The 57,671-nt window shown below is 40.7% G+C and carries 51 protein-coding genes (2 of these 51 cut by a window edge); 15 read left to right on the top strand and 36 right to left on the bottom strand.

The window, feature by feature from the left end; all coding sequences use genetic code 11:
* The 4 genes in view from CS931_RS10475 to CS931_RS10460 are tightly spaced (at most 9 nt apart) and all read right to left on the bottom strand, a layout consistent with a single transcriptional unit that may run on beyond the window.
* Window positions 1-321, bottom strand: partial view of a metal ABC transporter permease gene (locus CS931_RS10475; RefSeq protein ID WP_099205738.1) — the start only. 777 nt of this gene lie to the left of the window's left edge; the window shows 321 of its 1,098 coding nt (coding positions 1-321); it begins with the start codon at window positions 319-321; the stop codon falls past the left edge of the window.
* 4 nt (window positions 322-325) lie between these two features.
* Window positions 326-1,228 (bottom strand): metal ABC transporter permease, encoded by a 903-nt coding sequence (locus tag CS931_RS10470; RefSeq protein WP_099205737.1) that lies wholly within the window; start codon window positions 1,226-1,228, stop codon window positions 326-328.
* Window positions 1,229-1,957, bottom strand: a complete 729-nt coding sequence (locus CS931_RS10465; RefSeq protein ID WP_099205736.1) for a metal ABC transporter ATP-binding protein — start codon at window positions 1,955-1,957, stop codon at window positions 1,229-1,231.
* A 9-nt stretch (window positions 1,958-1,966) separates the two neighbouring features.
* Entirely contained in the window at window positions 1,967-2,932 is a 966-nt protein-coding gene (locus tag CS931_RS10460; protein ID WP_242964974.1) for a metal ABC transporter solute-binding protein, Zn/Mn family, read from the bottom strand.
* A gap of 542 nt (window positions 2,933-3,474) precedes the next feature.
* Here CS931_RS10460 and CS931_RS10455 point away from each other — a divergent pair.
* The 4 genes from CS931_RS10455 to CS931_RS10440 all read left to right on the top strand — a co-directional run bounded on the left by CS931_RS10455 (window position 3,475) and on the right by CS931_RS10440 (window position 7,427).
* Window positions 3,475-3,717: a heavy-metal-associated domain-containing protein gene (locus tag CS931_RS10455; RefSeq protein WP_099205735.1), complete on the top strand. Its 243-nt coding sequence runs from the start codon at window positions 3,475-3,477 to the stop codon at window positions 3,715-3,717.
* A 22-nt stretch (window positions 3,718-3,739) separates the two neighbouring features.
* Entirely contained in the window at window positions 3,740-5,695 is a 1,956-nt protein-coding gene (gene metG, locus CS931_RS10450; protein WP_099205734.1) for a methionine--tRNA ligase, read from the top strand.
* A 144-nt stretch (window positions 5,696-5,839) separates the two neighbouring features.
* Window positions 5,840-6,622 carry a nucleoside phosphorylase gene (locus tag CS931_RS10445; protein ID WP_099205733.1) on the top strand — a complete coding sequence of 261 codons (783 nt, stop codon included), beginning with the start codon at window positions 5,840-5,842 and terminating at the stop codon, window positions 6,620-6,622.
* A 25-nt stretch (window positions 6,623-6,647) separates the two neighbouring features.
* Complete coding sequence (locus CS931_RS10440) at window positions 6,648-7,427, top strand: TatD family hydrolase (RefSeq protein WP_099205732.1); 780 nt, start codon at window positions 6,648-6,650, stop codon at window positions 7,425-7,427.
* A gap of 61 nt (window positions 7,428-7,488) precedes the next feature.
* On the opposite strand, the gene CS931_RS10435 is transcribed toward CS931_RS10440, so the two are convergent.
* From CS931_RS10435 to CS931_RS10410, 6 genes are all read right to left on the bottom strand, one after another.
* Window positions 7,489-7,998, bottom strand: a complete 510-nt coding sequence (locus CS931_RS10435) for a GNAT family N-acetyltransferase (protein ID WP_099205731.1) — start codon at window positions 7,996-7,998, stop codon at window positions 7,489-7,491.
* Between the two features lie 147 nt (window positions 7,999-8,145).
* The gene (locus tag CS931_RS10430) at window positions 8,146-10,116 is read right to left on the bottom strand and encodes an ABC transporter permease (protein ID WP_099205730.1); all 1,971 of its coding nucleotides are present in this window, start codon (window positions 10,114-10,116) and stop codon (window positions 8,146-8,148) included.
* Complete coding sequence (locus tag CS931_RS10425; protein ID WP_099205729.1) at window positions 10,109-10,876, bottom strand: ABC transporter ATP-binding protein; 768 nt, start codon at window positions 10,874-10,876, stop codon at window positions 10,109-10,111. Before CS931_RS10425 ends, CS931_RS10430 begins: the two co-directional genes overlap by 8 nt.
* 148 nt (window positions 10,877-11,024) lie before the next feature.
* Window positions 11,025-12,029 (bottom strand): sensor histidine kinase, encoded by a 1,005-nt coding sequence (locus tag CS931_RS10420; RefSeq protein WP_099205728.1) that lies wholly within the window; start codon window positions 12,027-12,029, stop codon window positions 11,025-11,027.
* A 37-nt stretch (window positions 12,030-12,066) separates the two neighbouring features.
* A complete protein-coding gene (locus CS931_RS10415) occupies window positions 12,067-12,741 on the bottom strand; it encodes a response regulator transcription factor (RefSeq protein WP_099205727.1) in 675 nt (224 codons plus the stop codon).
* A gap of 28 nt (window positions 12,742-12,769) precedes the next feature.
* On the bottom strand, window positions 12,770-13,477 hold the full coding sequence (locus CS931_RS10410) for a DUF3592 domain-containing protein (protein ID WP_099205726.1): 708 nt from the start codon (window positions 13,475-13,477) through the stop codon (window positions 12,770-12,772).
* Window positions 13,478-13,608: 131 nt separating this feature from the next.
* Here CS931_RS10410 and CS931_RS10405 point away from each other — a divergent pair, with 131 nt between their 5' ends.
* Complete coding sequence (locus CS931_RS10405; RefSeq protein ID WP_159459811.1) at window positions 13,609-14,280, top strand: DUF421 domain-containing protein; 672 nt, start codon at window positions 13,609-13,611, stop codon at window positions 14,278-14,280.
* A 318-nt stretch (window positions 14,281-14,598) separates the two neighbouring features.
* Here CS931_RS10405 and CS931_RS10400 read toward each other — a convergent pair whose 3' ends face one another.
* The 9 genes from CS931_RS10400 to purC form a co-directional block, all read right to left on the bottom strand.
* Entirely contained in the window at window positions 14,599-16,383 is a 1,785-nt protein-coding gene (locus CS931_RS10400; RefSeq protein WP_099205724.1) for an ABC transporter ATP-binding protein, read from the bottom strand.
* Window positions 16,380-18,110, bottom strand: a complete 1,731-nt coding sequence (locus CS931_RS10395) for an ABC transporter ATP-binding protein (protein WP_099205723.1) — start codon at window positions 18,108-18,110, stop codon at window positions 16,380-16,382. Before CS931_RS10395 ends, CS931_RS10400 begins: the two co-directional genes overlap by 4 nt.
* Window positions 18,111-18,342: 232 nt before the next feature.
* Window positions 18,343-19,080, bottom strand: coding sequence for an NYN domain-containing protein (locus CS931_RS10390; protein ID WP_099205722.1), 738 nt, complete (start codon window positions 19,078-19,080; stop codon window positions 18,343-18,345).
* Window positions 19,081-19,774: 694 nt separating this feature from the next.
* On the bottom strand, window positions 19,775-20,965 hold the full coding sequence (locus tag CS931_RS10385; RefSeq protein ID WP_099205721.1) for a CobW family GTP-binding protein: 1,191 nt from the start codon (window positions 20,963-20,965) through the stop codon (window positions 19,775-19,777).
* Between the two features lie 288 nt (window positions 20,966-21,253).
* The gene (guaA, locus tag CS931_RS10380) at window positions 21,254-22,792 is read right to left on the bottom strand and encodes a glutamine-hydrolyzing GMP synthase (protein ID WP_099205849.1); all 1,539 of its coding nucleotides are present in this window, start codon (window positions 22,790-22,792) and stop codon (window positions 21,254-21,256) included.
* Between the two features lie 150 nt (window positions 22,793-22,942).
* On the bottom strand, window positions 22,943-24,769 hold the full coding sequence (glmS, locus tag CS931_RS10375; protein ID WP_099205720.1) for a glutamine--fructose-6-phosphate transaminase (isomerizing): 1,827 nt from the start codon (window positions 24,767-24,769) through the stop codon (window positions 22,943-22,945).
* Between the two features lie 23 nt (window positions 24,770-24,792).
* Window positions 24,793-26,076, bottom strand: coding sequence for an adenylosuccinate synthase (locus CS931_RS10370; protein WP_099205719.1), 1,284 nt, complete (start codon window positions 26,074-26,076; stop codon window positions 24,793-24,795).
* A 97-nt stretch (window positions 26,077-26,173) separates the two neighbouring features.
* Window positions 26,174-27,607, bottom strand: coding sequence for an adenylosuccinate lyase (purB, locus tag CS931_RS10365; RefSeq protein WP_099205718.1), 1,434 nt, complete (start codon window positions 27,605-27,607; stop codon window positions 26,174-26,176).
* A gap of 83 nt (window positions 27,608-27,690) precedes the next feature.
* Window positions 27,691-28,401, bottom strand: a complete 711-nt coding sequence (gene purC, locus CS931_RS10360) for a phosphoribosylaminoimidazolesuccinocarboxamide synthase (protein ID WP_099205717.1) — start codon at window positions 28,399-28,401, stop codon at window positions 27,691-27,693.
* Between the two features lie 439 nt (window positions 28,402-28,840).
* Here purC and gdhA point away from each other — a divergent pair, with 439 nt between their 5' ends.
* Window positions 28,841-30,172 (top strand): NADP-specific glutamate dehydrogenase, encoded by a 1,332-nt coding sequence (gene gdhA, locus CS931_RS10355; RefSeq protein WP_099205716.1) that lies wholly within the window; start codon window positions 28,841-28,843, stop codon window positions 30,170-30,172.
* A gap of 525 nt (window positions 30,173-30,697) precedes the next feature.
* On the top strand, window positions 30,698-31,732 hold the full coding sequence (locus tag CS931_RS10350; RefSeq protein ID WP_242964973.1) for a PTS sugar transporter subunit IIC: 1,035 nt from the start codon (window positions 30,698-30,700) through the stop codon (window positions 31,730-31,732).
* A 95-nt stretch (window positions 31,733-31,827) separates the two neighbouring features.
* Here the strand turns inward: CS931_RS10350 and CS931_RS10345 are convergent, their stop codons facing one another.
* The 13 genes from CS931_RS10345 to CS931_RS10285 all read right to left on the bottom strand — a co-directional run bounded on the left by CS931_RS10345 (window position 31,828) and on the right by CS931_RS10285 (window position 46,007).
* Window positions 31,828-32,592, bottom strand: a complete 765-nt coding sequence (locus tag CS931_RS10345; protein ID WP_159459810.1) for an alpha/beta hydrolase — start codon at window positions 32,590-32,592, stop codon at window positions 31,828-31,830.
* Window positions 32,593-32,679: 87 nt separating this feature from the next.
* Window positions 32,680-33,594 carry a glycoside hydrolase family 25 protein gene (locus CS931_RS10340; protein ID WP_099205714.1) on the bottom strand — a complete coding sequence of 305 codons (915 nt, stop codon included), beginning with the start codon at window positions 33,592-33,594 and terminating at the stop codon, window positions 32,680-32,682.
* An 11-nt stretch (window positions 33,595-33,605) separates the two neighbouring features.
* On the bottom strand, window positions 33,606-34,499 hold the full coding sequence (locus CS931_RS10335; protein WP_099205713.1) for a GH25 family lysozyme: 894 nt from the start codon (window positions 34,497-34,499) through the stop codon (window positions 33,606-33,608).
* A 155-nt stretch (window positions 34,500-34,654) separates the two neighbouring features.
* The gene (locus CS931_RS10330) at window positions 34,655-35,374 is read right to left on the bottom strand and encodes a CBS domain-containing protein (protein WP_099205712.1); all 720 of its coding nucleotides are present in this window, start codon (window positions 35,372-35,374) and stop codon (window positions 34,655-34,657) included.
* Between the two features lie 2 nt (window positions 35,375-35,376).
* A complete protein-coding gene (locus CS931_RS10325) occupies window positions 35,377-35,721 on the bottom strand; it encodes a DivIVA domain-containing protein (RefSeq protein WP_099205711.1) in 345 nt (114 codons plus the stop codon).
* The gene (locus tag CS931_RS10320; protein WP_099205710.1) at window positions 35,718-36,329 is read right to left on the bottom strand and encodes a ribonuclease M5; all 612 of its coding nucleotides are present in this window, start codon (window positions 36,327-36,329) and stop codon (window positions 35,718-35,720) included. The genes CS931_RS10325 and CS931_RS10320 overlap by 4 nt, the downstream gene beginning before the upstream one ends.
* Window positions 36,326-37,375 carry a DNA polymerase III subunit delta gene (gene holA, locus CS931_RS10315; RefSeq protein ID WP_099205709.1) on the bottom strand — a complete coding sequence of 350 codons (1,050 nt, stop codon included), beginning with the start codon at window positions 37,373-37,375 and terminating at the stop codon, window positions 36,326-36,328. The genes CS931_RS10320 and holA overlap by 4 nt, the downstream gene beginning before the upstream one ends.
* A complete protein-coding gene (locus CS931_RS10310) occupies window positions 37,375-39,555 on the bottom strand; it encodes a ComEC/Rec2 family competence protein (RefSeq protein WP_099205708.1) in 2,181 nt (726 codons plus the stop codon). Before CS931_RS10310 ends, holA begins: the two co-directional genes overlap by 1 nt.
* Complete coding sequence (locus tag CS931_RS10305) at window positions 39,552-40,091, bottom strand: phosphoribosyltransferase family protein (RefSeq protein ID WP_099205707.1); 540 nt, start codon at window positions 40,089-40,091, stop codon at window positions 39,552-39,554. Before CS931_RS10305 ends, CS931_RS10310 begins: the two co-directional genes overlap by 4 nt.
* Before the next feature lie 166 nt (window positions 40,092-40,257).
* A complete protein-coding gene (locus tag CS931_RS10300; RefSeq protein ID WP_099205706.1) occupies window positions 40,258-40,596 on the bottom strand; it encodes a histidine triad nucleotide-binding protein in 339 nt (112 codons plus the stop codon).
* 142 nt (window positions 40,597-40,738) lie between these two features.
* Window positions 40,739-43,369, bottom strand: a complete 2,631-nt coding sequence (alaS, locus tag CS931_RS10295; protein WP_099205845.1) for an alanine--tRNA ligase — start codon at window positions 43,367-43,369, stop codon at window positions 40,739-40,741.
* Window positions 43,370-43,743: 374 nt separating this feature from the next.
* Window positions 43,744-45,339 (bottom strand): peptidoglycan D,D-transpeptidase FtsI family protein, encoded by a 1,596-nt coding sequence (locus CS931_RS10290; protein ID WP_159459809.1) that lies wholly within the window; start codon window positions 45,337-45,339, stop codon window positions 43,744-43,746.
* Window positions 45,340-45,452: 113 nt separating this feature from the next.
* Complete coding sequence (locus CS931_RS10285; protein WP_370738191.1) at window positions 45,453-46,007, bottom strand: lysoplasmalogenase family protein; 555 nt, start codon at window positions 46,005-46,007, stop codon at window positions 45,453-45,455.
* Here CS931_RS10285 and CS931_RS12980 point away from each other — a divergent pair.
* From CS931_RS12980 to CS931_RS10250, 8 genes are all read left to right on the top strand, one after another.
* Entirely contained in the window at window positions 45,913-46,143 is a 231-nt protein-coding gene (locus CS931_RS12980) for a hypothetical protein (RefSeq protein ID WP_242964981.1), read from the top strand. The genes CS931_RS10285 and CS931_RS12980 overlap by 95 nt on opposite strands.
* A gap of 220 nt (window positions 46,144-46,363) precedes the next feature.
* Entirely contained in the window at window positions 46,364-47,014 is a 651-nt protein-coding gene (locus CS931_RS10280) for a TIGR01906 family membrane protein (RefSeq protein WP_099205703.1), read from the top strand.
* Between the two features lie 87 nt (window positions 47,015-47,101).
* Window positions 47,102-47,878, top strand: a complete 777-nt coding sequence (locus CS931_RS10275) for an ABC transporter ATP-binding protein (RefSeq protein WP_099205702.1) — start codon at window positions 47,102-47,104, stop codon at window positions 47,876-47,878.
* Window positions 47,875-49,047, top strand: coding sequence for an ABC transporter permease (locus CS931_RS10270; protein ID WP_099205701.1), 1,173 nt, complete (start codon window positions 47,875-47,877; stop codon window positions 49,045-49,047). Before CS931_RS10275 ends, CS931_RS10270 begins: the two co-directional genes overlap by 4 nt.
* Window positions 49,048-49,387: 340 nt before the next feature.
* Window positions 49,388-50,839 carry an FAD-binding oxidoreductase gene (locus CS931_RS10265; RefSeq protein ID WP_099205700.1) on the top strand — a complete coding sequence of 484 codons (1,452 nt, stop codon included), beginning with the start codon at window positions 49,388-49,390 and terminating at the stop codon, window positions 50,837-50,839.
* Window positions 50,840-51,143: 304 nt separating this feature from the next.
* Complete coding sequence (locus tag CS931_RS10260) at window positions 51,144-51,980, top strand: sigma-E processing peptidase SpoIIGA (RefSeq protein WP_099205699.1); 837 nt, start codon at window positions 51,144-51,146, stop codon at window positions 51,978-51,980.
* Window positions 51,981-52,064: 84 nt separating this feature from the next.
* Window positions 52,065-52,790 carry an RNA polymerase sporulation sigma factor SigE gene (sigE, locus tag CS931_RS10255; RefSeq protein WP_099205698.1) on the top strand — a complete coding sequence of 242 codons (726 nt, stop codon included), beginning with the start codon at window positions 52,065-52,067 and terminating at the stop codon, window positions 52,788-52,790.
* 201 nt (window positions 52,791-52,991) lie between these two features.
* The gene (locus CS931_RS10250) at window positions 52,992-53,504 is read left to right on the top strand and encodes a ferritin (protein WP_099205697.1); all 513 of its coding nucleotides are present in this window, start codon (window positions 52,992-52,994) and stop codon (window positions 53,502-53,504) included.
* Window positions 53,505-53,621: 117 nt separating this feature from the next.
* Here CS931_RS10250 and CS931_RS10245 read toward each other — a convergent pair whose 3' ends face one another.
* The 4 genes from CS931_RS10245 to CS931_RS10230 form a co-directional block, all read right to left on the bottom strand.
* The gene (locus CS931_RS10245; RefSeq protein ID WP_099205696.1) at window positions 53,622-54,467 is read right to left on the bottom strand and encodes a carbohydrate ABC transporter permease; all 846 of its coding nucleotides are present in this window, start codon (window positions 54,465-54,467) and stop codon (window positions 53,622-53,624) included.
* Window positions 54,467-55,363, bottom strand: coding sequence for a carbohydrate ABC transporter permease (locus CS931_RS10240; protein WP_099205695.1), 897 nt, complete (start codon window positions 55,361-55,363; stop codon window positions 54,467-54,469). Before CS931_RS10240 ends, CS931_RS10245 begins: the two co-directional genes overlap by 1 nt.
* A 136-nt stretch (window positions 55,364-55,499) precedes the next feature.
* On the bottom strand, window positions 55,500-57,032 hold the full coding sequence (locus tag CS931_RS10235) for an ABC transporter substrate-binding protein (protein WP_099205694.1): 1,533 nt from the start codon (window positions 57,030-57,032) through the stop codon (window positions 55,500-55,502).
* Window positions 57,033-57,246: 214 nt separating this feature from the next.
* On the bottom strand, window positions 57,247-57,671 hold the final stretch of the coding sequence (locus CS931_RS10230) for a LacI family DNA-binding transcriptional regulator (protein ID WP_099205693.1). 562 nt of this gene lie beyond the right edge of the window; only the last 425 of its 987 coding nucleotides appear in the window; its start codon lies beyond the right edge, outside the window — the gene reads right to left on this strand; the stop codon is at window positions 57,247-57,249.

The following is a 57,671-nucleotide window of genomic DNA, read 5'->3' as shown; positions in this document are numbered from 1 at the left end:
GCGGCTAATTAAAATAATGGCGACAGAAAATAAGAGTGGAAAAATCAAACCGATTGCCGAATCTTCTGACACCAGCCTTGTTTTGGCTGTCAACTCTGTCAGCCAAACCGTGATCACCCCGATAAGAGCTGCCCCTAGCAATAGCACGGGCGAAGATAAATCCTGTGTGACAAAAAAACCAAGCACAATGCCAAGCAGAATCGTATGGGTAATTGCATCAGACATCATCGACATTTTGCGAAGCACCAAAAACACACCCGGTAAAGCGCAGGCTACAGCGGTCAAAACCGCAATAATTTGAATTTCAATTCCTGCTGACATACCCTTACCCCCTTTCTGCCTCTAATTTTCGTTTTTGATTGTGTTGCCTTGTCAAGCGACTAAGCAGTCCTCTCTTTGGTGCAAACAGCAGACTGATTATTGTAATCACACTAACACAGACAACAATAGCAGGCCCTGTCGGCATTTGGGCAAAAGATGAGCTAACCCATGTTCCCAATACACCGGATAAACCACCGAAAACAGCGGCTAAGGTAATCATTTGCCAAAGCTTACTGCTCCACTGTCTGGCGGCGGCGGCAGGGGCAATTAACATCGCACTCATGAGAATAGCGCCCACGGTTTGCAAACCAATAATAATCGCCAAAACAATTAACAAAGACAATCCCGCATTCATCCAGCCGATAGGCATTCCGATTGATTTTGCAAAATCACTATCAAACGTTAAAAGCTTAAACTCTTTGAAGAACAAAATCACTATGAACAGCAAGACTACGGCACAAATTTGCATAAAGTATACGTCACGTTCCAGCATAGCAGCTGCCTGACCGTATATAAAACGCTTTAGACCTGCTTGGTTGGCATTCGGACTTTTTTGTACATACGTGAAAAGCACCAATCCCAAGCCAAAAAAAACCGACATGACCACGGCAAGTGCCGCATCAAATTTCACTCTGGAATGCTTGACAATATTCATCATCAGAGCAGTTGCTATCAGTCCTGTTCCCAAAGCGCCTAGCAGTAATATTTCTGTATTTTTAGTACCTGTCAGCATAAAAGCAAACACCACACCGGGCAAAGCTGCATGTGACACACCATCTCCCAGCAAACTCTGTTTTCTAAGCACGGCAAAACTGCCGAGGATACCGCTAAGCACACCCATTAACAGAGAACCCAACGCAACCGTCTGAAAGGTATAATCTGAAAAGAGCAAGAGTGGATTTGCCATTTACCCCACCCCTTCCAAGAGGATATGAGTATTGTAGGTTTGATTGACATTTTTGCTGTCAAAAACTTTTTCTGCCTCACCGTTTGCCACGAGGCGAACATTGAGAAGCGTAACCCAGTCAAAATAATCTTTTACGGTTTGCAAGTCATGGTGAACGACAATAACCGTTTTTCCTTCTTCTTTTAAATTCTTGAGAATTTGTACAATTGCCCGTTCTGTCTGCACGTCTACCCCTTTGAACGGTTCATCCATGAAATAAATATCTGCCTGCTGCGCCAAGGCACGAGCCAAAAACACTCTTTGCTGCTGACCGCCTGAAAGCTCTTTAATCTGCCTGTTTGCATATTCTGTCATGCCCACTAGCTCAATGGCATGAGCGGCAATTTCTTTATCTAGCTTTCGGGGTCTTTTGATTAGCCCTAAATGTCCATAGCGCCCCATCAATACCACATCAGACACGGTTGCCGGAAAATCCCAGTCTACGCTTTCACTCTGCGGCACATAACCAATTGTATTTTTAGGAATCTCTTTCTCTCCAAAAAACTGCACATCGCCTGAAACTTTGGGAATGAGTCCTAAAACAGCTTTTAACAGCGTACTTTTTCCTGCTCCATTCGGTCCAATGACCGCCGCGAGCTTTCCTTTCGGAATTTCCATATTAACATCCCAAAGTACAGGTTTATCTCCATACGATACCGTCAAACGGTTCACACTTACTGCATTTTCCATTTTTGTACCTCACTGCAACGCCGAAACAATGGTTTCGATGTTGGCTTTCCACGTCTCTATATAGCTATCGTCTCCGCTTTCTTTATCTCCCAGTGAATCAGAATAGAGCGAACCGCCGATTGCTGTTTCAAACCCCTTGGATTTCACAGCCGCCTGCAAAGCCTCAATCGTTTTGGGAGAAACTGAAGATTCCACAAAAACGGCTTTGATTTCGTTATTGGCAATGTATTCTGCCATTTGGCTGATATCCTGTGTACCTGCCTCTGTTTCAGTACTGATACCTTGCAAGCCTTTTACCTCAAAGCCATATGCTTTGCCAAAATAAGAGAAAGCATCATGCGCAGTTACCAAGATTCGTTTATCTTTTGGTAGGGTGTCTACCTTCTCCTGTATGAATTTTTCTAAATCTTCAAGTTCTTTTACGTAGCTCTCTAAGTTTGTTTTAAAGACCGCTTTATGCTCAGGCGCATAGGCCGATAATTCTTGTGCCAAATGCCGGGCAGCTTTTTTCCAAAGCTCTACATTGAACCAAACGTGAGGATCATAATTTTGCTCGCTGTCTTCTGTCTGAATCAAATCGTTTTTATCCAAAGCATCTTCTACTGATATAACGGTTTTGTTTTGTTCTCGAAGCGAAGCAAAAATATCGCCCATTTTTCCTTCAAGGTGAATGCCGTTATAAAGCACCACATCTGCTTCTTGCAAGGCTGAAATATCGCCTGCGCTTGCCTGATAAAGGTGAGGGTCAATGCCTGTTCCCATTAAACCGGTTACCTCCACTTCTTCGCCTGCGATGTTCCTAGCCAAATCAGACAGCATGGTGGTTGTGGCGGTCAGCTGAATCTTCCCGCTCTCTTCTTTGCTGTCAGCTTCTGCGGCACATGCGCTGAATCCCAGCACCACAGAAAAAATTAAAACCAATATCACTGCCACTAGAACAGGCCTTTTTTTCTTCATGTATTGATATGCTTCCATCGTTATCCCTCCAACTTTAAATTTATATTTTATTCTGAATTTAAATTGCAAATTGCGTAATCCCTCTAAATTCAAGTTATGCTTAATAATCTTTTTCTGTTACTTCATAATCTTATTAGTTAGTTGCAACTAACCAATAAGTATTAAAAATAGTTAGCTGTAACTAACTTCAACTAAAGTATAGCACTCAACTACAAAAAGTCAATAGCAAATTTAAAATATTTATTCTCAAATTACTCTATCATATAAGAATAAATCATAAAAAGGATAAAAATGTTTATTTATATCCTCATGCGTCATAATAAAGATGACTAACTGTTTACAATGGCTACTAAAAATGATAAAATAACAAATAGAAGTCGTTGTGAAAGGCAGAATATGTCATGAAAAAAAATCCCGAAGCAAGAAGAAAACGAATCATCCGCGTGGTTGCCATTGGTTTGGCAGCACTTATGTTAGGCTCTGTTCTGTTTTCAATTGTGTCTTCTTTTTTGTAAACAAAATCAAATTTAACTTTCACTATAGATAAAGAGGTGTTTTTTATGGGCTTTCGTTTATTTGCTAAAAAAAATCAAGAAACCGTAACCATTGGTATCAGCGGCATGAGCTGCGAACATTGTGTGAAGCGAATGCGTGAGGCATTGTTAGAGAATGATGCCGTCAAAAAAGCAGATGTCAGCCTTGATAACGGCGGCAGTGCTACCATTGTCTATCATGCCGACAAAACTGATGTTGCCGCACTGAAAAAAATTATTACGGAAACGGGTTATACTCCTGCTGACTAATTTCCGCCGAAAGGATATCTTCATGCAGAACAAAGGAAACTATTATTTAACCACAGCTATTGCTTATACTTCAGGCAAACCGCATATTGGCAATGTTTATGAAATTGTGCTGAGCGACAGTTTGGCACGTTTTAAACGTCTGGAGGGTTACAACACCTACCTCTTAACCGGAACCGACGAACACGGTCAAAAGAATGAAATCCGTGCTGGCGAAGAGGGTGTTACTCCTCAAGAATTTGTCGATGGCATTGCCGCAGAAATTCGTAAACAATGGGATTTAGTCGGTACTTCTTACAACGATTTCATTCGTACCACAGAACATCGCCACAGCGATATGGTGCAGAAAATTTTCAAAAAGCTATATGACCAAGGTGACATTTATAAAGGCTATTATGAAGGACTTTACTGTACCCCTTGTGAATCTTTCTTTACTGAATCACAGCTAGTCGACGGTAAATGCCCAGACTGCGGACGTGAAGTTAAGCCCGCAAAAGAAGAAGCCTATTTCTTTAAAATGAGCAAATATGCCGACCGTCTGATTGAACACATCAATCAGCACCCTGAATTTATTCAGCCGGTATCTCGCAAAAACGAAATGATGAACAACTTCCTTTTGCCAGGTCTGCAAGATTTGTGCGTATCGAGAACTTCTTTTTCATGGGGAATTCCCGTTGATTTTGACCCCAAACACGTTATTTACGTTTGGTTAGATGCTTTAACCAACTATATCACGGCCATGGGTTATGACGTAGACGGCAACCACAGTGATCTCTTTAAGGAGTTTTGGCCTGCCAATGTACATGTCATCGGCAAGGATATTGTCAGATTTCACACTATTTATTGGCCAATTTTCTTGATGGCTTTAGATTTACCTCTACCAAAACAAATTTTCGGTCACCCTTGGCTGATGATGGATAATGGCAAGATGAGCAAGTCTAAAGGCAATGTGATTTATGCCGACGAGCTGATTGACGTTTTTGGTCTTGATGCCGTTCGCTATTTCCTACTACACGAGATGCCTTATGACAATGACGGCAATTTGACTTGGGAGCTTGTTACAGAACGTGTCAACTCTGACCTCGCTAACACGCTTGGCAACCTTGTCAACCGCACTGTCGCCATGACCAACAAGTATTTTGACGGCATTGTTTCGAACAAGTCAGTTTCTGAACCTGTTGATGACGATTTAAAAGCTATCGTTTCTGCTTGTCGTGACAAAGTGCAAAGTAAGATTAATGAATTTAAAGTAGCAGATGCTGTCTCTGAAATCATGAATCTCTTCAAGCGCTGCAACAAATATATTGACGAAACCCTTCCGTGGGCACTGGCCAAGGATGAAGCAAAATCAGATCGCCTGCAAACCGTGCTGTATAATCTGTTAGACAGCATTTATATCGGCACTTCTTTGCTCTCTGCTTTCTTACCAACCACGGCAGAAAAAATCTTTGCTCAATTGAATGTGACTGCCGCTGACTATGACAATCTGAATCAAACCGGGCTTTACCCCAACGCAAACAAAGTTACTGACAAACCTGAAATTCTGTTTGCTCGTCTTGATTTAGAAGAAGTCTTAGCCAAAGCAGAAGAAATTAAAGCAAAAAACAGCGGTGAATCAGAAGAAACTCTTAAACTGAGAGAAGAAATTCACGGCGTTGCTAAAATTAATATTGACCATTTTGGCGAAGTAGATTTGCGTGTTGCTGAAGTTGTCGCTTGTGAGCCCATTAAACGTGCCAAAAAATTGCTGAAATTGACCTTGCATGACGGCACTGGCATTGAGCGTACAGTGGCTTCTGGCATTGCCAAATGGTATAAACCTGAAGACTTAGTCGGCCGCAAGATAATCGTTGTCGCCAATCTCAAACCTGCCGTTCTCTGCGGCGTAGAAAGTCAAGGCATGATTTTGGCCGCTGACGACGGCGACGATGTCAAAGTCATTTTTGTAGATGATTTATCTGTCGGCTCTAAGATTCGATAAACTTTGAAAATGTATCGGAATACAAAAGTGTGATTGCTTTTGTAAGCAGCACATACAAGGGTCTTGCTCTTTTAGGGTAAGGCTCTTGTTATATCTGATATTGTTTATGAACATGATGACATCATTAAGAAAAGGAGGCTTTTTATGATTACCGATTTATTTGACCTAAATGAACTAGGTGTGATTGAACCAAGCAAAATTATCTCCCCTATTGACGGTTTCCCTGCCATTAGTATTGGTGCTTTTTCAAGAGACATTGTTGAGGAATACGTCAAGAAATATAACGGAGTTGAAATTGCTGATCTGAGCACGGCCTCTGTTCGTCAGCCTATTTATAAACTCACCGTAGACGGCACAGAGATTGCGCTGCACGCTCCCTTTGTGGGCGCACCAACTGCTTCTGCTTCTATTGAAGAGCTAGGTGCAATGGGCGCAAAATATTTCGTCTTTTTCGGCATGTGTGGTGTTTTACGGCATGATATTGCCGACGGACACCTAATTGTTCCCGATTGTGCTGTACGTGATGAAGGGCTTTCTTATCACTACCTTGCACCCTCTCATGAAATTGAACTTGATCAAGCTACGGTTACCCTTACAAAAGAAACGCTTTCTTCTCTCGACTTGCCTTTTGTGACAGGAAAAGTTTGGACTACCGATGCTTTCTACCGTGAAACCGCTTCTAAAATTGCACTTCGCAAAAAAGAAGGCTGCATCTGCGTCGATATGGAATGTTCTGCACTGGCGGCTATTGCCCAATATCGCAATGTGCCGTTTGCAGAGTTTTTCTTTGCCGCTGATAATCTTGATTTGCCGGAATGGGACAAAAGAGGACTTGGTGACCGAGGAAGAAATCACAGCCAAATTTATATGACTGCTGCTATTGAAATTGGTAAGGCCTTGCAACAAAAACACGCTCACACTCTATAAAACAAAACTTAAGGAACTAAAAAATATGACAGATACCCTTTATTCTATTTTTGATTCACATGCCCATTATGATGCTGAACAATTCAACGATGACCGAGATGAGATTTTGACTTCTCTACCCAAAAAGGGAGTCGTCGGCATTGTCAACATGGGCACAGACATTGATACTTGTCTGCAAACCATCGCTCTGACAGAAAAGTATGATTACCTTTACGGCGCTGCTGGCATTCATCCTGAATGTGCCAAAGACTTGCCGGCAAACTGGCTCACACAGCTTCGAACATTCTTAAAACATGATAAAATCAAAGCTGTTGGGGAAATCGGCCTTGACTACCACTGGCTCGAGCTTTGCCCTAAAGAAACACAAAAAGAAGTCCTAACTGCACAGCTGGCGTTGGCAAATGAACTTGATTATCCCGTTGTGCTGCATGACAGAGAAGCTCACGGTGATATGATGGATTTTCTGCGAGAGTACCGCCCAAAAGGTGTAGTTCACTGTTTTTCTGGCAGTGTTGAAATGGCAAGAGAAGTCATCAAGCTAGGGCTATATATCGGCTTAGATGGCCCTGTCACTTTCAAAAATGCTCGTCACAGTGTTGAAGTGGCCAAAGATATTCCCCTTGAAAGGTTGCTTTTAGAAACCGATGCACCTTATATGTCGCCAGAACCACTACGAGGCAAGCGCAATGATTCCGCTAATATCCGCTATATCGGTGAGCGCATTGCTGAAATTCGTGGAGTAAGCCCTGAAGTTATTTTTAATGCAACTACAGAGAACACAAAGCGACTTTTTGGGATTGATTGAACATACTCTAATATAATTTTAAAAAAGCAACCTGCTCAAATACTAGCAGATTGCTTTTAATTTATAGTCTTATTTCAAAACCATATTCGCACAAAATAAAATTATCATCTATTTTTTCTTCATAGATTCCACTGGCCTGTTTGAATCCATTTTTCAGATATAACTGTATCGCCGGTCTATTGATATCCACCACAAATAACCTGATATATTCAGCCATTTTTTGCTTTGCCAGTGTTCTCAAATGCTCAAGTATCCGGTTTCCCATGCCTTGTCCCCTATACGCAACATTTACTCCCAAACGATCCATATAGAGTGCTTTTGCTTCTGTATTTTCCCATTTTATATAGGTTTCTCCGTCGTTTGATTCACATAAAGCAGCAGCCGCTACTATATCTCCCACTTCTTCAACCAATAGATAGAGTCGATTATTGTCAATATCTTCTGCAAAGAATTCACAGGGGTAACTATCATCCCAAATTTCTATTTTGTTGTTATTCATGTGCTCAATGATATCTCTATACATGGATTGGATTTTTGGAAGATCTTCTCTATTGGCTAACCTAAACTGCATACCCATCACCCTTAACTTATATGTTTGCTATTCATTTTATACTTTATCTCGAACAAACACAACTTTTTTATTTGCTGGTATTTAAATATTTAAAAACACTTTCAACCTCTTTTTAATGAGATCGAAAGTGTTTTTTTAGTTAAGCTTTTATTTGACAATCTTATAATAACTTTTAGCCGTTAGTGTATAAACAATCGCATAGAACAGTGTAAAAATCAAAACACATCCTACTGTACAAATTGCAAAGAGTGCAATGTTGGTCATACTAAGTGCCGCTAGCAAGCGTGTGATAATCGGGAAAGCAAATGCCAAATGCACAATGGCTGTTACAAGCGGTAAGAAGAATACCATAATGACTTGTGAATGAATCGTCTTTTTGACTTCTTTCTCGGACAAACCAACCTTTTTCATAATTTGGAATCTTTCTTTGTCATCATAACCCTCTGAGATTTGCTTATAATACATAATCATAATGGCGGCCATAATGAACAGAATGCCTAAGAAAATACCAATGAAGAAAAGTCCGCCATAAATGGCCATGAAATCGCTCCATGAATTCACGCGACTATCGACAGTTACGGTGTCAAGATTCATCGTTTGTCTTTCTGTCTCAAGATCATTGGTAATTTTCTGAAGCTCTTCTCTATCCCCCTCCATGTCGAAAAGATAAATATATTTTGTGAGGTAAGAATCTTCTCCAAAAGCTTCAACTTGTGCCTGCTGTATTTTTTCTATCATACTGACATCTTTAACAATCAGCGTACAAGGTTCTGCCATATAAATTAAATCTTTGAGTTTATCCGGTGCCTCAAAATGTCCTTTAATGTTTAAAGGCACGCCCAATACATCAATGGTATCGTATTGGTATAGTTTTTGTTCTTCGTTATAAAATAGTGCTTCATTCTCTCCAAGCGTTTCATTTGTCCCCATAATTTCATTATAGCGATCTAGCGTATAAATATTCATGATTAAAGAATCATTGCTAAATGTCTCGCTCGCAATTAATCGGTTCTCTTCGCTTCCTGTTGCCACTGCCAGATACGAATAGGTTTCAACATTGGTGATTTCTTTACCTTTTTCTAGCGCTATTTTCTCAACCAATTGTTTTACTTGCTCCGGTGTTTGCTCTTGATAATCGCCTCTTATTTCAAATTCTTTGGGGTATCTGGTGGTCATAATATCGTCTGCCCCTACAAAGAGAGAAAAGGTAGTGGAAATCATAACAAGTACCATGGTAGAAAGAATACAAATATTCGCAAGTCCTACTGCATTCTGCTTCATACGGTAAATCATGCCTGACACAGAAATAAAATGATTGCTCTTGTAGTAATAACTTTTATTTTTCTTTAAAGTTTTCAGAGCTGTAATACTAACAGCGGTAAAAACCATATACGTTCCCACAATTACCAACAAAACAGCCATAAAGAAATTAGGGATTGCCGAAATGGGCTGCTTTGTAATAATAGAAATAACATAGCCTGCCGCTAAGCAGATGATACCAATGACTGATAAAATCCATTTTGATTTGGGTTCTTTTTCACCGACTTGACCACCTTTTAGCAGTTCAATTGGGTTACTTTTATAAATTTGGATAACACTGTTCAAAAGAATTAGAAGGTAAACAACTGCAAAAAAAGCCACTGAAATCGTCATTGATGAAACGTCTATGCCAAACGTTAAAGTAATGCCTTCGCCAATCATATTTTGAATAATCAAAAACAAAAACTTAGAGAATAAAACACCGCTCAGCAAGCCAACAAAGATAGCAACACAAGCAATAAACAGTGTTTCAAAAAAAATCACTCTGCCTAAATGTCGTTTTTCCATGCCCAATATATTCAGCAAACCAAATTCTTTTTTACGACGTTTCATGAGAAAACTATTGGTATAGAAAAGCAGAACAATCGCAAAAATACCTGTGATAATTGTGCCAAAGCCAAGGATGCTCCCCATGACTCCTCCACCGCTCATGTCTCTCAGTCCGGGGTTTACAGAAAGCGTGAGAATCATATAAAACATGGCAATTGTAACGGTTGAAATTAAGATATACGGACCATAGGTCTTGCCATTTTTCTTAATGTTGCTAAGAGCAAGTTTAGGGTAAAAGAGCTTATTCATACCGTTCACCGCCTGTCGCAATCAAGGTCAAAGTATCTGAAATCTTTTGGAACATTTCTTTTGAACTGCTCTTGCCTTTATAAATCTGATGATAAACTTCGCCGTCTTTAATGAAGAGAACCCGTTTAGCTGTACTAGCCGCTTTCACGCTATGCGTAACCATCAATATGGTTTGTCCCTCGTTGTTAATATTCTCAAATAAATCGAGCAGTGAATCAGATGCACGAGAGTCGAGAGCACCGGTTGGTTCGTCCGCTAAAATTAGCTGTGGTTTGGTAATCAATGCACGGCAAACAGCTGCTCTCTGTTTTTGTCCACCTGAAACCTCATAGGGGAATTTTTTCAAAATCTCTTCAATTCCTAATTTTTTTGCCAAAGGTTGAATTCGTTTCTGCATTTCACTATGGTGTTTGCCGGAAAGTACCAACGGCAGAAAAATATTATCTTCAATTGAAAACGTATCCAAAAGGTTGAAATCCTGAAATACAAAGCCCAAGTTTTCACGGCGGAAAGAGGCAAGCTCTTTTTCAGGAACGGTGCTCATATTGCGGCTGTTCAAAAAAACTTCACCAGAAGTTGGTTTATCAAGCGATGCCAAAATATTTAGAAGAGTGGTTTTACCGGAACCTGACTCACCCATGATTGCCACATACTCGCCTTTTTCCACAGAAAAATTCACATTGGAAAGTGCCTGTACCTGTGTGCCACCGAATCTGGTGGTATATATTTTTTTAAGTTGATTGACTTCTAAGATAGCCATAATTGCCTCCTCATGTTTTGTGATGACATTATTATAGCAAAAAGAAGAAATGCTCTGCCATCGATTTGGCTTACATTTCTTCTTTTAACCTTACACTTTTGTCACATTGATTTACTTGACCATTTTATAAAATTGATAAGTAAGTTATTTATTCTACAAAAAAAGAAATTGTATCAAGGTTTAAAATCACTCTTGTTCCTTTGCCAATCTCTGATTCAAAACTCATGCTATGTGACAAACGCTTCATGATTTTTTTGCAAAGATAAAGGCCTAAGCCTGTCGCTTGTTTTTGCTCTCGGCCATTATAACCGGTAAAACCTTTTTCTCCAATTCTAGGTAAATCTTCAGGAGAAATCCCCATGCCGGTATCCTCCATCACAAGATGTCCAGGAGAAGAAAGATAGATCGAAACCGTGCCTTTTTGCGTATATTTTAGCGCATTGGATAAAAGTTGTTCTAAAACAAAGGCAAGCCATTTTTCATCAGTTAAAACAGTGCCCTCAATGGGCTTTAAATCTAGCTTAATCTTTTGCCGAATAAATAATGGCGCATATTTTCTTACGACTTGCTTCACAATATCTTCAAGCGGATATTGTTTCAGGAGAAAATCATTGGGTCCTTCTAATCGCAGATAAGAAAGCACCATCTCCACATACTGCTCAATCCGAAACAACTCTGACAAAAGTTCTGCCTTTTGGCTGTTTTGCTCTGATTGCAGCAGTAACTTGGTTGCTGCAATCGGTGTTTTAATTTGGTGAGCCCACATGGTGTAATAATCTACCATCTCATTTTCTTTTTTTCTTGCATTTGTTTCTGCTTTATTCTTATTGTCACTCAATATCCGAATCAATTCTTGATAATGCAGTTCTGTCCATTTTTTGCTTTCCGGCAGTCCAGACAAATCAACTGTAATTGTCTTTTTCAGCTCTCCTAATTGTTGATTCATGTGATAAAAATGGATAAAATCCACAACGATGACAATAACTCCTACAAAGAGGCAAATTAAGCCGGCATAAAGAATCACGTCAATATCAACATGTGCTAAGCAAAAAACAAGAGCATAAATAAAAATGAAGGTAAGTAAAAGCAAAAAATAACGATATTTTTCTTTTAGATAAAACCAAGCCGCTGTTTTAAATCGAGTTTTTTCCATTGGCTATAACTCCTTTTAGACACAAAATCTATACTTTTTATTCTTCAAGCATATAGCCAATTCCCTTTTTGGTCTGAATAAATTTTTCAATTCCGATTTCTTCTAATTTGCGGCGCAGTCTTGTAACATTAACAGTCAAGCTATTTTCATCCACAAAGTTATCGCTTTCCCATAGTTTTGTCATCAGTGTTTCACGGCTGACAGCATGGCCTTTATTCTCAAAAAGTGTCTGCAGGATTTTGTACTCATTTTTAGTCAAGTTGAGGGTTTCGTTCTCATACACAAGTGTCGTATTACTCATGTTAAGAACCACACCTTTGTGCTGCAACAAGTTTGTTTCTCCGGCAAAATCATAAGTACGGCGCAAAACTGCCTGTACTTTTGCCGTTAGCACATCAAGGTCAAATGGTTTGGCAATAAAATCGTCTGCCCCTACATTGATTGCCATCACGATATTCATATTTTCAGAAGCCGAAGAGAGAAAAATGATAGGCACTCGAGAAAGACGGCGAATTTCTGTGCACCAGTGATATCCGTTAAAGAACGGGAGCGAAATATCCATCAGTACCAATTGAGGTTGAAATTCAACAAATCGCTCTAATACGTGTGCAAAATCCTCGATACGGCTAACAGAAAGTCCCCAACCCATCAGGTGTTTTTCAACTGTTTTGGCAATGGTCATATCATCTTCGACAAGCAGTATTTTATACATGGCTCTCCCTTTATTGCAATCCATTTATTTATAGAAATACATTTTTTCCATCTTCCGCTATAATAACGTCTAAAGAAACAATGTAGTTTTTTATATTTCTTTCATCGAAGTAGACAGGCAATTTTTTAATTCCTTTTTTTTCAAGAATAAACGTTGGGTCGTCCCACATGTTAGGACCTCTAAAATGATATGTAACGCCGTTTTCCGGATTTTTCCAAGCACAAACAATGACATAGGGATGATGGCGATTTATTCGCATGGCTCTGTTATAGGTTATTTCCTCAATCTCAGCAAGTATCTTTTTTCCCTTTTGCAGCAGCTTCTCCTGTTTATTCTTCAACAGAAAAATAGAAAGTAAGAAAGCAATGCCAACACCTAAAAAGACAACGCCCAGCACGCCAAAGGTAAGCATGAGAATCCAATATTTCATTTCGCCTTCCACTCGTCTCGGACGCAGCGGATCGATATAAAGATTAATTTTGTCTCCTACATTATAGGAGGAAGAAAAAAAAGCCAATTTTCTTTCGTAATGTTGGTCTTTCCAATCATACTCCACTACTGTATATGATTCCCGATCAGAAAAATCAGTCACTTCTCCTTCAATGAGTACAGAACGCGCTTTCATCTGTGAAAACGTCGCATATACAACAACAGCAACGACAAACATAACTGCCCCAATACAAGAAAAGGCAATTCCCATAATTTTTTGCATACGATTCAAGCTCGCTTTATCCATACGGCACCTCTTAAATTTTATTTTTCATAAATGTCTTTAGAATAGCTCATACTAGAATGTGTATGCGAATTAAAAAAGTGTGAAATTGCGTACACGCTCTATGGATGGTATCTCTTTTTAAGGAGGAAAAAATGCTTACCCCTATTTTCCGTACTGTTATTATTTACATCCTCATCTTAGTCGCCTTTCGTATCATGGGAAAACGGCAAATTAGCCAGCTGCAAACCTCTGAGCTTGTGGCAACTATTATTTTGTCAGAACTTGCTGTCATGCCCATTCAAAATCAAGATCAATCGTTGATCTGGGGTATTATCCCCATGGTCATTATTGTTCTTTTAGAAGTGCTTATGGCTTATTTAATGATGAAATCCAATACTTTTCGGCAATTGACCTGCGGCAAACCCATTATTCTCATTGAAAAAGGCAAAATCAATCAAGAGAATCTCAAACGGGTTAAAATGTCTATTGAAGATTTATTTGAAGAACTTCGCCAGAAAGAAGCCTTTTATCTCGATGATGTAGAATACGCCATCATCGAAACCAGCGGCACACTCAGCGTAATCAAAAAGGCCAGCACCAGTCCTCTTACTCCCGAGCAGATGAAAGTCAATGCTCCCTCAAAAGGAATTGAAGTTGTGGTCGTTTCTGACGGCGTCGTTTCTCATGATTCAGTAGCCTTGTCTGGGCAAACAGTAGAATGGATACAAGATAGAATCAAGCAATCTGGTTTTTCCATGAAAGAGGTCTTTATCATGACAGTCAGTTCAAAAGGCAAATATCGAATTATTCCCAAAGAAATTTAAGGCCTATGGGCTCTCATGACTTTATAAAATAATTATACTTGGGTTCTAGGTTTTGAGCAACCGAAATAAGAAACTGTAAAAAAATAGAAAGATTTTCATTTTAAAATGCCTATAAATTTGTATTTTCAATTAACTCTAATCTTTTATTTATTCGTTCTTAGAAAATAATAGTAGCTACACCGCTAAATTCTTATTTTTAATTTTATAGCTTTCTCCCTATAATTTAACCGTTTCTATAAAAAACTCCGGCATACAATTTGTGTAAGCCGAGAGTTTTTTTATGTTCTGCGAATAGCAAAATTCTACAGAACAAACTATTTATTGTTTTGAAAATTGACTGTTATAAAGCTTTTCGTAAGTGCCATTCAAAGCCAAGAGTTCATGATGTGTGCCTTGCTCCACAATATCGCCTTGATTCATAACCAAAATCAAATCAGCGTCTTTAATGGTGGACAAGCGGTGCGCAATCACAAAACTGGTTCTACCTTCCATAGCTCGTTTCATCGCAACCTGTATCAGCATTTCTAAACGAGTATCTACACTGCTGGTGGCTTCATCTAAAATCAAAATGCGTGGGTTAGCAAGCAAAGCTCGTGCAATGGTCAATAGCTGCTTTTGTCCCAATGATACATTGCTCGCCTCTTCGTTAATCATCATATCATAACCGCCAGGCATTGTTTTGATGAAATGATGTACATTCGCATCTTTGGCAGCTTGTATCACTTCTTCGTCAGTCGCATTTAAATTGCCAAAGCGTATATTCTCAGCAATGGTAGCATGATATAACCAAGCATCTTGCAATACCATGCCGAACAATGAGCGTGAGGCACTTCGGCGCATATCATAAATACTCTCGCCGTCTATTCGAATATCACCTGCATTCACTTCATAAAAACGCATCAGCAAATTGATGATAGTGGTCTTACCCGCGCCTGTTGCTCCTACAATAGCAATCTTCTGACCGGGTTTAGCCATCAATGAAAAATCTTTAATCAGCGGTTTGCTTTTTTGGTAAGCAAATTGAATATTAACGAATTCCACTTGACCCTGATGTCGATCTACATCAATTCTCTCTGCTTTGGCTTCTTCTTGATCTTCTTCCGGTTCTTCCAAGAAATTGATAATACGCTCCATAGAAGCAGCTGCGCTTTGCACGGCTGGTGAGAGCTGCGTAATTTGGCCCATAGGCTCATAAATCAGCCAAATATACTGCACAAAAGCCTGCATATTACCCAGTGTCATTCCTGAAAACAGGACAGCATAGCCGGTGAGCAAAACCATTACAACATAAGTGAAATTAATCAAAAATTCTATTAGCGGTGAAAGAAGAGATGAGATAAAGCTGCCCTTGAACCCTGCCTGATTTAGACGTTGATTAATGTCTTTAAATTGTTCCACAGTATCTTCTTCTGCATTATACAGCTTCACCACAGAAAATCCTGTATAGCGTTCTTGAATATATCCATTCAACTCTGCCAACGAATTTTGCATACTCGAAAAATGCTTTTGTGACCGCTTCATAACATAGCGAGATAACAGAAATGCTAAAGGAATCATAATCATAGACAATAATCCCAACGGAACGGAAATGAATAGTACCATGATAAAAGTACCGATAATACTGGTTATTGCATATACCATGGGCAAAAGACTTTGCTGCACGGCATTGGCTACTGCATCCACATCGTTTGTAACGGTATTTAGCACTGTACCTTGTCTATTTTTATCAAAATAGGAAACCGGCAAGCGGTTCATCTTTTGGCTGATTCGGGTTCGCAAATCTTTAAAGCTGTCCTGTACACCACCTGCCAGCAAAAAGCTTCCCAAATAGGTAATACCTTGGCGTACAGCTGCTGAAATGAGCAGAATGATAGCAATCCGCAATACATACTGATAGTTAATCTGTGCGCCAGGTGTATCGGCGGCAATCGCTTTTACATTGTTACTAAGCTCCGTAATGGCAAGACCGATAATAATCGGATTGAGCGCGCCCAACACGCTGCCGGCGGCTGTAAATACAATTGGCAATATAAATTGGAGTTTGTGGGATTGCATACATAGCCGAATCAGTCGACCGGCTTTTTGAAATTTCGTTTTATTCATCCCAATTCCTCCTCAGAAAGCTGCGAGACCGCAATATCATAGTAGATACCGCAAGTATCCAACAGCTCTTCGTGCCGACCTTGTCCCACAATTTCACCCTCATTGAGAACAATAATCTTGTCCGCATTTCGAATGGTTCCAATACGCTGAGCTACAATCAACACAGTGGCATCTGTAATTTCTTCACGTAAGCGAGTACGAAGCTGTAAATCGGTAGCATAATCCAATGCGGAAAAAGAATCGTCAAAGATGTAAATTTCAGGTTTTTTGACGATAGCACGGGCTATTGCCAAACGTTGGCGCTGCCCGCCTGACAGGTTGCTGCCGCCCTCGCTTAGCACCTCTTCATACGTATTTTCTTTTTGAGAGATAAAATCTGCCGCTTGCGCAATCTCTGCTGCATGTTCTAATTCGGCTTGTGTCGCTTCTGCTCTGCCAAACCGAAGATTTTGAGCAATTGTACCTGTAAACAATTGTGCTTTCTGCGGAATAAATCCAATTTTTTGGCGCAAAGCGTGAATGTTATACTCTCTCACGTCTACATTGTCTACCAAGACTCTACCCTCTGTTACTTCATACATACGAGGAATCAACTGAATCAAGGTCGATTTTCCGCTTCCGGTGCTGCCGATAAAGGCAACAGTCTGTCCGGGTTCTGCGGTAAAGCTAATATTTTTCAGAACTGGTTCTTCTGAATTGGCATAAGCAAACGTTACATTTTCAAAGGAAATAGTTCCCTTTGTCTTTGTTTGAGTAACGCCGTCCTCCAAGTTTTCTGCAATATCTGGTGTACTTTCTAAAACACGCTGAATACGCTGCGCAGAAACGGACGCACGGGGGTACATAATAAACAGCACAGCCAACATCAAAAAGGAAAACAGAATGTGAAAAATATATTCAATAGATGCATTGAGCGTTCCGACGTCTAATGTTCCTTTACCAATGGCATAACTGCCAGCCCAAAGAACAATTGAAATCATCGTATTGAACAGCAAGTAAAAAGCTGGCTGAGAGATTGATACAATGCGAAATAATTTCTTAGAAACACCGCAGTATTCTTCATTCACTGTTTCAAAGCGTTCTGCCTGAAATTTTTCATTGCCAAAAGCTCGAATAACACGCAGACCAGACAGCGCTTCTCTCAAAGTCAAATTGATTCTATCCAAAGCCGTTTGCTGTTTTTTTGAATGAGGAATCGAGGCCGCACTAATAGCAGATACCCCAAGCATTAGCAGCAAAAGGGCAACTAATATAACCCACAACATCTGTGAATTGGTTTTCATGATTAGAATAAAACCGCTGACGGTCATAATTGGTGTAATGAGCGCACTGCGCAGCATGCTCTGCACAAAAATCATAATTTGATAGGCATCGCTCGTGGTGCTTGTAATCAACGAAGATACACTAAAACGGTCAAATTCGGTATGAGAGAACCCCTGTGTCTTGACAAACAAATCATTTCGAATGTCTCTTATTACGTTAGTCGCTATGCGGCTGTTGGCATAAGACATACAAATTTCTCCGGCCATGCCTATCACAATGACCCCCAACATAAGCGGCACAATTTGATATAACCGTTCTGGTTGATGGGCAATTAAGCTCTCATTGATGATATCTTTCAGAAGCGTCGGCATACCCATTTGAATCAGCACAAAGCCACCAACACCTAATAAACTCAATAAAAGGTATTGCTTATATCGCCATGTGTATTTTAGAATTAGTTTCATCTTGCACCTCTGTCTCCCTCGAAATTAGAAAAGAACAGCACCGCACACCGAAGTGTGCCGGCACTGTTTCATGATGGCTTTTATACGCCTTTTGATTATACTGTATTAGTTTACAATAAAACTAACCCAAGGTCAAGGCACAAACTTATGGGAAAAACCTCTCTTTTCCGCTAAAATTCTATACCATTTGCGCAGACATTGGCCTCTTCAAAGCACTACTAGTGGATTAGTGTTATTCTTCTCTAACCCTCACGTAATAATTCTGTTTGCCATTTGGATTTTGATTTTTTCTGGGCGCTACATCAAAACAATTGAAAGACTTCAATAAGTGCAGCAATTTTGAATACCCATAATTTCGAGAGTCAAAGTCAGAGAATCTTCTGTTCAAAATATTCCCCATATCAGCCAAAGAAATCCAGCCATTATCGTCTGATTTTTCTTCAATGATTTTTTTGATTTCGTGCATCAAATCTTCTTTTTTCATAGCGCCTTGAATCAGTTTTGTACTTTCAGACTGTACATCATTTTGGCTGTCTTCTGCAAGAGATTCAAGATATTTAAAGCTTTCACAAGCTGACACAAACGGTTTTGGCGTTTTGGCCTCTCCCATCCCCACCACATACATGCCAGATTCTCGCAGACGTGAAGCTAATCTTGTGAAGTCACTGTCGCTCGACACAATACAAAATCCGCCTACATTGCCAGAATATAAGATATCCATCGCATCGATGATTAAAGCTGAGTCAGTCGAATTTTTACCTGTTGTATAATTATATTGCTGTATCGGAGTGATAGAATAATTCAGCAATTCCTCTTTCCACGAGGAAAGCTGAGGTTTCGTCCAGTCCCCATAGATTCTTTTATAAGTAGGAACACCATGATTGACAATTTCAGTCAAAATTGATGAAATATATTTGGGTGACACATTGTCTGCATCTAAAAGCACAGCTATTTTCTTTTCATACTCCATGCCATATTTCTCCTTTTTCTATCATCATAATTCTATTTTTTATAAAAGTCAACCGCTATCAAAAAGTCTTCTTCTCTACTCATTAAAAATAAGTGCTCCACTATAACGAATTATATTTCTATTTTGAAATTTTTATAGATATATTTTTCTCTATCACTATAAATATATTTAATGTGTAATTTTTTCACAAAATGAAATTGGATAGCATCATTATCAATTTTTCGTCATTTTAACGTTTTTATACGTAATTTTACTCAATTGAAATTGGTAAAACCACCAAATATTGCATTTGAAATAAAGTATCAATTTTGTTATGATTGAGTTGTCCAAAAGGACCACTACTTATAAGGAGGTTGCCGTTATGAACTGTCAAGAACTCTTCCAACTGCTGCTCCAGCTTTTCAGCAAAAATTGCAACTTATAATCATCAGATAGCGCTGCCGCCCTTTTATGAGGGCGGTATTTTTTTGCTAAAAGTTTTTTATTTAAAGTCATATTATCGGTCGTCTTGGCAAGCATATTCGCAAAAACAAGAGAAAAACCGCGTAAAGTTTTCCTCTTGTTTTTTTATGTCTTAATCTCTTTACTTCCATCTATTTCGATACAAATATACGACTAGTAATTCACTAAAATCCTATTCATTTGATTGCTTATACGTTTAAACTTTAGTTTTATAAAGAAATAGCAATCTCTTTTAAAAAGAAAGTTCTTCATCCAAGCAATTATCCAACGATTCAATGATTGCTTGTTGATTCATATCAGCCCCGATAAAAACGAGCTTTGACATGCGATCTCCTATCTTTTCGTCCCAGTTCTCTTTGGCAACTGGGTCTCGCTGCCAAGCGGCTTCTCTTTCTTCTGAAGAGGCAGCTGCCAGCCAAGGTGCAAACGGCTGCACACTAACTGATTTACCGGCTTGCTCTAACAAAAAGCTGGTATCGTCTTCGCCTGAAATCCAAACCAACCCTTTGCAACGAATCACACCACTAGGAAAGTGGTTTACCCAAACTTCTAGCTTGCTGTCATCAAAAGGACGACGGCGGTCATATACAAAGGTACTGATGCCGTACTCCTCAAGATGCGAATGTTCCTCATGCTCTTCTTCGTGGTCTGTCTCGTGATGATGGTCAGCATGATGGTGATGACTGTGCTTTTCATGCTCATCTTCTTCAACAGTCTGTGCCCAGCCTGCGGAAAGAAAAGTCTTTTCAAAGTCAAAAAGTTTAGTATTTAAAATATTTTGCGACGGAACATCCACAAAACTCGTTCTCAAAATTTGTGCTGAAGGCTGAAGTGCTTTAACAATGGCTTCTACCTTTTCAACTTCTGCCCCCGTGAGCAAATCTGTCTTATTAAGCAACACCAAATTACAGAATTCAATCTGCTCAACCAACAATCTACCAATATCTTCTTCCTCTACATCTAAAAGAGCTTCTCCCCCTGAAAATTCGGTTATCAGTCGATAAGCATCTACCACCGCTACTACTGAATCCAATGTGCAAAGAGTGGGCACACCCTTATCTTTTAATTTTCCACCTATCATAGCAATTGATTGTGCAATAGGCACTGGCTCACAAACGCCACTGGCTTCTATCAAAATATAATCAAAGCGATCTGTCTTAACAAGCTTTACAATTTGCGTGATTAAATCGGTTTGCAGCGAACAGCAAATGCAACCATTTGTAAGCGAAACTAGACTACTATCGGCGACAGAAGCATGCCCCTTGCCTGCAATTAGTTTGGCATCAATGTTAATTTCTCCAATATCATTGACAATAACAGCAATACGCATTCCCTGCGGATCCGCCAGTAAACGGTTTACCAACGTTGTTTTTCCTGAACCAAGGTATCCTGTCAATACGGTAACTGGAATTGGTTTTTTCATATTGTTCCTCCTCTGTTTTTATACTTCAGTTTTCCTAAGAATTATCAAAACTCGGTCAATTTCTTTGCTTTTATAACAAAGCTAAATTATATTTATATGTTCCGTTCACGCTTTCTCTCTAAACTATACATAACTATTTAAATGCCTTTTATTCTAGTCATCTTACTTTGATTTGTCAAGTATGATACCGTCTATATTGGCTAAATATAGCTAGGTAGTGAGAAAAAGAGAGTATGAAACGCAAACAAATCCCGTGCAAATAGGCACGAGATTTGTTCTTAATGTTATTTATTCCCACTCAATTGTGGCTGGTGGTTTACTCGTAATGTCATAGACAATACGGTTTACACCGGGCACTTCGTTGATGATTCTTGCTGAGGCTCTTCCAAGCAGTTCATACGGAAGTTTTGCCCAATCTGCTGTCATGAAGTCTGTAGTGGTGACAGCGCGTAATGCCACTGTGACACCATAGGTGCGTTCATCACCCATAACACCGACACTGCGGTTAGAAGTTAAAACAGCAAAATATTGGTTTACGGTTCTCTCAAAACCAGAATTCATGATTTCCTCACGGAAAATAGCGTCTGCGTCACGCAGAAGTTCTAGTTTATCCCAAGTAATCTCTCCCATGACACGCACAGCCAAACCAGGACCTGGGAAAGGCTGACGCCAAACGAGCTCATCCGGAATACCAAGCTCTGTTCCAGCTTGACGAACCTCATCTTTAAAAAGATTGCGCAACGGCTCTATCAAGCCTTCAAAGCCGATATCCTTAGGAAGTCCGCCTACGTTGTGGTGACTTTTAATGACAGCAGCCTCACCGACACCACTTTCTACGATGTCTGGATAAATGGTACCCTGACAAAGGAAATCCATTTTGCCGAGCTTATTGGATTCTTCTTCAAATACGCGGATAAACTCTTCACCGATGATTTTTCTCTTCTTCTCTGGTTCTTCTACTCCTGCCAGTTTACCCACAAAGCGCTCGCCGACATTGACGCGAATAATATTCATGTCGAATTCTTTTTTGAACACGTTTTCTACCATGTCACCTTCATCTTTGCGAAGAAGTCCATGATCAACGAAAATACACGTTAGGTTTTTACCGATAGCTCTATGCACCAAAAGTGCGGCAACGGAGGAATCTACACCGCCTGAGAATGCGCAAAGAACACGCTTATCCCCTACTTGTTCCTTGATTTCTGCAATGGTTTGCTCCACAAAAGAGGACATCTTCCAATCTCCTGAACACTCGCAAATATCAAAAAGGAAATTGTGAAGCATTGTCTTTCCGTAAACAGTATGCTCTACTTCAGGATGGAACTGCACACCATATAGCTTCTTCTCTTCATTCTCCATCGCTGCAGACGGACAATGATCTGTTGTAGCAGAAACCACAAAATCTGTTGGAACAGCCGAAATATAATCCGTATGGCTCATCCAGCAAATGCTGTCTTCTACACTTTTAAACAATTTTGAGTCTTTATTAAATTTCACTTCTGTATTGCCATATTCTCTGACAGCTGGTTTACTCACTTCTCCGCCCAAAGTATAGGCCATTAACTGAGCACCATAGCAAATCCCTAAAATGGGTACACCAATTTCAAAGATTTTCGGATCACAGCGCAAAGCATCTTCTTCATAAACGCTGTTCGGGCCTCCCGTAAAAATAATACCCTTACAGTCTTTCAATTCTTCTGCGCTGGTTTTATAGGATTTAATTTCACAGAAAACCTCTTGCTCACGCACACGGCGAGCGATGAGCTGTGCATATTGTCCTCCAAAATCCATCACTATAACTCTTTCGTGATTGGCTTGTTCTTTCATTTTTACATCCATGTCCTTTCCTGATTCTATGTCCGGGAAGGACATAAAACCGCTTCAAAATAGTGACGTTCCAACGCTCCAACAATATAATCTTGGAACTTTTTAGGGTGTTTATACCAGGGTATTTATACCCAAAACAATTGCTATTGATTATTCGACCGTAACTGATTTCGCCAGATTTCTTGGTTTATCAATATCACAGCCCTTTTGCGAGGCTACATAATAGGCAAACAACTGCAAAGGAATAATGGACAGTGAAGGCAGCATGAAATCAGCAATCTTCGGTACAAAGAAAGCATGATCTGCTTCTGTCTGCACACCTACTTTATCTTCTGTCAGAATACCCAGCACAACAGCCCCTCTGGCTTTGACTTCTTTTACGTTAGACATCATTTTATCAAACAATCGCTGATATGTACAGATGGCAATGACCAACGTATTGTCTTCAATCAGAGAAATAGGGCCATGCTTGAGTTCGCCGCCGGTATAGGCCTCCGAGTGAATATAAGAAATCTCTTTGAGCTTCAAAGAAGCTTCCAGTGAAGCCGCATAGTCTACGTTACGTCCGATAAAATACATATCCTGCGCATTAAAATGTTTTGACGCAAAATACTGAATCGTTTCTTTGTCTTCTAAGCATTGTGCTACTTTGTCAGGCAAGCTTTCTAAATCAGCAATATACTGGTTCAATTCTTCTGTTGAGACCGCTTGCATTTGCTCTGCCATATAAAGAACAATCATGTACATCATGGCAAGCTGTGTGCTGTATGCTTTTGTGGAAGCCACAGCGATTTCAGGTCCTGCCCATGTATACAAAACATCGTCAGATTCATTGGCAATCGTACTTCCCACAACATTCACGATGGAAAGAACATAAGCCCCATGCTTTTTAGCTTCTCTAAGTGCAGCTAGTGTATCAGCCGTTTCGCCCGATTGGCTGATGATAATCACAAGACTTTTATCGGTGATAATGGGGTCACGATAGCGGAATTCAGACGCCACATCGACTTCAACAGGCAGACGCAGAATTTTTTCAAAGGCATATTTGCCAACGACACCAACGTGATAAGCTGTGCCGCAAGCTACGATAAATATTTTATCAATGTCTTTGATTTTTTCCACGGTTAGCGCAATGTCATCCAACACAATTTTGCCGTCATGAATACGAGGAGAGATGGTTTTGCGAATGGCCTCAGGCTGTTCAAACATTTCTTTCATCATGAAATGCTCATAGCCGCCTTTTTCAGCTGCATCCACATCCCATTCAATGCGCTCGGTGACTTTTTCTATCTTTTCTTTATCGTGGTTATAGAACTCTACCTCATTTTTTGATAGAACAGCAACCTCACCGTCATTCATACGGTAGATATCTCTCGTGTGCATTAAAATAGCCGGGATATCAGAGGCAATAAAGTTTTCGCTCTCGCCTTTTCCGATAATCAGCGGACTATCTTTGCGCACGGCATAAATCGTATCAGGGTGTTCTTCGCAGATAATACCCAAGGCGTAGCTGCCTTCTACCTTACTGGCTACCTTCAAGATTGTATCCAGCACATCGCCCTGATGGTAATACTCGAGCATCTGTGCCACTACTTCTGTATCAGTATCTGACACGAAGTGGATTCCTCTTTTAATCAGATGATTTTTCAGGTAAAGATAGTTCTCGATAATACCATTATGAACCACAGCAAACTTTCCGCCGTCGCTGACTTGCGGATGTGAGTTGATGTCTGACGGTGCACCATGGGTAGCCCAACGTGTATGCCCAATGCCTACTGTGCCGGGTAAATCTGTTCCGCCATGCAGCAATTCACTCAGTACGCTCAATCTGCCTTTCGATTTCACAACATGCATACCTGTGTTATTATACACGGCCACACCTGCTGAATCATAACCACGGTATTCTAATTTTTCGAGCCCATTTAACAGAATAGGTGACACTTCACGATCACCGATATAACCTACAATTCCACACATATAAATTCCTTCTTATCGTTAGATTAAGATTCGTGATGAATGATGTCTTCTCTTGCCGGTCCATTAGAAATCAATCTAAATGGTACACCCACTTGTTCTTCCGCAAATTCAATGTACTTTTTAGCGTTTTCAGGCAGTTCATCATAATTGCGAATGCCTCTGATATCCGTCTTCCAACCGGGCAGCACTTTTAAAATTGGCTTGCAGCGCTTCAGCTGTGCTGTGGAGGGGAAATAATCAATCTGCTTGCCATCCAATTCATACGCAACGCATACAGGAATTTCATCTAAATAGCTCAAAGCATCTAACACGGTGAAAGCGACACAAGTGGCACCTTGCAAACGGCAGCCATAACGTGAAGCAACCAAATCGAGCCATCCCATTCTTCTCGGTCTGCCTGTTGTAGCACCATATTCGCCGCCGTCTCCGCCTCTTTTACGCAGTTCTTCTGCTTCATCACCGAAAATTTCACTGACAAATTCACCGGCACCGACAGCACTGGAATAAGCTTTGACAACCGTGACGATTTCTTTGATTTCATAAGGAGGTACACCCGCACCGATTGTGCCGTATCCTGCCAAAGTAGAGGACGATGTTACCATCGGATAAATACCGTGGTCTGGGTCTTTCAGTGAACCAAGCTGACCTTCGAGCAAAATGGTTTTGCCGTCTTGAACAGCCTGATAGAGCAGTTCAAAAGTGTCGGCTACATAAGGAGCCAGCAGTTCTTTATATTCCATCAACTTGTTATAAACGTCTTCTGCTTTCAGTGGTTCAGCGTGATAAAGATTGGTATACAGCACATTTTTCACACAAAGGACGTGTTCAATTTTTTCCATCAGTGAATCTTTGTCGTCAAATAGTTCGCTGACCTGAAAACCAATTTTTGCATATTTGTCTGAATAGAACGGGGCAATGCCTGACTTGGTTGAACCAAACGCTCTGTCAGAAAGACGTGCTTCTTCTAAGCTATCCAGCTCTTTGTGATAGGGCATAACAATTTGACAGCGGTCAGAAACCAAAATCTTTGGCTTTGGTACACCGCGCTCGATGATAGAAGCAATCTCGCTAACCAGATTTTCTACACTCAATGCTACGCCGTTGCCAATGATGTTGATAATATTCTCGTGGAACACGCCCGAGGGCAGCTGGTGAAGCGCAAATTTGCCATAATTATTGATAATGGTGTGCCCTGCGTTGCTTCCTCCCTGAAAACGAATTACGATATCTGACGAATCAGCCAACATATCGGTAATTTTACCTTTTCCCTCGTCGCCCCAACAAGCACCTACAATCGCTTTAATCATGATTTTTTTAGTCCCTTCTAAATTTTATGCCATATTTTTACCCTTTATTTCTACTATGAAATTCTTAGTAGTTGGGTTTTATTGTCTAAAATTCACCTTATACATTAATTTGTACGGTTTCCGTTTCTAATGAGTCATATTTTGCCAAAGTTGGTCTTACCACTTCTTTTAGGAAATCAACGGTCTGTTCCGGTGAGCGGCCTACATATCTTTCCGGCTGCAAAATGTCAGAAAGCTGTTCTTTTGTCACACCAAAAGCAGGGTCGCCTGCGATTCTATCCATCAAATCATTGGCGCCGCCCTCTTGCTTGACAATGCGGCCGGCTTCCATAGAATGAACACGAATTTTCTCGTGGAGCTCCTGACGGTTTCCGCCCGCTTTCACGGCGTCCATCATGATGTTTTCGGTTGCCATAAACGGCAGTTCACTCTTCAGTCTTTGTTCAATCACCTTGGGATATACCACCAAGCCGTCGGCAACATTCATATAAAGACCCAAAATACCATCCACCGCTAAGAACGCTTCGGGAATACTGATTCTCTTATTGGCAGAATCGTCCAGCGTTCTTTCAAACCACTGTGCCGCCATGGTCATGGCAGGATTCACCGCATCGGCAATCACATAACGAGAAAGAGAAGCAATTCTTTCACTGCGCATTGGATTGCGTTTATAGGCCATTGCAGATGAACCAATTTGAGATTTTTCAAATGGCTCTTCAATTTCTTTTAGGTGCTGTAAAAGGCGAATATCATTGGAGAATTTCGCCGCACTCTGGGCAATTCCGCTCAAAACAGAGAGCATTTGACTGTCTAGCTTACGGGAATAGGTCTGTCCCGAAACCGCAAAGCAATCGCTATATCCCATTTTCTCAGCAATTTTTTTATCAACTTGTTTGACTTTGCCGTGGTCGCCTTCAAATAATTCTAAAAAGCTTGCCTGTGTGCCGGTTGTTCCTTTAGAACCTAAAAGTTTGGCTTTAGAAAGCTGATACTCTACATCTTCCAAATCCATGAGCAAATCTTGAATCCAGAGCGTTGCACGCTTGCCTACTGTTGTCGGCTGTGCCGGTTGAAAGTGTGTGAACGCAAGTGTCGGCAAAGATTTATATTCGTCAGCAAAGCGAGCTAGAACCCGCACAGTTTGTACAATTTTATCCCGAATCACTTTCAGTGCTTCTGTCATGACGATTATATCAGTGTTGTCACCGACATAGCAAGAGGTTGCCCCCAAATGAATAATCGGCGCTGCTTTCGGGCATTGCTGACCATAAGCATACACATGGCTCATAACGTCGTGGCGCACTTCTTTTTCGCGAGCTTCGGCCACTTCATAATTGATATCTTCTGCATGCGCTTTCAGCTCTTCAATCTGCTCTGCCGTAATCGGCATTCCCAGTTCTTTTTCAGCTTCAGCCAAAGCAATCCAAAGTCTTCGCCAAGTCTTAAATTTCATTTCAGACGAGAACAAATACTTCATCTTTTTTCCGGCATAACGTTGTGAAAGTGGCGACTCATATACATCTCTCGACATGTTTCAAACTCCATCTTTTCTCTGTATTTTGGTACTAACGATAAAAGGGACAATCTGCCTAGGCCGCTTGTCCCTTTTTATTTTTATTGCAGGCCCAATCTTTTCATCATTTCTTCGTAGGCTTCTTCCACACCGCCCATATCACGGCGGAATCTATCTTTATCCAGCTTCTCTTTTGTTGTTTTATCCCAGAAGCGGCAAGTATCGGGTGAAATTTCGTCGGCCAAAATGATTTCGCCGTTTGGCAGTCTGCCGAACTCCAATTTAAAGTCAATCAAGTCTACATTGACGGTGTCAAAATAATCAAGCATTTGCTCGTTAATTTTCAGACTCATCTCAGCGATTTGGTCTACCTCTTCTTTTGTGGCAAGTTCCATCGCAAAAATATGGTAGTTGTTGAGCATGGGGTCGCCCAGCTCATCATCTTTATAGCAGAATTCTAAAACCGGACATTTCATTTTGGTGCCTTCAGGTAAACCCAGTCTTTTAGAGAGGCTTCCGGCAGCCACGTTGCGAACGATTACTTCGAGCGGTACAATCTGCACTTTTTTCACAACCGTTTCACGGTCATTCAGCTCTTCAACAAAATGCGTTTTCACGCCATTTTTTTCTAATTTTTGAAACATAAAGTTAGACATGCGGTTATTCACGACACCCTTGCCTATGATCGTTCCTTTTTTCAGTCCGTTAAAGGCAGTTGCATCATCTTTATAAGAAACGATACAGCATTCAGGGTCACTTGTGGCATAAACTCTTTTGGCCTTGCCTTCATAAAGCATTTCCTTTTTTTCCATGTTAAATTCATGTCCTTTCTTGGGTCTTATGCCAACCAGACATAACACCGCTCTGAAAATGGTGGCACTGTTTTGGCAGCAACAAAACAGCGTTCAAAAAATTCAGCCTGTGGCTCGCAAAACTCAGCCTACACCTGAATTAACACAAACAAAAAAATTCTGCCTCTGTCTGCGGATAAGCAGAATCTCTTATAATTTTATTAGATATGTGCGATTATGTCAATCTTTTTATGCTTTATTCAGCAGATTTACGTTTCTTGGCTAATGCTTTCAAGAAAAAGAGTGCAGAATTTGTCTACTTTTTTATTGAAAAGTTAATGAAATGAATTTCCAGTATTTTTTTCTCCTACTTTCATTGCTTTTCAAATTCTAAAATGTTATAATTCCTTTAGTTTTTGCAAGTTAAAAATAAAAAACTTGCAGTTTGGAGTGATAGAATTTGAAGTATAGCGAACGCATTTTACAAAATCTAAAGGAAAAGAATTCAGCTGAACCAGAATTCATTCAGGCCGCCACAGAAGTTTTGGGCTCTTTGGCACCTGTTATTGATGACAACTCTCAGTATGAAGAAAACGGCATTCTAGAACGTCTTGTCGAGCCTGACAGACAAATTATGTTCCGAGTACCGTGGGTAGACGATAATGGAAAAGTACAGGTCAACCGTGGTTTCCGTGTGCAGTTTAGTTCTGCCATCGGTCCGTATAAAGGCGGCCTTCGTCTTCATCCGTCCGTAAACCTTGGCATTATCAAATTTTTGGGATTTGAGCAGATTTTCAAAAACTCTTTAACCGGTTTGCCCATCGGCGGCGGTAAAGGCGGTTCTGATTTTGACCCCAAAGGCAAATCTGACCGAGAAGTGATGGCTTTTTGCCAGAGCTTTATGACAGAGCTTTATCGTCATATCGGCGCTGACACAGACGTGCCCGCCGGAGATATCGGCACAGGCGCTCGTGAAATTGGCTATATGTTTGGTCAATACAAACGCATTCGCAATCAATATGAAGGTGTTTTAACCGGAAAAGGTCTTACTTACGGTGGTTCACTGGCCAGAACAGAAGCTACTGGTTATGGTTTATTATATTTCACCCATGCCATGCTCAAGAAAAATGGCATTGAACTGGCAGGCAAGACAGTGGCCGTTTCTGGCGCTGGCAATGTTGCTATTTATGCCACTCAAAAAGCACAAGAACTGGGTGCAAAAGTAGTTACCGTTTCTGATTCAACAGGTTGGATTTATGACGCAGAGGGCATTGATGTTGCTACCTTAAAGCAAATCAAAGAAGTAGAGCGCAAACGCCTTTCTGAATATGCCGTTCGCCGTCCTCATGCTGAATATCACGAGGGCAAGGGCGTTTGGAGCGTTAAATGTGATATTGCTCTCCCCTGCGCTACCCAGAACGAATTGAATCTTGATGACGCTAAAGCACTTGTTGCTAACGGTGTTCTAGCTGTCGCAGAGGGTGCCAATATGCCCACCACGTTAGACGCCACCAATTATCTCATTGAAAATAATGTTTTGTTTGCACCCGGTAAAGCTGCCAATGCAGGTGGCGTTGCTACTTCTGCTCTCGAAATGTCACAAAACAGCCAGCGCTTGTCTTGGACTTTTGATGAAGTTGACGCCAAACTGAAAGACATTATGGAAAACATCTTCCGCAATGCTGATGAAGCGGCAGAAAAATACGGTTTTGCACGCAACTATGTTGTCGGTGCTAATATTGCCGGGTTTGTCAAAGTTGCTGACGCCATGCTTGCACAAGGTGTTGTATAAGAATTTTGCTGACTAGTCTGATCGGCCGTAAAATTTTGATATTGTTTAATATTTGATTGATCTGTTTCTACACTGTGTTAAAACAGATCTTTCTATATGCTTTCTTAATAAATAAAAAACTTCTTCTATGCCGTCTTTACTGCAGAGAGGAAGTTTTTTGTTGTCTTTATATTGATTTGCTTTTCTGTAATAGCTTGCGAGTTTGGCAATGCAATGGTATAATAGCTCTCAAATCAATCAAAATTGCGTAAAAACTAATTAACAGCTGCAAATTAATACGGCTCAAGAAACGGCAAACCAAACAACAAAAGAATCGGCGTCGAATTTTTTGGGCAACATAGTTAAATATAGATGTTCATCAGAGGATTGCTTTCCCTATTTTGGTGTGTGCACCTTCCACTCGAAAAACGTGGTGGAAAAAAGGTGAAAAATCTCCCCAAAAGACAAACTTTCTTCTGATTTCCAAAAACACGGTTAAAAATCACCCAATAGAGGTACATACCGTTCAGAAAGGAAGAACATCCATTGAACACACAAACATCTAAAAAATCTTTTAAAGAACTTGCTCGTTACTTTGGCAAACGTTGGCTCATTGAAGCCATGAATGCTATGGGGTTTGGTCTGCTTGCTTCTTTAGTCATTGGCCTTATCCTATCACAAATCAGCAAGGTCAGCTTCTTAGGCTTTTTGGCACCTTATGCTGCTATTGTTGCTGCCTCTTCTCCCGTCGTAGGAGCAGCCGTTGGCGCTGCGATTGCTTATAAGCTAGACGCTAAACTGCTGGTCATCATTGGAGCTGCCTCATGCGGTGCTTTCGGCTATTCTTTGGGCGGCCCTGTGGGCGCTTATATCGCTGCCCTTGTCGGCACAGAGATTGGCTCTTTGGTTGCCGGCAAAACACCGGTAGATATTATTATTACGCCCATTATTACTTTGGTTTCAGGGTCAATCGCAGGTCAGCTGGTAGGCCCTGGCATACAAAGCTTGATGGTTGCACTTGGCAGCATTATTAATACTGCCACAACCTTTGCCCCACTACCGATGGGAATCATCATCGGTTCTTTAGTTGGCATGGTACTCACTGGTCCCATTAGCTCGGCCGGCCTATGCATTATGCTGGATTTATCCGGCCTGGCAGCAGGGGCTGCTGCAGCTGGTTGTGCCGCTCAAATGGTGGGGTTTGCCGTTGCAAGCTTCCGCGACAACGGAATCGGCGGTCTACTGTCACAAGGCTTTGGCACCTCTAAAATCCAATTTGTGAACGTGATTAAACACCCCGCTGTCTGGATTGCCCCTACTGTTAGCAGTGCTATATGCGGTGCACTTTCAGCGTCTGTTTTCAAACTTGAAAACATCGCTAGCGGAGCTGGTATGGGTAGCAGTGGACTGGTCGGTCAATTCGGCACTTTTGCTGCCATGCCTGATGTGCCTCAAAATATCTTATTACTGCAAGTGATTGTCTTACATTTTCTCATTCCTGCACTCATTGCCTTTTTACTGGATTACTTTCTGCGTAAAAAGGGAATTGTGAAGTTAGGCGACATGAAATTGCAAGTATAGTTGTATAACTATTAGCCCAATTATAAAACCCGAATTACAGCTAAAACAAACTGTAATTCGGGTTTTTCACTTTAAAATATTGCAGATGGCATTTTTTAATTTTCTTCTCTTTTTTCGACAGGCAGCCATGCCAATAAATCAGAAATTTGCTTGTCCCAATATTCCCACTCATGTTTTCCGTCGCCATCTTGTGCAAAAAACTTTATTTTATGGCTATTAAGAAAACTTTTCATTTTATCAAAATCTTCATAGACAAAATCTTGTTTACCACAGCTAATGAATAGGTTTGGCAATTTTTCAAATTGTATAGAATCAATCAAAGAAAATAAATCGCTGTTTTTATTGAGCGGCTCTAACACTTCAAAAATCCCACTATCTCCCCCATTGTGTGCCTGATATCTTTTTTCCTGCATACCCTCATATAAATCCAAAGGTCCTGAAAAGCTGGCAACATGGCTAAATTGATTATAGTTTTGCAAGCCAATATAAAAAGCTCCAAAACCGCCCATTGAAAGACCCGCTATAAAATTTTCTTCTCGATTCGTGGAAATAGGCAAAATTGAAGTTACGAACTCGGGCAGCTCATTGGCAATATAGTCATAATAAAACTGTCCACCCGATTGATTGTGATAAAAACTATTCCCGGCAGATGGCATAACAATAGCCACATTATATTGTTTGGCATAGCGTTCTAATGATGTGTAACGCGTCCAATCCGTAGAATCCCCTAGCATACCGTGCAAGAGATAGAGAACAGGTGCCTTTTCTCCTGTATTCTTCCTTAATTTATCGGGCAAAATAACTTGTATCTCCTGTTCACTTGAAAGACTTCTTGCGTAAAAATGACAGGTAAGCAGCATAATATAAACCTCTTCTATAATAAAAATTGACAGACAGCTCATCTGCAAAATTTGCAGATGAGCTGTCTTTTTGCATGAAACTTCAAACTATTCATAGCTTTTAAAAGCCAGATTGATGTCGACCCCTGTTGATATACCTGGCACTTGACCACTTTCAGTATACTGCCAAATTTGAAAGTTGTAGTAAAAACTCGGCTTAGGCTGATATTCAGCATACCACATGTCATAGTCTTTAAGATGCTCCAAATCAAAACCGCTATACCCTAAATGTTTGTTGGTATAAAAAGCCGCGGTTTTTCCGCCCTCTTCTACTTTTTTGCAGAACGCCTCTGCAAAAGAAGCCAGATGTTCCATATCTAAATTATGGGTTCTTGGCGTTTCTTCTTGCGATATGACAGTTTCCCAATCAAATACAACGGGATAACTCACCTGATATTCTGTTATCTCTTTCAGCACAAATTCTGCTTCTTCTTCTGCTTCTTTTGCTGAAGTGGCTTGTGAGAAAAAATAGACACCTACAGGGATATCGTTTGCCAAGGCCTCCTCCATGTTTTGATGAAAGAATTCATCTAAAAATAGGCCGCCTTCTGTCATACCTCGATAGCCAAGTCTGATAATGGCAAACTCAATGCCGCTGTCTTTCACTTTTTTCCAGTCAATCTCTTGCTGATGACTAGAAACGTCAATACCAATTTTGGCATTCGGATAGGTTTTATAACCCTGCTTATTTTCAGAAAACTGGTTTAAATCATAAGTGTTTAAATCAACATCATATTCAGGAATTAATGTGCGTCCATTATAAATATCTTCTATGTAGATTTTTAATGTTTGTCCATCACCGGCAAAATCTTCGGCTGTTTCATCAGAAAGCGTAACCGGTACTTTAACTAACTGAATGATGAGTACAATCAGCCCAATAACAATCAGCAATAGTGCTGCTCGCCAACCAAGCCAAGAAAGATTTAACCGCTTAATCCCGTTTTCTAATTTCTTTCTCAACATGCACGCACCTCCTAATTATATTTCTTCAGTGCGATACACATTTCAACTGTGTCTGCAATACCAGGAACTTTTCCTTCTGCAGAATATTCCCAAAGCTTAAAGTCATAGTAAAAAGCAGGAGTTTCTTGATATTCGGTATACCACATATCATATTCGGCCAGCTTAGTTAAATCAAATTTTTCATATCCAAACGTCTTATCTCCATAAAATCCAGCCGTATATCCCTCTTGCTTGACCTTTTGGCAAAAAGCGTGAACCACGTTAGTAATCTGTTCTGAAGTAGCATTGGTGGTGCGTGCTTCTTCTTTGGTCTTAGCCGCATAATCCCATTTAATCATGACAGGATATTTCACCTGATAATCTTTAATTAGATTGAGAACAGTTTCTGCTTCTTCAACTGCTTCTACTTCTGTCATCGCTTGAGAAAAGAAATAGACACCAACATCAAGCCCTGCATCTAAGGCGCCTTTTATATTCTCTTGAAATTTAGTATCAATATAAATGCCGCCGTCTTTGTAGTCACGAAAACCAACTCGCAGCAGAACAAACTGAACCCCACTGCCCTTTACCTGTGACCAGTCAATCGAATCTTCATTTTTATTTTTAATAGAAATGCCGAGTGCAGAATTCTCATAACTCATCACACCCTGCTCGTCCACCTTAAACTTGTCGGCGGCGTATTGACTCAAGGGAATGTCATATTGGGGAATCTGCATTTCGCCATTATAACTGTCTTTTACAAAAATACTGCCGGCTTCTGCTGTTTTTTCCAAAAGCTGAACGGGCGTATCTTCTGTATTTTTAGAGGGTTCACGAGTAGCAAAGAAAATGGAGAGTCCTATAATTGCCAGCAACAAAAAAGAAACAACTGATAAAAAAGCGGTTTTTTTCGTTGTTTTATCCATAAAAACATCCTTTCAAATCAAAAAGGCGATTTCTCTTCGCCTTAACAACCAAACACATTATCTTATATTTTTTATATTGTACACGATTGAACAGCAAAAAGCAACATTCTAGCAAATTTTGCCGAATCTGCCTTACATCAAAAAGAGCTGTCTTCCTACCCGGAAACAGCCCCATTATCTTTTTCATTCAATACGTCACTTGGCACAATCATACCGAGAAGAGGTTCTTCCTGTTTGCCGGTTTTTGTAATAAAAACGACTGAAACTCGCTTGTTTTTGGCTTTTGGACGCTGAAACATATTGCGCACTTCTAAATATGTCGTGTCCGCTCCGGCAAAAGCATAATTTTCTTTATGCACTTCAACCGGCAAATGAGCGCGAAACTGTTCCATTGTCGTATCCACCGTAATGGATTTGCCGCCATTTAGAATATATTGGAAAATGCTTCCGGCACTAAATACCCCTTGAAACAGACCGTTTTCCATAACGGGCACATGAGAGTACCCATTCTTATCCATAATCTCCATTAAGCGTAGCACTTTTTGCGAGAGAGAAGCTTTCATGATATTTTTGCCCTGTACAGCATAGTCGAGTGCTAAAGGAGGTTTGCGAATATAGGCAAGAATCTCCCTCATTGACTCAATGACAGGCTCTGATGGTTCTGCAACCGGCATGCCACCAATATTAGGATTATGGGTCAGCAAATTTCGAATTTCACGGCAAATATCAAGCTTGGCACGCACAGGTTCACTGTCCTGCTCCTTTGAAAACTCCATCACAACGCTAGAATAGCGCCGTCTAACACCGCGATATCGTTCTTCAAGTTCATCTTCCATTTGCTTATATAAATCCAAAAATTCATTTACATCTGCCATAGTTACTCCTCGTCTGATTTGTTTTCTTGTAACTCATTCTTCTCTTTTTGTAAGCTTTTTATTTCCTCAATGAGCAAATTTCTTTCTTTAATGAGTTCGTCACAAATCATGACTTGATAAGCCACCGAAACTTCTTTTGCCTCTTTCTCTTCTTTTTTAACTTCTTCTTGCTTATTCAGTGCTTCTTCTTTTTCTTTTAGTCGGTTTTCAAGGTCACTTTTCTCTTTTTGAAGCTCTTCAGAAGCGTGAATCACTTTATCAATAAATTCATCGACCTGCGAGCCTAAGTACCATTTGCCTCTTGTCGTGAAACGAACCGATTCAAGACCTTTTTTTGTCAGTTTCATTCTGCATCCCCCTGCTCACGATTCTTAATATTTTGTGCTAATGCAAAAAACTCCTGTCTATCGAACAGTGCTGTAAGCACTTTAAAAAGCGAATTAGCAGGCATATTTTCGGGAAGATCCAACCGCTTCAGCAATTCTTGCCTTTTTTGGCGGCTATTATCACCACCGGTTAGCCCAGCTTCATAAAAATCTTGCCTAGTGATTTTTTCAGCAAGCCTCTTTTCTTCGGCGATTCCCTGTGCACCAGCCCCACGCAAAGCTTCTAAAATAATCTTGCTTTCCACTCCCTCAACACCAAGCTTACCCTCTTTAGAGGCCGTCTTTTTCCGCTTTTCTTTCCCTAAAATATCAGGAATATAAGCGTGTTTAATCTTCTCTGGGTCGATGGCAGATGAAAGCTTTGCACGAATCATGAATCCCGCCGAATCACTGTCTGTCAACACAATAATGCCGTTGGTATCGGCCAATCGCCGAATCAGCTTCATTTTCTCTTTATCTTTAAAAATGCCAAACCCATTGGTAGGAATAATCACGCCGTCAATCAAAGAAGAAAGCTTGATTTTGTCGTATTTTCCTTCTACAATGATGGCTTCTTTTACTTGAATCACGAGGCTTTCTCCCCTTTTGTGCAAAGTAAGAGCTTGGCAATCAGCGCATCCATTAAAATAGGAGCCTCCATTTTAGAACTTTTTAGCGCAATATCGGTATCAAGCAAAATCAAAAGGCTCTCTCTCAGCACTTCAATCGGCAGTGCCTTGGCGTTTCTCTCTGCTTTTCGCAGACGAAATTCTCTGCCGCGATATTCTCCGTACTCTGCCGGAGCGGAGAAATTGAGCCCACTCTGCACAGCCGCCTTAACTCGCATCATGTCAACATAGGCCGACGAGAGTGCCGCCAACACTGCCACAGGCTGTTCACCACCATCAACTAGTTGGTGCATGAGCTTATATGCTTTTTCATAGTTGCCGCCCACTAGTGCATCGGCGAGCAAAAACACGGTTGTTTCCGTGCTTTTGGTGACCAACTGTTCAATCATGGTTCTTGTGATTTCGTTCTCATTTGCAAATGCACAGAGCTTGTCTACTTCATTCATCAAGGCTTTCAGGTCTGAGCCTGTATATTCCACCAAGCATTCAGCATTTTGCTTTGTGAAGCTGCAATTTCGCTTTTCAGCTTCGCGCATTACTCGTTTTATTAACTCTGCTGAATCTCTCGGTTTAAACTCAATCACAGTTCCTTTTTCCGTAGCTTTCTTGAGAAAATTTTTCCACTTAGCAGGATTTTTCGCTCCCACATCCACTGTTGGAAAATAAAAAATCAACACCGTGCTGTCAGAAAGATTCTCAAGAAGCTCATGCAGTTTTTTAACTTCTGTCGTGTTTTTCTCGTCAGGATTCCAATCTGCCACAACTACGCATTTTCGTTCTGCCATAAGCGGAAGTGCTTCGGCAGCATCGGCAATTTTATCAATGCTTGCCTGCGAGTTAAACTCATTCAGATTGAACTCCAAAAAATCTTGACCGGCGGCTTTTTGAATCAATTGTTTCGCTGCCTGATTCAGCACATATTTTTCTTGCCCATAAAGTACATATAGAGGCGCAAAATTGGCCTGTGAGATTTGTTTTTTCAATTCTGTTTCTTGTATTAAAGGCATCAATCTGCCCTCCTTATCTGCATTTTTTGATGGGGGAAAAGATCAAGATAAATTGTTTTTTGTGCCGCAGAGGATAGATATACTCCTTGCTTGGCATTTTCTGTTACTAGTATATCATCTGAAAGCAAAACAGTAAACGGGGAATTCACTTTTGAGTCTATTTTTTCTGTGATTACTATCTCTGCTTGGCTATCCGGCATTTCTCCTACTTCCAATATCATTTCCGTATTTCCATAAGAAAGCCATATGCCGCTTTGGGTAATCTCCCACGCTATGTCCTCAAGCCAATCGACTTGGACAGAATCGCTGTACAGCAGCTTAGGCACTCTCTCCCAGTTTTCTTTCAAGTTTCGGGGAATATAAACATCGTTCTGCACGGCAATTTGTCTGACAGAATAGTGTTTGAGAATTTCTTCGGCAGCTGTTAACGTTTCTCTGCTGTCAGAAGCCAATAACAACCCACTAATCTCTCTGATATTATTTTTCATCAAAATTTCTCTAACTGCATTGGTATTGTACCCTTCTATCGCCAACACAGCCGCTTTTTCCCCTTGCATGACAACCACAGTGGGAGAAGTTCCCGAACTGGATACGGCAACGGTTACACTATCTCGATACTGCCATCTTTGCACGCCTACTGAAGTAAGTATAATTAAGAGGCTCATAGCAAAAGCTGTTTTTTTAGTCGTTTTGGTCGGCTTGAAAAGACATAGAAAAGCAAGCAAAAGCAAAATACCGCACAAGGCAAGCACGCCATACCCTTCCATAATGCCGATATAACCGTCAAATTCTGCCATAACATTCACAATCCACACCGAAAGTTTTGCACAGACCCCCGTTAATAATGTGAATGGCATAGATAATGGTAGGTAAATCGGCCAAAGCAAAAGGGCAAAAACAGCAAAATAAATCATAACGGTCGAGGGTATGGAGAGTAATAATGTCGCCATAGGTCCAACGAGTGAAAGCCCTCCAAACAAAAAGATTTGGATGGGCAAGACAAAAATTGTTGCTGCAAGACCAACGGCAAGCGGAGAAACTACTACTGCCACAAGCTTTTTGATTCGCTTACTCTTGATGAAAGGTTTCATCATTCCATTATTTATCGGTTTTGTTAGTTTTAGAATGCCAAGCGTTGCAAATACAGAAAGCAAGAACCCAATATCACCGCCTGCCATGGGATTAGTCAGGCAAATTAGCAATGTGGCAAATCCCAGCGAATTCACGCTGTCAGACTCCCTATCAATCAGCTGAGCCGTTAGATAGACAATGCTCATAATACCGCTTCGAATCACCGAGGTTTGCAGTCCTGTCAACAATACAAAACCGACGATACCTAATATGGTAATAAGATTGGCAGCTTTTCGAGGTATTCTCAAAAAAGAGAGGATTCCCAGCATAAACGCTGATATTAGCGTCATGTGCATACCCGACACGACCAAAAGGTGGGTTGTACCTGTCTTGCGAAAAGCAAAATCGATGTCGCTGCTAATGCCTGAACGGTCACCAATCAGCATAGCGCTGGTCACTGCGGCTTCTTCATCGGGCAGCATGAATCGTAGCTGTTTGCTGAGTGTTTTGCCCAGCTTCTGAAAATAGTAAGTAAACGGTTTATCAGGGTTTGCTGTGACTTTGGCAGTATAATCGCTCATATAAGCCGAAACGGGAATTCCTTTTGCCCAATAGGAGCTTTGCGAAGAAAATCCAAACTTTTCTTTGTGGGTGAAAAATTTAACCGCTGTTTGAATCTTATCATACGGTTCACAGTCAATTGCTTTTGAGGCCGATAAACGAATGGTGAATGGTTTCATTTCAGCCAATTTACCGTCTATGGTTACAGTCTCTATTTTTACTTTATAATAAAAACGCCCATACTGATTTTCGGGGAATCCGATGATTTCTCCGGTAATGGTGGCTTCTGTATCTTCTAAAGTTTGATAAGGTTCATAATTCATTCTAGCCGAAAAGCCATACAAAAAAAGAGACAGTGATACCGTTACCAGTACCACTGAAAAAATTGCATATTGCTTAAAAAACGCACGCTTTTTCCAAAGAGAAAGGGCAAGAAAACAAACCATGCCCACGGCTGATAGTGCCAAAGCCACAGTATCTCCGATGAAAACACAAGCCATCAATGCCGCTAATGCGGCAAATCCTATGACGGCAAACGGTCTTGTCATTCTTTAAAGAAAAGAGGCAGCGGCTCTAAGAAAATAATATCATCACGCTCTTTGGCGTCGCCTTCTGCCAAAACGCAGGCTTTACCCACTACTTTTCCGCCAATGCGGTGCAAGAGTTCTTCGATTGCCAGCAAAGATTCACCTGTGCTGATAACATCATCTACAATCAAAATTCTCTTATTTTTCAAGTTTTCACAGTCACTGGATGACAGATACAGCTTTTGCACACTGCTTGTGGTAATCGACTTCACTTCCACAGAAATCGGGTCTGTCATATAGGCTTTCACGCCTTTTCTGGCAACCACATAATTGCGGCAGCCTATTCTTGCCATTTCATAAGCCAGCGGAATCCCCTTGGATTCTGCGGTGACAATGATGTCGTGCTCGGGGCATTTTTCCATCAAAGCTTCTGCCGTTTTCTCTGTGATTTCTACGTCACTGAACATGACAAATCCGGCGATATCCAGTTTTTCATTAATTGGACAAATCGGCAGTTTTCTATCACATCCGGCTATCTTCATTTCATAATATTCCATATTTTCCTCCCAAATCGTGCCTAAGTTTGATAGCGTGGTTGAGCTACATTCACGCCTTGCTAAAAAGCCACAACAATCTGCAAGCAAATTGTTAGCAAAATTTCTTGCCTTTCATCATTTCAGAAGCATACACGCTAAAGCGAATATGCTTCTTGATTTCACTTCATTATCCGGGCGGCCAGTGCATACCGCGACCACCGAGCATATGAAAATGCAGGTGTTTGACACTCTGCTGCCCATCTTCTCCCACATTGGTGACAATTCTAAAGCCGTTTTCTAGCTCCAAATCCTTTGCTACTTTGGCAGCAGCTTCATAAATGTGAGCAACCAAATGGCTGTTTTCTGGCGTAATATCGGCTGCTGACGCAATGTGCTCTTTGGGTATAAACAACACATGTACAGGAGCCTGCGGTTCTAAGTCTTTAAAGGCCAGCACCAAATCATCTTCATACACTTTGGTACTTGGAATTTCTCCGTTGGCGATTTTGCAAAAAATACAATCCATGTTCTTCCCTACCTTTCCGGGCTCAACCCTGATTGATTACTTAAAAACTCGGTGAACCGTATAATCAATTTGAACTGTTCAGCAGACTCTCTCATGAGCTTTGCCAAATTGTGAATCATACGGTGCAACCTTTGTTTTATTTTTACCCCAGCATTGCTTTCACGATGGTATGCACTTCTGCCAAGGCTGCCGACAATTTGCTCTCGTCTTTGGCACCAGCCATCGCAAAATCAGGACGTCCACCGCCGTTGCCGTCTGTGAGAACAGCCACTTCTTTTACAAGATTTCCGGCTTTGACACCTAGTTTTTGTGCCGCCTGATTGGCTCCGGCAACCAACATGATTTTCTCTGCATTTTTGCCTGCCAAAACAGCCACGGTCGGCTCTTGTTTATCCTTGACTTTATCACACATAACTTTCAGTGCTTCTGCCTCAATATCATTAAATGTGGCCGTAATCACTTTGATTCCCCCAACATCTTCTGCGTTTTGAAATAGACTTTCTACATTGCCTGAAGCGAGCTTTGCATTCAGACTTTCAATCATTTTATCTTTTTCGCGCAGTTCTGTCAGCAAGGTTGCAATACGGGTTGGCAATGCACTGTAATTTCCGATTTTCAGCGATTTTACGGCTGCTGCTATCATATTTTGATAACTACCGATTAAGTCTAAAACGCCTTCGCCTGTTACGCCCTCAATTCTGCGCACACCAGAGGCAACTGAGGATTCCGTCACAATTTTGAATAAACCAATCTTAGATGTATTATCAACATGTGTTCCGCCGCAAAGCTCTTTGGAGAATTCTCCTGCTGAAACCATACGCACGACATCGCCGTATTTTTCACCGAACAAAGCCATAGCGCCTGCTTTTTTAGCTTCTTCTACGCTCATTTCAGCTACTGTAACCGGCAGTGCTTGTAAGATAACTTCATTGACTTTTCCCTCAATTTGTGCTGTTTCTTCTGCTGTGAGAGCCGAAAAATGAGTAAAGTCAAAACGCACATGCTTGGCATTGACAAGCTGCCCTGCCTGTTCAACGTGTTCACCTAGCACTTGGCGCAAAGCTGCTTGCAAAAGGTGAGCCGCCGTGTGATTGCGCATCACAGCATTGCGATAATTGGCATCAATGAGAGCATTGATATTGTCGCCTGTCTTAATCGTACCGCTTTCTACTGTTGCACGGTGCAAAAATACACCTACACTGTTTTTGGTGACGCCAACAATGTTTAGTTTTGCCCCACCGCACATCATCACACCGATATCAGCTGTCTGCCCACCGCCTTCTGCATAGAAAGGAGTTTTATCCAGCACGACAATAATGTCATCGCCTGCACTGGCTGATTCAACCAAAGCGCCGCCTTGAATCATGGCTACAATCTTAGATTCGCTCATCCACTCATGATAGCCGACAAATTCAGTAGCAGCTAGATGTTCAGCGGCATCGCTTTCGCCTGCCCACGCATCGGTATCAGAGTCTTTTCTTGCCTGTCTGGCACGCTCTTTTTGCTGTTTCATCAGCTCTCCAAAGCGTTCTTCGTCAACTTCTATATTCTTTTCCGCTAAGATTTCTCTAGTTAAATCCAGGGGGAATCCATACGTGTCGTTCAAAAGGAAAGCATCATCGCCTGAAAGCGTTTTGCTGTCCAACTTCTCAACAATGTTATTTAAGATTGAAAGTCCCTGGTCAATGGTACGAGAAAAGCTGTCTTCTTCGTTGCGAATCAGATTGAGAATCATCTCTCTCTTTTCCCCGAGTTCAGGATAAGCAGATTGGTTAATCTCAATAACCGTTTCTGCTACATCGGTCAAAAATACACCTTGAATACCCAAGAGCTTACCATGACGAGCAGCACGACGAATCAAACGGCGCAGAACATAGCCTCTGCCCTCGTTTGAGCCCATTACACCGTCGCCTGTCATAAAGGTAATACTACGGATATGGTCAGCAATAACTTTAATGGAAACGTCTTTTTTATCGTCGACTTTGTATTCTGTTCCGGCAATCTTGGCGATATGAGAAATAATGGCCTGCATGGTGTCAATTTCAAACACGTTGTCTACACCCTGCACAACACAAGCCAATCTTTCAAGACCCATGCCGAAATCAATGTTTGGCTTGGCAAGAGGGGTATACGTGCCTTTGCCGTCTGATTCAAACTGGGAGAAAACAATGTTGCCCACTTCTACAAAGCGGTCACATTCACAGCCAGCTGCACAGGTTGGTTTGCCACAGCCTGTGTCGTCACCACGGTCAAAATAGATTTCAGAACAAGGGCCGCAAGGACCTGTGCCGTGCTCCCAGAAGTTATCTTCTTTGCCAAGGCGCACCATGTGCGAAGGGTCAATCCCGATTTCTTTTGTCCAAATATCATAGGCATCGTCATCTTCAAGATAAACAGAAATATGCAGCAATTCTTTTGGAATCTTCAAGGTTTCTGTAAAGAACTCCCATGCCCAAGCAATTGCCTGCGGTTTGAAATAATCACCGAAAGAGAAGTTGCCGAGCATTTCAAAATAAGTCAAGTGACGAGAGGTAATACCCACATTGTCAATGTCATTATTACGAATACATTTTTGGCAAGTGGTCACACGTTTGCTTGGCGGTGTTACCTCACCCATAAAGAATTTTTTCATCGGCGCCATGCCCGAGTTGATCAGCAAGAGACTGTTATCATCTTTTGGCACTAGCGAAAAACTAGGCAGACGAGTGTGCTCTTTGGTTTCATAAAAGTGCAAGAAAGACTCTCTCAGTTCATTTAGTCCCATCCATTTCATTGTTGCAGCCATCCTTTTTGAAAATATAGTTTCATTTTCTTGTTCTGAAAACATGGTTTAAACACACAAAAAAGCCTTCAATCCCTCTGTAACAGGGACGAAGGCAAAATCTCCGTGGTACCACCCAAATTGCGCTAAAGCGCCGCTTTTTCATCGTTAACGCCGATTGACGCCCTGCTCTCGCAGCGGTGTGCCGGTTTATCAAACCAAAATGAGCGGCCTGCTTTTTTGTAGCTCTGACAGGTTTTCAGCCTAGCCCTATCTCTCTTTAAAAGCACCAAAAAAACATCTTCTCTGCACAAGTATATTTCTTGTCTTTATTATATTCTGAACACTAGTTTCTGTCAATGCCCTATCTCTACAAAATTTACGTTTTATATTTGTGTTTCAAGATAGTCTGCCATTTCTTTAAATAGCGACGCTGTTAGCCCCTTATCATCTACCACAGATTCTCGCATAATCACGATAACATAACGAGGTTCTGTGTCGTCGCAAACATAACCGGCATACCAATAATGATTCTTTTCTTCCCCCTCTTCATAAATTCCGGTTTGAGCTGTCCCCGTTTTTGCGCCTGCTTTTAATCGTTTTGGTTTACCTCTTTCGCCCGTACCGCTTTCAACAACTTGTTCCATCGCTTCTTGCAATTTTTCTGCCGTTTGGGTTTGCATGATTCTAACTTTAGACACCTCTGAAACATACGAATCTATAAAATCCAGCGAATCATTGACAACACCCTCAATCAGTTTTGGCTGTGCATATTCGCCGCCAGAAGCAATCGTATTGACCATAGCTGCCACTTGCAGCGGTGTAACCGTCACGCTGCCTTGTCCAAAAGAAAAATTGGCAAAGGCGCGCTCGTTTTGCAGTTCTTCTGTGGTCGGTAAATTTCCCTGTGCGGCAGTTAATCCCTCTGCTAATGTCAGACTTTTCCCAAAGCCTAAGTTAGACGTCATCGAAAGCAGCGGAGATGCTCCTATTCGCTCTCCTAAATGAATAAAATAGGCATTGCAAGAATTTTCTATTGCTCCCAATAAATCCACCTTACCATGCGCTATATTATTAAAACAATGGAAATTCATACCATTCACGGTAGCAAAACCTTTGCAGTTAAATATAAAGCCGTCTAAGCCACTTTCAATGGCTTGTGCCGCTACGGCAAGCTTGAATACCGAACCGGGGCTATAAGCCGAAAGTGCCCGATTGACCAGCGGAGAATCTTCACGATTCATGACTTCTCCCAATGTGACAGGAGAATAATCAGGCACACTTGCCAAACCTCTTATTTCATTGTTAGGCACTTCGGTTACAATAATGCTGCCTTTGCCTAGTTTTTCAGCAAGAATCTCCGCTCTGTTTTGTATCATCCCATCAAGCGTCAGCACAACTCCGGCTTTGCTTCTTTCGGTTGTGTCAACAATTTCTCTTGAAGCCCCCGGAATGACTCTGCCTAAAGCATCGGTTTGATAATATACCGCAATTTCTCCATAGTTTCGCATTAGTACGTCGTTCATTGCCAATTCTATGCCACTCACGCCGTTACCTGTGCTGTCGGTATACCCAATGATATGAGGTGCAATCTGATTTTCAGTATAGCGGCTGGTAATGTTAAATACGTCTATGTTTTCATATTCAGTTTCTGCCCCAACCGTGTATAAAAAAGGCTTTCCGCTTTCTAAATAGGAGGCAAAAATTTTTCTTTCCTCTGCTGTTGCCGATGCATTGAGCTGCGCCAATATCTCCACCGATGGCGCTACTGCCGCCACTGTTTTTTCTTCTCTGTTTACAAGCGGTTCTTTGTCGCGGTCATAAATCATACCTCGTGAAGAAGTAACTGTCAGCTTATAAGCACCTTGTTGATTGGCAGCTTCTAAATAAGCTTTTTCCGTTGATGTTCGTGCCATTGACCAAGAGGCCATTCCCAGCAAAAAAATCAACAGCATATAAAGTCCATAACTTCTTTTTTTCACCCGTACACCTCCCCTTGTTTTTAACTTACAAATCATCTTAAGACATTTTTAGATTTGCATAATTATAAAGAGTTTGCGTTCTTTTCTTTTTTTCATACAAAGCCAAGCATAATTTACATCTTGTTTATTTTTTCTTTATTCCACGAACTGACTACTAAAAAATATTGAGAAGGCAAGTAGAATACCCATGAAAGGTAAATAATCCAAGCGGGAGATAGCACATTTGGCAGTCTCAACAATACTTGATAGCTGATTACACACACGTCACAAATCACCAGAAATACCATGCCCACTGTCAAATACCTTTGATTATATTTTTGCCAGTCTACATGGAAAGAAGACATTAGATTCAGAAAAAGGAGAAAACCATACAAGACGGTCATGGATATCAGCATGATATTCCCGATTGGCAAATCAGGATAGCTAAAAACGGCCACCCACAAAGCACTATAGGGAATCAATAGCCACCACCATTTTTTTATTTTTTTGCCTATTCGTTTTCGATGACACAGATGTGCCAGACAAAAAAAAGAAACCCCAATGCTATGACCGACTTCATTTGGTTTTAAAATTTTGAAAAGCAAAAAAACATCTGCTACCAGCGTAAAGAACAAAGCAGCTATTAACCATATACTATCTTTTACCGATCGTGGATTGTGGAAACCAATCCATATGGCGAAAAAAAAGCATAAAGCTACTCCGCTATATTTTAGAAGCGATGATTTAAAGGGTAATGACAGAGAGAAAAAATCAGCAGATACAAATAAAAATCCGCAAACAGCAATTAGTAAACTAAAACTATAAAAGATTATTTTTTTGCCGTTTTCTCTCATAATAACTTCCTTTTATTGCTTTTTTCATTTTTTAAAAAGCTTTTCTTTTAGCTTGTAAGTTTTCTTTGTGTTTGTTACAATAAACCTCATAGAATCTCTTTACTTGCCATGGTTTACTATGCGTAAGACGAGCTTCTTTATTTTAGTAAAATCACGATATTTGGTTATTATGCCGCACTTAGGAGAGCTTTATGAAAAATCAAAAATTATTTACCGTTTCCAATATCTTGACGGCTTTTTGCCTGACCTTATTTGTATTGACTGGAGCTGTCATTTTCACGCTTAACTTCCGCTTGTTATACGTACTGGATGTAAAGTTTTTGGATATTGCCGGACAATCCGGTATCAGCGAAACCGACATTTTTCGCAACTATCACGCACTGATTGATTACAACTCCATTTTCATGAGAGGTGACTTGCAATTTCCCACCTTGGCAATGTCTGAATCGGGTCGAATTCATTTTGAAGAAGTGAAGAATATCTTTGTCGGAGTGCAAATCCTTTTTGGGATATCGCTGGTTGGCACTATCATTTCTTTTGTTTTAAAACTCCGCAAAAAGAACACCAGTTTTTTAACGCTTTCCTCCATTTTTTGCATTGGAGTGCCTTCTCTGCTGGGCATTTTGATTGCCAGCAACTGGGATGCTTTTTTTGTCGGTTTTCACAAGCTGTTTTTCCGCAATGATTATTGGATTTTCAGTGCGGAAACTGATCCCGTTATCACTATTTTGCCTGATGCTTTTTTCATGCACTGTGCGCTGATGATTTTAGCTTTGGTATTTTTAGGCAGCCTCCTCTTCTTTTTAGTAGGCAGAACCCTCTCTAAAAAGCTGAAATCTTAATAAATCCTTTCCTTTAAACGGACTTAATAGTAAAATTGTTCTCATTTTGTTATAATGCTGTTTACACTTGTACTGAGGAGGAGCTTTATGAAAGAAAAATTACAGGTCAATCACCTGAGCAAAACATTTTCTCTTTCTGCTAAGCAGCAGAAAATTGAGAAAACAAAAGAAAAATATAGAAATGCGGTCAACGACTTATCTTTCTCTGCTTATGAGGGCGAAATATTCGGATTATTAGGGCCCAATGGTGCGGGCAAAACCACCACTTTACGTATGCTTTCTACTTTAATTAAGCCTGACAGCGGGGATGCCTTTATTGACGGCAAAAGCATTGTAAAAGAACCTGAAATTGTGCGGGGCAAAATAGGCTTTTTAACAAGCGAATTAAAAATGGAAGACTATTTCACTCCCAATTATCTGTTTGATTTCTTTTCTGATTTACACCAGGTACCTCTTGATGTCCGCAAAACAAGAAAAGAGGCTTTATTTTCACGCTTTGGAATCGACCAGTTTGCTGAAGTCAAGGTTGGCAGCCTTTCAACGGGTATGAAACAAAAAGTCTCTTTAACCATTGCTTTGGTACATAATCCTGATGTTATCATCTTTGATGAACCCACTAATGGTTTAGATGTTCTGACCGCAAAAGTTGTCACTGATTTCTTGCAGGAAATGAAAGCAGAAGGCAAAACCATTATTGTCTCTACTCATATCTTCAGTTTGATTGAAAAAATATGCGACCGTGTGGCTCTTATTATTAACGGCAAACTCATTACCTGTGATACCCTGCCAAACGTCATGAACGGTCTTTCACTAGAAGACCGCTTCTTTGAAATCTATTCTGAAATGGTAGGTGACGAGATATGAAAAGTAATATTCTTACTATTGTAAAGAAAGAGCTATCTCGCTTTTTTACTGATAAACGCTTGATATTTGGTACTGTTCTTTTACCCGGTGTTATGATTTTTGTCATGTACTCCTTTATGGGTGAGGCCATGACGAGCCTTTTCCAATCGAACGACAAGCCTGACGCTGTCTCTGTTGTCTCTATGCCAGAATCCATGACTGCGGTCTTTCATGCGGCAGAGATTGAGTATAAAGAAGTGCCTGCTTCTGACATTGAAACAATCAAAGGTCAAATTGCTGAAAAGGAAACCAACTTTCTTATTATTTTTCCTGAAAATTTTGATGCCGATGTGGCTGCCTATGATATCTCTTCTGGCAAGCCCGCGCCGAATATCTCCTTTTTCTACAATAGCTCTGATACGAACTCAAGCAATTTGCAAACCCAAATTCTCGGTATTTTTGATGCCTACGAAGCCACTTTGAGCAATCGTTTTGACATCAATGCTGGTGGACAAAATGCAGATTTAGCCAGTGAAAAAGATTTGAGCGGCATGATTTATTCCATTTTAATGCCCCTTCTTCTCATCATTTTACTGTTCTCCGCTTGCATTGCCATTGCCCCTGAATCCATTGTGGGCGAAAAAGAGCGCGGTACTCTTTCTACGCTGCTAGTTACTCCTCTGCGCCGCAGTGAACTTGCCATCGGCAAAATCTTGGCACTCTCTATTGTTGCCTTGCTAAGTGCTGTTTCCAGCACACTGGGCACGCTTCTTTCTTTGCCCAAGTTAATGGGCGGCGCTGTTGACAGCGGAGGTATTTTTTATACAGCTGGTGACTATTTCTTCTTAGCCATTATTATTCTTTCAACCGCCCTGCTTTTTATCTCTTTGGTCTCTGTTATTTCTGCCTTTGCCAAAACCATGAAAGAAGCCGAAACCTTCACATCTCCTTTAATGATTGTTATCACCCTAGTTGGAGTAAGCGGCATGCTTGGCTCAAGCCCGAAAAATCCAGCGTTCTACTTGATTCCCATTTATAACTCTGTGCAGAGCATGAGTTCTATTTTCTCATACGACATCACTCCGCTGAATATTCTTGTCTGTGTCGCCAGCAATCTGGTTTACACCCTTATCTTTGTCTTTATACTGACAAAAATGTTTAACAGTGAAAAAGTTATGTTCTCTAACTAAATACATGATTTATCATCGCTAAATGACTGATAAAATTTCTATTCTAAGATATAACAAAAAGCATATTATTGATTTGTCCTCTTATTAAGATACTTACAGGAATCATGATTGCCATGTACATAGCGAGGCAATCACGGATAAACTGTAACATCTTTATGAGAGGATTTGCTTTATAACAAAGTCACCATGCTTTGCATAAATCGGCAAATGGCTAGAATTCCCCACTTTATGGTAAGCCTGTCTGAACCACCTCTCTTTGTTTCACATATAGTATAGTATCCGTCAGCCTTTTATTAGGTTGGCATCAAATTTACTGCGCTATATAAAAAGGAGCTATATTGTGAACCAATGTGACTACCATTTGACTGGTCGGGTCGTGATACCGGCTGACCCCTCCTATCCTGAAGCACGACAAGGTTTTAACCGAGCTATACAACAATATCCGCTAATCATTGTGTATTGCCAGAATGAATATGATGTTTCGAATGCGGTGATTTGGGCAAGAACTTACAACATACCACTACGCATTCGAAACGGGGGCCATAATTACGAGGGTTATTCCAACGGTAACTGCACCCTCGTCATTGACATCAGCGAAATGAATAGAATATCGCTAGATGACAACCAGAATATCCTGCACGTGCAAGGCGGGGCAACCAACGGGCAGATTTATCAATTCATTGCCGCAGAAGGGTGCCCTTTCCCCGGCGGCACTTGCCCCACCGTTGGCATAAGCGGTTATGCCACGGGCGGAGGCTGGGGGCTCTCTTGCCGATGGTTGGGTTTGGGCTGCGACAGCTTAGAAGAAATTCAACTGGTAAACCATGAGAGCTGTATTCTCGTAGCCAATCGAAGCTGCAACAGCAATCTTTTTTGGGCCTTGCGAGGTGCCGGTGGAGGGAATTTTGGCGTGGTGGTCTCCATGAAATTCCGACTTCCGCCCAAAGTTGATTTTGTCACGCTAATTGAAATCGACTATCTTCATGTGACAACGGCCGAACAAGAGGTGTTTTTGCAGACTTGGCAAAGCTGGCTGTCAGGAGCTGACCCCAGAGCGACCTTAATCGCACGAATCTATCATTCTCCTGAAGATGGGCTTGCCATGCTGACTCGTGGCATTTTCTACGGCACCCTGCAAGAAGCACAAGTGCTCATGCAGCCTTTTTTAGAGTTGCCAGGTGCTCGTTCTCGCATTGAATCTATGACCTTTGCTGAAGCAGTTAACATCATCGGCAGCAGCTACCCACCTTATGAAAAATTTGAAGCAGCTAGCCGTTTTGCTATGCGAGAATGGACCTCCTCCGAAATCAGCAGCTTAGTTGAGCTAATTCAAACACCTGCCACCGGTGCGGTTTTCACGGGCTTATCTCTGTATTCTCTTGGCGGCAAAGTGAGTGAAATGGCACAAGATGAAACTGCTTTTTATTGGCGCAACGCTCATTTCATCGTATGGCTAGAAACCATTTGGGAAGATAACAGCGTTCAAGCAGAAAATGAACTATGGATTAACGAACGTTTTCCAGTCTTAGCAGCCGTTACGGAAGGGTCTTATATCAATTTCCCCTATAATAAACTGCCCAACTATTTAGAGGAATACTACGGCACACATGTATGTAGATTGTGGGCGACGAAAGAATGTTATGACCCTTATAATAGCTTCAGTTTTCCGCAAGGGATTTGGAGAACTGCACAGCCTGCACAAGTACCAAAACCGATTGGCGATGAGTATTTAGAAGATACTCTATCCAGAGAAGCAAATAGAGCTCTCTATCGTGGCTTCCGATATGTGTAATCTAATAAAAACAAAAAAATCGGCCTCCTATTCACTAAGGAGATCGACTTTTTTGTTGCGGAAATTAGCGATGGGTGAACGAATCTATACTTTTATTGTTTCAATGAGGAACACTGCAAGAGACAAGCTATATCATTTTCAAAAGAAAGGATGACTTCTCCCCTCTCTTTCTAAACTAACTGAATATTCTGCCCATTGCGCCAAAAACAGGCAATATGCAAAAAGATAAACTTTTTTCCTGATGCCTGAAACTGACAATTTTAGGTTTGTCATGCCCTTATAATATAGGCAAAGGGGCGGGGTTATGGTCATTTATGCTGATATTTTATTTATCACCAATCTGTATATCGACTTCTTTCTTCTAGTTTGTGTCAAAAATTTCTTACATATGCAAGTTTCAGGTCTACGGCTATTATTAGGCTCTTTGGTGGGAGCCACTTGCAGTATGACAGCACTTTTGCCTTTTCATATTCCCACTTTCTTGTCGGTTTTGCTGGGTGCTATTGCTGCCATTTTAGTGACCGGTGCGGCTTATGCTCCTGTAAAAGAGCAAATGTTTTTAAAACTTGCCGTCTGTTATTGGTTTTTCAGTTTTCTATTTGCCGGTTTCTTTATGCTTGTTTATCAGCTCTTTGCTGTCAACAACTTGGCAGTTATTCGCGGCGTTGTCTATCTCAACATTTCGCCTTTCATGCTGTTTGGGTTGACACTTTTGGCCTATATTATTCTCACGCTGTTGCAAAAGATTTTAGGGCCAAAAGAATCCGATTTGCGTTTCTGCAAGATACATATTAACAAGGCAGGCAAAAGAGTGACTGTGCCTGCCAAAGCGGATACCGGCAATGCCCTGTGCGAACCATTTTCAGGGCTACCTGTCATCATTGTAGAACAAGACGCTTTACAAGGTATCATACCAGAGGCTGTCAATCAGTTTTGGGAGGGCGGCGGTGAAGGCTTACTGCGATTAATTCCTTTTGACGGTATGGGCGGCAGTGGTATTCTACCGGCTTTTCAGGCTGATGCTGTCTATTTTGACAAGCTCGATACTCCGCTTAGCTGTTATATTGCCGTCTGCAAAGGTAAGCTCTCTTCGGGTCAATTTCAAGCACTGTTCAATCCAGATTTATTCCCTTCTGCCTAGCAATGACCTATTAATCTATAAATCAAAACACTGAAACCCACTGGCTCAAGGTTTTGGTAAAATACACGAGCCGGAAAGGATTTTATGGGTAAATTTATCTGCTTTTTTAAGGACAAAATACAGGCTTTCTTAGAAAGATATTTCCAAAAAATCAACTCGCAGGGATGTTATTACATTAACGGTCCTGAAACACTCCCTCCTCCGTTGACAAAAGACGAAGAAATCAAAGTAATGGAAAACATTCGCAACGATGTTCCTGGCGCTCGTGAGCCGCTCATTACTCATAATCTCCGTTTAGTCGTGTACATAGCCAAAAAATTTGAAAGCCCTGGGGTTAACATTGAAGACCTCATTTCTATTGGCACCATTGGTTTGATAAAAGCTGTTAAGACTTTCAGCATAGAACGAAACATTAAGCTTGCTACCTATGCTTCTCGCTGTATTGAAAACGAAATCTTGATGTTTTTACGCAAGAATTCACAGCTTAGACATGAAATCTCTATTGATGATCCGCTGAATGTCGATTGGGACGGCAACAAACTGCTTCTTTCAGATCTTTTAGGCAGCGAGCCAGATTCAGTTAATCGTGATATTGAAACCGAAACCGAAAAAACAATGCTTATGAATGCGATTCAAAGGCTTCCCTCCCGTGAAAAACAGATTATGGAACTTCGTTTTGGTCTTTACTCTCGAAAAGAACACACACAGAAAGAGGTTGCTGACGAATTGGGCATTTCTCAATCTTATATCTCCCGCCTTGAGAAAAAAATAATTGACCGCCTAAAAAAAGACTTAGAAAAAGCAAGTTAAAAGTTTATTCTGTTATAAAAGCTGTTCTTTCAAAAGAACGGCTTTTCATTTTATTCATCTAGTTTGTCGTTCAATTTTTGCTAAGGGATTGTATTTATCACGTAGCCAGTATATAATGGAATTGTCAAAATATGTACATGAGAGGAACTATGACAAACGGTCGATACCCTCTCAATTTAATTAAAAAAGGAGAATGTTATCATGTTAAATGAAAAAGTATCTAACCTACTCAACGAACAAGTAAACAAAGAATTTTATTCAGCCTATTTATACTTAAATTTTTCGAATTATTTTGCTGAAAAGGGCCTAAAAGGCTTTGCCAACTGGTATCAAGTTCAGGCACAAGAAGAACGTGACCATGCTTTGTTATTCATGCAGTATATGCAAAACAATGATCTCGCTGTCACACTTGAAGCCATCGCAAAACCTAATACGAGTCTTGAATCACTGGTTTCTCCGCTCAAGATTTCTCTTGAACACGAGAAATATGTTACCTCACAAATTCATGCTATTTATGAAGCTGCTTCTGAGGCAAAAGATTATCGTACTTGCCAGTTTTTAGATTGGTTTATCAAAGAGCAAGGCGAAGAGGAAGCCACAGCAAGCGATTTGCTGCTTCGTATGGATTTGTTCGGTTCAGACCCCAAAGGACTTTATATGCTAGACCAAGAGTTGGGTTCTCGTGCCTACAGCGCCCCTTCCCTCACGCTTTAATAGATTTGCTAAACGGGATACAAGAATCCATCTTGTATCCCGCTTTTAATGTTTATTTATATTATCAGCAGGCAAGAAAAATCGGACATAACTTTTTCAGTTATGTCCGATACTTTTTTATTGTTTAACTGCTCCGTCTACCACACCGGCCACAATGTATTTCTGCAAGAAGATATACAAGATGACAATCGGAATAATGGTTACAAATACAGCCGGGAAAATGAGTTCCCACGGATTGCCGTATTGACCAGAAGTCAGCTTGGCAAAATAAAGCTCCAAGGTCAGCGTTTTGACACCCTCACGGTTTCCGATAACCAAGAATGGAAGCAAGTAGTCATTCCAAATCCACATACTATTGATAACAACTACGGTCACTGTAATACTCTTTAGCAGCGGGAATACTACCTTGAAAAACATCTGGAATATGTTTGCTCCATCAATAATGGCAGCTTCTTCTAAAGATTGAGGTACGCTCTTAATAAAGCCGTGATAAAGGAAAACGGACATACTAAGACCAAATCCGCCGTACATGATGATAAGCCCTGGGATATTTTTCAGACCAAGCTTCTCAAAGATGTCAAGCAAAGGATACATAACGGACTGAAAAGGAATCAGCATAGCAGCTGTAAAACCTAAATACATGAACACGGCCAGCTTGCTCTTACTGCGAACCATAACCCATGCTGACAAGGACGACACCATAACAAGCAGCAAAACAGAAATAAAAGTAATGGCAAAAGTAATCCATATGGATTTAAAAAAGTTGATTTGTTCTGTGGCACTGATGATATACTTCAGAGACCATTCGGTTGGCAAAGCAACAGGCGAGTCTACGATTTCACTATTTGATTTAAAGGAGTTAATCACAAGCAGCACAAGCGGTGCCAAAGTGGAAAGCGCAATCACGGCAAGCAGAATGTGAGAGAAAATTTGTCCAACCTTCTTTTGTTTTCCCAGTGTCATTACATTTCCACCTCCTGCTTAGAAGTAATTGATACTTGAATCAGGCTTACAACTGCAATCAGCACAAAGAATATAACGGCTTGTGCCTGTGCAAGACCATAATCAGGCGGAGAACCGTCTCTTGTGGTTCTCAAAATTTGCATCGCCAACATTCTCGTTCCAAAATTGCCGTCTGTCAAGGCAACGTTTTGGTCCAACAACATAAAACATTTGGACAAAGTGAGGAAGAAAACAATGGTGAAAGAAGGCATGAGCATAGGCACTGTAATATGTCTGAATTCTTGCCATGCATTTGCTCCATCAATCGATGCTGCTTCAGGCAAATCTTTGGGGATGTTGTTCAGGCCGGTTGTATAGATAATCATCATATAGCCAGCCATCTGCCATGTAAACAAGATAACAAGGGCAAAAAGAGCCTTTGTGTTGTCTTGCGTCATATTTACAAGTGCGGGAATGGATATCAAACCGTCTTTCGCAAAAAGAATCTTAGAAAAAATGATTTCATATACAAATTGCCAAATATAGCCTAATGCTAAACCGCCCAAGAGGTTGGGCAAAAAATAAATTGTGCGATAAATTGACGCTGCATGTCTAAGCTTTGTTGCAATCAATGACATTCCTAAAGAAACTATATTGATGACAATAACAGCCACCAAAGTGAATTTAAGGGTATAAATAAAAGCATCTATAAATTTCTTTGATTTGAATGCTTTTATATAATTGTCAAAACCGACAAAAGCTTCCCAAAAATGTTCTCCGCCTGCAAAATAGGTGCCTCTCCAACCGGTAAACGAATATATAACTCCCACCACAAAAGGTATGATGATTACCAAGAAGAATAAAATTAAAGCAGGAAGAGCCAACGGCAGGAATTTTTTTCGATAATATCTGTCCATTTTGTCCTCCATTTATTCAAGAATGCCGCACATAAGACTCTAAATATGAACTTAGATTCTCCCGTGCGGCCTCTTGCCAAACTGTTTTCAGTTAATGTTAGCGTCTATGAAACAAAACTTCATAAGACCTTTGTGCTTAGGAAAGGTTAGCCATCTCTGCCCAGCTTGAAATGATATAATCAGCAATGGTGTCATAGTCAGCATCAGTCCACTCTGTTTTGTTAACATAGTTTTCCATCATATACTGACCAAAAGTATCGGTTGACCAACCAGCCGGTGCACCAGCATAAGCATTGGTGAGCGTTTTGCCATCAGCAATATAAGAAATGATAGAATCGCCTAAGCTATAACCAGCAGAAGTTGTTGCAGGGTCAGCATTATAAGGAATGAATGCCATGTCTTCTACAACAAATTTTTGTCCAGCTTCTGAAGTATTGAGCCATACAAGGAATTCTTGTGCCAATTCTTTTTCTTCATCGCTTACTTTGTCGTTAATTACATAATAGTTTGGTACAAATACCGGAATAGATTCTAACATATGGTCAACAGTCAAACCTTCTACCTTGATATCATCCTGTGTGAAAGGCATTTTAACCGGTAAGAATGTTAGATTGTCAGCAATTTCAGCGTTGGCTTTCTTAATGTTCTCATAAGCCCAGTTGCCTTGTTTCAAGAAAATAGCTTTGCTGTTTGCAAAGTTGGCAACAGAAGGATCATAGCCGTTTGTAGTAGCGTTGATCAGTTCCGGTCCTCTTTCTGTGGTAGCATTTGCAGTTTTCAAATCAAGTGCTTTTGCATAAGCTTTGAAAGCGCCTTTGCCAGCTTCTAAATCAGCCAGTGTAGCTTGTGAAGCGGCTTTAGAGTTAGCAAAAACTGCATCAACTGCGATGTTTACAAAGTGGTCGCCATATGTCCATTTTTCAGAACCGGCAACAGAGAAAACGCCTTCGAGGCTTGTAGCTTTACCGGTTTTTTCAGCAGCTGTTGCAAAGTCTGTTCCGCTGAGTGTTACTGTACCGGCTGTTCCCTCTTTGATATAAGCTTCAAGAGTGTGAACCATTGCTTCAAATTCTTCATAGGTTGCTGTTTTGAAAGCAGCGAGGAAAGAATCTAGCTTATCAGCACCGAATAAATCGCTGAGCATTTGTGTGTCAGCAATATAACCATAACCTTCTACGTTATAAGGAACACCATAGTTAGCTGTACCGTCGGTTAAGTTGAATCCTTCTGGAATTTCACTGACAAGCTTTTTGAATTCTTCGTTGGTTGCTTTGGCATGATCCATAGCAAAGCCGCCTTCAACCCATTCAACCAAAGCTTGTGAATTCATGGTAGAGAAAATAGCGGGTTTGTTTTTGGAGTTCATTTCTGTTCTCAGTGTATCATCACTATTTGTACCTGAACCCAGTGAGAAAACTTTAACAGTAACGCCTTTTTCTTCGCCAAACGCTTTACCGGCAGCTTCCATGGCGTCAGCATTTTCACCCTTGGTGTTGAAAATGTATAAGTCATAGTCTCCAGTAGCGGTAGGCTTCTCCGCAGCACCAGATGCTTCGGAACCTGTTGAACTGGTTTTAGAATTGTCACTGCCTTTTGAGCCACATGATGCAAGAGCAAACACCATAACGGCAACTAAAAGAAGTGATAAAATTCTCTTTGTTTTTTTCATGTGAATTTTACCTCCTAAAATCTTTAGACATTTTTACAATAAAAATAAAGATGTCCTAACCAAAAATATTGGACTATGCCGTGATTATACACCTTACTTTCTTTTATGTCAATCGTTTACATAGCTATTTTTTATATTTATCAAGTTATTTGAGCTATTTTATTAGATACTATCCTAAATAAAAAGTCAATAATCGCAGTAAAAATGCTTTATATCAATCAATTTTAGTAGAATTTCTTTTTATTAATGTAACCGGTAAAGTGATTTTTGAAGGCACAACTTCTCCATTTAGGGTTTTATCAATGCAATCGATTGATAATTCTGCCATTTTACGAATGGGTTGATGAATGCTCGTGATTGTAGGTGTTGTTAATTGAGCAATATAGACATCATCGAAGCCAACCAAGCATACATCTTCCGGCACTTTAATATCCATTGCATTACAAACCTGAACCACCTGTGCTGCTATCAAATCGCTGCTGGCAAAGATGCCATCTGCATCTCTGTTTTCTTCTAACACAGACTCAATTACACCGTGATAATTCATAGTGCCATAAGCAGATTGATCTGTGAGCACTACCTTACTAAGCACCTTATGACTCTCACAAACATCTGTAAAACCTTGTGCCCTTTGGTCGG

The sequence above is a fragment of the Scatolibacter rhodanostii genome (assembly GCF_900197595.1).
Taxonomy (GTDB): domain Bacteria; phylum Bacillota; class Clostridia; order Oscillospirales; family Acutalibacteraceae; genus Scatolibacter; species Scatolibacter rhodanostii.
The sequence above is the reverse complement of the archived record's forward strand: the minus strand, read 5'-3'. Positions and strand labels throughout refer to the sequence as shown.

What these genes read in the sequence shown, in the direction of transcription:
- CS931_RS10250 (WP_099205697.1), top strand. Translation starts at nt 52,992, where the DNA reads ATGTTAAATGAAAAAGTATCTAACCTACTCAACGAACAAGTAAACAAA.
- CS931_RS10325 (WP_099205711.1), bottom strand. Translation starts at nt 35,721, where the DNA reads ATGAAACTGACAAAAAAAGGTCTTGAATCGGTTCGTTTCACGACAAGA.
- CS931_RS10300 (WP_099205706.1), bottom strand. Translation starts at nt 40,596, where the DNA reads ATGGATTGTATTTTTTGCAAAATCGCCAACGGAGAAATTCCAAGTACC.
- CS931_RS10405 (WP_159459811.1), top strand. Translation starts at nt 13,609, where the DNA reads ATGCTTACCCCTATTTTCCGTACTGTTATTATTTACATCCTCATCTTA.
- CS931_RS10310 (WP_099205708.1), bottom strand. Translation starts at nt 39,555, where the DNA reads ATGACAAGACCGTTTGCCGTCATAGGATTTGCCGCATTAGCGGCATTG.
- purB (WP_099205718.1), bottom strand. Translation starts at nt 27,607, where the DNA reads ATGTCGAGAGATGTATATGAGTCGCCACTTTCACAACGTTATGCCGGA.
- CS931_RS10420 (WP_099205728.1), bottom strand. Translation starts at nt 12,029, where the DNA reads ATGGAAAAAACTCGATTTAAAACAGCGGCTTGGTTTTATCTAAAAGAA.
- CS931_RS10390 (WP_099205722.1), bottom strand. Translation starts at nt 19,080, where the DNA reads ATGGAGTATGAAAAGAAAATAGCTGTGCTTTTAGATGCAGACAATGTG.
- CS931_RS10370 (WP_099205719.1), bottom strand. Translation starts at nt 26,076, where the DNA reads ATGATTAAAGCGATTGTAGGTGCTTGTTGGGGCGACGAGGGAAAAGGT.
- CS931_RS10415 (WP_099205727.1), bottom strand. Translation starts at nt 12,741, where the DNA reads ATGTATAAAATACTGCTTGTCGAAGATGATATGACCATTGCCAAAACA.
- glmS (WP_099205720.1), bottom strand. Translation starts at nt 24,769, where the DNA reads ATGTGTGGAATTGTAGGTTATATCGGTGATCGTGAAGTGTCACCTATT.
- CS931_RS10435 (WP_099205731.1), bottom strand. Translation starts at nt 7,998, where the DNA reads ATGCAGTTTAGGTTAGCCAATAGAGAAGATCTTCCAAAAATCCAATCC.
- CS931_RS10275 (WP_099205702.1), top strand. Translation starts at nt 47,102, where the DNA reads ATGAAAGAAAAATTACAGGTCAATCACCTGAGCAAAACATTTTCTCTT.
- CS931_RS10335 (WP_099205713.1), bottom strand. Translation starts at nt 34,499, where the DNA reads ATGGATAAAACAACGAAAAAAACCGCTTTTTTATCAGTTGTTTCTTTT.
- CS931_RS10445 (WP_099205733.1), top strand. Translation starts at nt 5,840, where the DNA reads ATGATTACCGATTTATTTGACCTAAATGAACTAGGTGTGATTGAACCA.
- CS931_RS10440 (WP_099205732.1), top strand. Translation starts at nt 6,648, where the DNA reads ATGACAGATACCCTTTATTCTATTTTTGATTCACATGCCCATTATGAT.
- alaS (WP_099205845.1), bottom strand. Translation starts at nt 43,369, where the DNA reads ATGAAATGGATGGGACTAAATGAACTGAGAGAGTCTTTCTTGCACTTT.
- CS931_RS10260 (WP_099205699.1), top strand. Translation starts at nt 51,144, where the DNA reads ATGGTCATTTATGCTGATATTTTATTTATCACCAATCTGTATATCGAC.
- CS931_RS10400 (WP_099205724.1), bottom strand. Translation starts at nt 16,383, where the DNA reads ATGAATAAAACGAAATTTCAAAAAGCCGGTCGACTGATTCGGCTATGT.
- CS931_RS10235 (WP_099205694.1), bottom strand. Translation starts at nt 57,032, where the DNA reads ATGAAAAAAACAAAGAGAATTTTATCACTTCTTTTAGTTGCCGTTATG.
- CS931_RS10460 (WP_242964974.1), bottom strand. Translation starts at nt 2,932, where the DNA reads ATGGAAGCATATCAATACATGAAGAAAAAAAGGCCTGTTCTAGTGGCA.
- CS931_RS10305 (WP_099205707.1), bottom strand. Translation starts at nt 40,091, where the DNA reads ATGGAATATTATGAAATGAAGATAGCCGGATGTGATAGAAAACTGCCG.
- holA (WP_099205709.1), bottom strand. Translation starts at nt 37,375, where the DNA reads ATGCCTTTAATACAAGAAACAGAATTGAAAAAACAAATCTCACAGGCC.
- CS931_RS10330 (WP_099205712.1), bottom strand. Translation starts at nt 35,374, where the DNA reads ATGGCAGATGTAAATGAATTTTTGGATTTATATAAGCAAATGGAAGAT.
- CS931_RS10245 (WP_099205696.1), bottom strand. Translation starts at nt 54,467, where the DNA reads ATGACACTGGGAAAACAAAAGAAGGTTGGACAAATTTTCTCTCACATT.
- sigE (WP_099205698.1), top strand. Translation starts at nt 52,065, where the DNA reads ATGGGTAAATTTATCTGCTTTTTTAAGGACAAAATACAGGCTTTCTTA.
- CS931_RS10385 (WP_099205721.1), bottom strand. Translation starts at nt 20,965, where the DNA reads ATGAAAAAACCAATTCCAGTTACCGTATTGACAGGATACCTTGGTTCA.
- CS931_RS10455 (WP_099205735.1), top strand. Translation starts at nt 3,475, where the DNA reads ATGGGCTTTCGTTTATTTGCTAAAAAAAATCAAGAAACCGTAACCATT.
- guaA (WP_099205849.1), bottom strand. Translation starts at nt 22,792, where the DNA reads ATGAAAGAACAAGCCAATCACGAAAGAGTTATAGTGATGGATTTTGGA.
- CS931_RS10280 (WP_099205703.1), top strand. Translation starts at nt 46,364, where the DNA reads ATGAAAAATCAAAAATTATTTACCGTTTCCAATATCTTGACGGCTTTT.
- CS931_RS10465 (WP_099205736.1), bottom strand. Translation starts at nt 1,957, where the DNA reads ATGGAAAATGCAGTAAGTGTGAACCGTTTGACGGTATCGTATGGAGAT.
- CS931_RS10240 (WP_099205695.1), bottom strand. Translation starts at nt 55,363, where the DNA reads ATGGACAGATATTATCGAAAAAAATTCCTGCCGTTGGCTCTTCCTGCT.
- metG (WP_099205734.1), top strand. Translation starts at nt 3,740, where the DNA reads ATGCAGAACAAAGGAAACTATTATTTAACCACAGCTATTGCTTATACT.
- CS931_RS10270 (WP_099205701.1), top strand. Translation starts at nt 47,875, where the DNA reads ATGAAAAGTAATATTCTTACTATTGTAAAGAAAGAGCTATCTCGCTTT.
- purC (WP_099205717.1), bottom strand. Translation starts at nt 28,401, where the DNA reads ATGGAAAAAAAGGAAATGCTTTATGAAGGCAAGGCCAAAAGAGTTTAT.
- CS931_RS10430 (WP_099205730.1), bottom strand. Translation starts at nt 10,116, where the DNA reads ATGAATAAGCTCTTTTACCCTAAACTTGCTCTTAGCAACATTAAGAAA.
- CS931_RS10395 (WP_099205723.1), bottom strand. Translation starts at nt 18,110, where the DNA reads ATGAAACTAATTCTAAAATACACATGGCGATATAAGCAATACCTTTTA.
- CS931_RS10425 (WP_099205729.1), bottom strand. Translation starts at nt 10,876, where the DNA reads ATGGCTATCTTAGAAGTCAATCAACTTAAAAAAATATATACCACCAGA.
- CS931_RS10410 (WP_099205726.1), bottom strand. Translation starts at nt 13,477, where the DNA reads ATGGATAAAGCGAGCTTGAATCGTATGCAAAAAATTATGGGAATTGCC.
- CS931_RS10345 (WP_159459810.1), bottom strand. Translation starts at nt 32,592, where the DNA reads ATGCTGCTTACCTGTCATTTTTACGCAAGAAGTCTTTCAAGTGAACAG.
- CS931_RS10470 (WP_099205737.1), bottom strand. Translation starts at nt 1,228, where the DNA reads ATGGCAAATCCACTCTTGCTCTTTTCAGATTATACCTTTCAGACGGTT.
- CS931_RS10340 (WP_099205714.1), bottom strand. Translation starts at nt 33,594, where the DNA reads ATGTTGAGAAAGAAATTAGAAAACGGGATTAAGCGGTTAAATCTTTCT.